We start from the raw sequence: 57671 nt of genomic DNA on the forward strand, positions 1-57671 counted from the left end.
TGAAGTGGCAGCAGAAAACTTTGATGAAATTGCTGAAAATATGATTGATTTTGGACTATAAGAATAGGAAGAGGCTGACTAATGACTGAGACATTTCAACACTATACAGTCATGTTGAAAGAAACGGTAGATGGCTTGAACATCAAACCAGATGGCATTTATGTAGACTGTACACTAGGCGGTGCCGGACATAGTGAATATCTTTTGAGCCAATTAAATACAAACGGGCACCTTTATGCATTCGATCAGGATCAAAAAGCAATCGATCATGCAAAAGTACGGTTAGCCCCATACATTGAAAAAGGTATGGTTACTTTTATCAAAGCGAATTTTCGTGAATTAGAAGCAAAGATAAAAGAGCATGTTCCTCAAGTTGATGGTATTTTGTATGATTTAGGCGTATCTTCTCCACAATTAGATGAAGCTGAACGAGGTTTTAGTTATCATCAGGATGCTCCTTTGGATATGCGTATGGATCAATCAGCACCTCTGTCAGCGTATGACGTTGTTAATGAGTATTCCTATAATGAATTAGTAAAAATCTTCTTTCGTTATGGCGAAGAAAAATTTTCTAAACAAATTGCTCGAGAAATTGAACGAGTAAGAAAAATCCATCCGATCCAAACAACTGGTGAATTAGTAGAAATCATTAAAGATGTGATTCCTGCACCAGCAAGAAGAAAAGGTGGACACCCAGCTAAACGAATTTTCCAAGCAATAAGAATTGCAGTAAATGATGAATTAGGTGCAGAAGAAGCTTCATTAGAACAGGCGATTCGGCTATTAAAAATCAATGGAAGAATCAGTGTGATCACCTTCCATTCATTAGAAGATCGAATTGTCAAAAGTATGTTCAAAGAATACAGTACCGTTCAAGATTTACCACCCGGATTACCGGTTGTTCCTGAAGAATTTCAGCCAGAGCTGAAGTTGATTAATCGAAAACCGATTCTTCCATCAGAAGAAGAACTAAGTGAAAATAATCGATCACGTAGTGCAAAATTACGGATTGCTGAAAAAATACGAGTGAAAGAGGAGTAGCGTAATGGCAGAATTAAAAAAAGTCCAAGAATATCCATATGATTTACCAGAAGTGGTTGATCAACCAGAACAACAATTGCCAGATTCAAATCAAGAAATCGTACGCCCTCAATCACCGGCTAAACGCCTAAAACATATTTCTGTTTTAGAAAAATTAGCAGTAGTAAGTATTATTTTTTCAGTGATCGCACTATGTGTCTTAACAGTCATGTTACGAACAAATATCAGTGGTGTCGAAAAAGCAATCACAACGATTCAAACAGAGATCACTCAAAAAAACCAAGAAAAAACTAGTTTAGTACAGGAAAAAAATGAATTATCACGTACTGAACGAATCAAAAAAATCGCAGAAGAAAAAGGGTTGTCAATCAATGACGACAATTTAAGGAAAGTGAAGTAAATGAGTCTTAAAAATAAATTCCGGCGGTTTATGGAAAAGAAAAATCTAAATCCGACGAACAATCGCAAAAAAGTAGGTATCATTTTATTTGCTACGAGTATTGGATTGTTCTTTTTATTTGCCGTTCGTTTTTCTTATATCGTGATCGGTGGTCACGTGGCAGGAACCTCTTTGGCAGAAAAGACCGAACAACTTTACAAAGGGAGCGAGGTCGTAAAAGCAAAACGAGGAACGATCTATGATCGGAATGGGGTCGCTTTGGCAGAAGATGCCACTTCTTACTCAATCAAAGCAATCCTTTCAAAAACTTATACTTCTGGTGACAAAAAATTGTATGCCGAAGAAAAGAACTTTGACAAAATCGCCGAGATACTAAATAAAAATCTCTCTATAGAAAAGAACGATGCCTTACAAATCTTAAAAGATGGCGCCAAAAATAATCTATATCAAGTTGAATTTGGTTCTTATGGAAAAAATATCAGTCAAGAGACCAAACAGAATATAGAAGACGATATGAAGAAAGCAGGAGTAGTCGGTCTGTATTTTGAAGATCATCCCGCACGGATGTATCCTAACGGCGAATTTGCTTCCCACTTTATCGGCTATGCTGTTCCAGATAAAAATGAAAATGGCTTAGTTGGAAAGCTCGGACTAGAAGCTGCTTATAATGATATTTTAAGTGGTAAAAATGGGAAGATCGTTTACCAAAAAGACAACTACCAAAATCCTCTACCAGGAACAGTGGCAGAAGAAGTGAAAGCAGTTGACGGACAAGATATCTATACGACGTTGGATAGTCGTTTACAAAGTTATCTTGAAACGCTTATGGATCAAGTGAATGAAGAATACCAGCCAGAAGAATTAACAGCCATGTTGATGAAAGCGAAAACTGGAGAAATTCTAGCAATGGGTCAACGACCTACTTTTAATCCTGAAACGATGGAAGGCTTAACCGGCAAGGATGCTGTTTGGCGTAATTTCTTAGTGCAAGATAGCTATGAGCCTGGTTCAACTATGAAAGTCTTCACGACTGCAGCAGCGATCCAAGAAGGAAAATTCAATGAGAATGAAACGTATCAATCTGGGAAAATAAAAGTTGCTGACGCGACGATCAACGACCACGATTTTGGAGCAAAAGGAGTTCTTACGATGCGACAAGCGTTATCTTGGTCAAGTAATGTTGGGATGGTAATGCTGGAGCAACGAATGGGCGGTACTTGGTACAACTACCTACAAAAATTAGGTTTTGGTCAAAGTACTCATTCAGGTTTAGATGATGAAGTAAATGGTGCTTTGCCAACAGAAAATATCGTTGACCGCGCAATGAGTTCTTATGGGCAAGCGATTGGTGTTACAAATTTCCAAATGATGAAAGCTTTCACTTCCGTCGCAAATAATGGAACGATGATCCAACCACGCTACATCAGTAAAGTTGTAGATCCTGCAACGAATGAAGAGCGTACAACGCAAACGGAAGTATTAGGGCAACCATTTTCAAAAGAAACGACCGAAAAAGTACGAGAATATATGCGTGACGTAGTTGAAAGCGAAAATTATGGTAGTGCATATGGGGTATATAGTGTGCCGGGTTATAATGTTTCAGCTAAAACTGGTACGGCACAGATTGCTTCTGATAAAGGTGGGTACCAAACTGGTGATACAGCATACTTATATTCCATCGTCGAAATGGTTCCATCTGAAGATCCAGAGTATGTTTTATACATTACGATGAAACATCCTAAGACTTACGATCGAATGGCTTTAGCTAAAATCGCTAATCCATTGATGAAACGTGCGATGGACTTCCAAGAAAGTGAAGAAGAAAATTCACCAGAAGCAAAAACAGAAAAAATCACTGTAGCAGATTACCGTAATCTAAGTGCTGACGTTGCCGCAGCAGATGCACAGAAAAGTGGATTGCAACCTATCGTTGTAGGTGATGGGAAAAAAGTGAAGAAACAATCTACTGCAAATGGTGATCAATTGATTTCTGGCGAAAAACTGATCTTGTATACAGGCGGAGAAAAGCTAATGCCTGATGTCACCGATTGGTCCAAAGCAGATATTATGAAGTTAGGGAAAATCTTAGGGGTTGAAGTCACCTTCCATGGCGATGGTTACTGTAAGGAGCAAAGTTTAGCACCCTATGAAAAAATCACTGATAAAAAATTAAGTTTTACATTAGAAGAATAAGAATAGAATTGGGAGAGAAAAAGAGTATGGAGTGGACACAAGCATTGATTCCTATCGTTAGTAGTTGTGCAATGACTATTGCAGCAATGCCACTATTTATTGGGTATTTTCAAATGAAAAAACAAGGGCAGGCGATTCGTGAAGAAGGACCAAAATGGCATAATGTAAAAGCCGGAACTCCAACGATGGGTGGATTGGTGTTTTTAGTTGCAGCAATATTAACCGGAATTTGGGTTGGCGCTTGGCAAAATCAGTTGACGCCTACTCTTTTCATCCTACTATTTGTTTTAGCCTTATATGGTGTGATCGGATTTTTAGATGATTTCATTAAAATCTTTAAAAAACGAAACATGGGGCTAAACTCTAAACAAAAACTGCTAGGGCAGATCATTGGCGGGATCATTTTTTATCTTGTCTATCGTTCAGAAGGCTATCCTGGTACGTTAAATTTCTTTGGAATAGAGTTGCCACTTGGACTATTCTATGGGGTATTTGCTATTTTCTGGCTTGTTGGTTTTTCAAACGCGGTTAATCTGACAGATGGGATTGACGGATTAGTTGCTGGACTAGGAACGATCTCTTTTGCAACGTACGGGATCATTGCTTGGCATCAGCAACAATATGATGTCTTAGTTATTTGTTTAAGTGTGCTTGGTGGGTTACTTGGCTTTTTTGCTTATAATCGTAAACCAGCCAAAATATTCATGGGCGATGTTGGTTCTCTGGCATTAGGTGGATTATTGGCAGCAATTTCTATTATGCTAAACCAAGAGTGGACATTGTTATTAGTTGGTTTGATTTATGTTATGGAGACAGCAAGTGTAATGCTTCAAGTTACTTCTTTCAAATTAACAGGAAAACGTATCTTCAAAATGTCTCCTATCCATCATCATTTTGAAATGTGTGGTTGGTCGGAATGGAAGATCGACATCATTTTTTGGTTAGTAAGTATTGTAACTTCTTTAATAACACTATGGTTCATTTGGTAGGAGATGACAGGAAATGAAAAAAATTTCAACATATGAAAACAAAAAAGTCCTTGTTCTTGGATTAGCGAAAAGTGGATTTAGTGCGGCCAAACTGTTACATGAGTTGGGCGCACTTGTCACTGTTAATGACGGAAAGCCGTTTGATGAAAATCCAGAAGCACAAGAGTTGCTATCACTGGGAGTCAAAGTGATTGCTGGAAGCCATCCGATTGAATTATTGGATGAAGAATTTTCTTTGATGGTGAAAAATCCGGGGATTCCGTATAGTCATCCATTTGTTCAAAAAGCACAAGAACTGGGTATTCCGGTAATTACGGAAGTGGAATTAGCTTACGAGGTAGCGGAATGTCCGATTATTGGGATTACAGGAACAAATGGTAAAACAACAACAACAACTATGACAGGCTTGTTATTGAACGCTGGTGATTTGCCAGGAACAGCTCGCCTAGCCGGGAATATCGGTTATCCAGCTAGTAGTGTGGCGCAAGAAGCAACAGCTGACGATAAAATCGTTATGGAACTATCTAGTTTCCAATTGATGGGAATCACTGATTTTCGTCCCCATGTAGCAGTAGTAACCAATATTTATGAGGCTCATATCGATTACCACAAAACGAGAAAAGAATATGTAAAAGCAAAATGGCATTTACAACAGAATATGACAGAGAAAGATTATTTGATCTTGAATTGGAATCAAGAAGAGCTAAGAGAACTCAGTAAAAAGACTAAAGCAACGGTGTTACCTTTTGCCACGGAACAAAAACTACCTAAAGGTGCCTATTCTTTAGATGGCAGTATCTACTATAACCAAGAAAAAATCATGGATATTACAGAATTGGGTGTTCCTGGTTCACACAATGTTGAGAATGCACTAGCTGCCATCTCAGTTGCTAAATTATATGGTATCTCAAATGAAGCGATCAAAAATGCTTTACACCATTTCCATGGAGTACCGCATCGTACACAGTATGTGGGGGATTTCCAAGGAAGGAAGTTTTATAACGATTCAAAAGCAACTAATATTTTAGCTACTAAAATGGCATTAAGTGGTTTTCAGTTAGATCAATTAGTATTAATCGCTGGAGGTCTGGATCGGGGAAATTCATTTGATGAGTTGATACCAGCTTTAAAAGGCATCAAAGCGTTGATCACTTTTGGGGAAACTCAAAATAGATTAGCGGATGCCGGCAAGAAAGCAGGTATCCCTGTGATCAAGGCAGCTGAAAACGCAGAAGCCGCTGTACCGATCGCCCTTGAATTGAGTGAAGAGGGTGATTCGATCTTATTGTCCCCAGCAAATGCAAGTTGGGATCAATACCCTAATTTTGAAATTAGAGGCGAACGGTTTATGGAAGCTGTCAATAAACTAACTATACAAAAGTAGAAACGAGCGAGAATGAATGAAAATTTTGGTTACTGGTGGCGGAACTGGCGGGCATATTTATCCAGCACTAGCCTTCGTCAATTATGTAAAAACAAAAGAGCCGAATACTGAGTTTATGTACGTTGGAGCGCAAAGAGGCTTAGAAAATAAGATTGTTCCTGAGACCGGGATGCCTTTTCGTACGCTAGAAATACAAGGATTTCAGCGGAAACTTTCGCTACATAATCTGAAGACTATCCAACTTTTTTTAAAAAGTATTCGAGAAGCAAAAAAAATTTTAAAAGAATTTAAACCAGATGTGGTGATTGGGACTGGGGGCTACGTGTCGGGTGCAGTAGTCTATGCGGCATCTAAGTTAGCGATTCCTACGATCATCCATGAACAAAATAGTGTGCCTGGCATCACCAATAAATTTTTAAGTCGCTATGTGGATCGAATCGCACTTTCTTTTGAAGATGCTGCTCCATTTTTTCCTGCAGAAAAATCGTCTTTGATCGGTAATCCTCGGGCGCAAGAAGTGGCGGATATGGATAAATCGAAAATTTTAGCCACTTATGGACTTGATCCAGAGAAAAAAACAGTCTTGATTTTTGGTGGTAGTCAAGGGGCTTTAAAAATCAATCAGGCAGTGACAGAATTTTTAATGTCGTTCGATCAGGAATACCAGGTTCTGTATGCCTCAGGCGAACGCTATTATAAAGATATCCAAACGAAAGTTCCTGCTTGTGCCAATGTCAGCATACAGCCTTATATCAATAAAATGGCAGAAGTAATGGCATCAAGCGATCTATTGGTTGGTAGAGCAGGTGCGACTTCGATTGCTGAATTAACAGCTTTAGGTTTGCCAGCTATTCTAATTCCAAGTCCTTATGTGACGAATGACCATCAGACAAAAAATGCAATGAGCTTAGTCAAAAACAATGCAGCGAAGATGATCAAAGATGACGAATTAGATGGACGTTCCCTAAAACAAGCGATTGAAGAGATCATGACTAATGATCAATTACAAAAACAAATGTCTTTAGCTTCTAAACAGCAAGGAATCCCAGACGCATCAGAAAGAATGTACGAGCTAGTAAAATCATTAATTCAAAAATAAAGGTGGTGTGGTCTTAGTGAGTAAGAAAAAAAAGCCAGACAAGCTGCCAAATGAATCTGAGGGTGAACAAAATCTAACTCCTTGGCAAAAGGCCAACCGGAAATATTTGGCAGAACACGAAAAAAAGGAAGAACAAAAAGAAGAGCAAAAAGAAGAAAAAAATGAAAATACAAATGAGCCGGCAGCATCCACTTCCGCTACTAAAGAAGCAGACTCAGCGGAAGGTGAGAAGCAAGAAGCAACCGCTTCTGATCCAATGAAAAAAGGAGACTCTGAGCCATTTGAAAAAATTGAACAACCAAAAATTGGTAGTCCTTATAATGGCTCTTTTTTAAATCGGCTACCGAATCTGAAAAATCAACGAAATAAAGTTCTTTATCGAAGACTGACTTTTATTATTTCAATCCTAACGATCCCACTGATTTTTTTGATTTATTATGTTTCCCCTTATAGTCGACTGCAAGGGATAACAGTTTCAGGGAACCAAATGATTACGAGTCAAACAGCCATTGCCGACTCTCATTTGGCAATTGATGGAAATGTTTGGAGTCAGTATTTCCATAAAAACCAATATCTTGATACATTGAAAAAAGAACAACCAAGAGTAGAGAGCGCACAATTGCATTTTAAGTCAATCAATACTTTTGAGTTGGCTATCAAAGAATACAAAGAGATTGCTTTAGTGATGAAGGACGGCGAATATTTTCCTGTAATCGAAAATGGGAAAGTCTTAAAGGAAAAAGTAGCAAATCCGACTAAGAATTTACCAATTCTAGAGAATTTCACAGATAACGCCAAAATTAGTCAATTGGTTAAAGAATATAATCAATTAACTTCAGAATTACAAAAAGCAATTTCAGAAATCAAATATACACCAAAAGAGAGCAATAAAAATTTGATCCAACTAAATATGAATGATGGGAACCAAGTGATCGTCAATATTCAAAATCTAGCCAGTCAAATGAAATATTATCCACAAGTCGCTAAAGAGATGAAGGAAAAGGGCGTCATTGATATGGAGGTAGGGATTTTCTCTTATCCTTACAGTGAAAGCAAGAAGGAGAATGGCGGAGCAACAGATCCATCTGTGCAGACAAGTTCTACCGAAAATCTCACAGGACAATCGGGAGCATCAAGTGATCAGTCAGACCAATCTTCGGAATCAGTTGAGTCAAATCAAGCAGGTCAGTCAGAGAATACAAGTGAATCTAGCCAAATCGATGACAATTCAAGTTCATCGTCTTCAGATTTAACCGAAAATTAATAAAACAGCTTTAAAAAGTGATAATCTACTTTCTAAAAACCGGTAATTTATGGTAGAATTGAAGGCAGTGAATATATCTATTAAAGTATATTTAAAAACGGACGTTAGTTGTTCGCTTGTATATGGAATAGTAAGTAGGAGGGAATCCCGTTCATGGCAAAAACAGGAATGTATGTAGGCCTTGATATTGGAACGACATCTGTCAAAGTTGTCGTGGCTGAATATATCGACAGCCAAATGAATATTATTGGAGTAGGAAACGCAAAATCAGAAGGGATTAACCGCGGCATTATCGTTGATATCGATAAAACGGTCCAAGCGATACAACGAGCAGTAAGACAAGCAGAAGAAAAAGCAGGGATACAGATCAAAGGGGTTAGTGTTGGTCTACCAGCAAACTTGCTTGAAGTGGAAAATTGCCAAGGAATGATTGCAGTAAACGGGGATTCGAAAGAAATCACCGATGAAGATGTCAGAAACGTGGCTTCAGCTGCCCTTGTTCGTTCAATTCCTCCTGAACGTCAAATCGTATCAATTTTGCCACAAGACTTTACCGTTGATGGATTCGAAGGAATCAAAGATCCTCGTGGAATGATCGGTGTCAGATTAGAAATGTATGGCTTGTTATTTACTGGGCCAAAGACGATTGTTCATAATATCCGTAAATGTGTAGAAAATGCAGGATTGGTTGTCAATGAATTAGTCATTACACCATTAGCTTTAACAGAAACAATCCTTTCAGATGGAGAAAAAGATTTTGGAACGATCGTGATTGATATGGGCGGTGGACAAACGACAACAGCTGTTATGCATGACAAACAATTGAAGTTCACTAGTCTAGATCAAGAAGGTGGCGAGTTCGTCACAAAAGATATCTCGATTGTGTTGAATACGTCATTCAATAATGCTGAAGCGTTAAAAATCAATTATGGGGATGCTTATCCAGAACGTACTTCTGCAAATGAAGAGTTTCCAGTAGATGTGATCGGTCAATCTGAACCTGTCAAAGTGGATGAACGCTATTTATCAGAAGTGATTTCAGCCCGTATGGAACAGATTTTCAATAAAGCCAAAGAAGCGTTAGACCAAATCGAAGCACTAGAGTTACCTGGTGGTATCGTACTAACTGGTGGTGCTGCAAGCCTTCCAGGTGTTGTTGATCTGGCACAAGAGATTTTTGGTGTGAATGTTAAGCTATATGTACCTAACCAAATGGGACTTCGTAATCCAGTCTTTACTAATGTAATCAGCATCGTGGATTACTCAGCTAACTTGAGTGAAGTCTATCAATTGGCTAAAATTGCTGTGACAGGTGAAACAGTGGTCGCGCATCACACAACTGTAGAACAAGAAGTGACATCATATGATAATGATAGCTATGATGTTCCAGAAGAAACGGTCTACGACGAACCTGAACAAAAGAAATCAGACGAAGATGTAACAACTAAAATTAAAGGTTTCTTTTCAAAAATTTTTGATTAATTCATCCTGGGAGGAATAAAATATGGAATTCTCAATTGATAATAATATCAATGACGGCGCAGTAATCAAAGTCATCGGTGTCGGTGGCGGCGGTGGAAATGCTGTTAACCGTATGATTGAAGAAAATGTAAAAGGTGTTGAGTTCATCACTGCCAACACAGATGTCCAAGCATTGAAAAATTCAAAAGCTGAAACAGTTATCCAATTAGGACCTAAATATACACGCGGACTAGGTGCAGGCTCTCAACCAGAAGTTGGTCAAAAAGCTGCCGAAGAAAGTGAACAAGCTTTACGCGAAGCCTTAGATGGCGCTGACATGATTTTCATTACTGCAGGTATGGGAGGCGGAACTGGTACAGGTGCTGCTCCAATCGTAGCAGGAATTGCTAAAGAACTTGGTGCTTTAACTGTCGGTGTCGTAACTCGACCATTCACTTTTGAAGGACCAAAACGTGGCAGATTTGCTGCTGAAGGTATCGCACGTTTGAAAGAAAATGTCGATACATTATTGATTATCTCAAACAACCGTCTTCTTGAAGTAGTTGACAAGAAAACACCAATGTTAGAAGCTTTCCGTGAAGCTGATAATGTATTACGTCAAGGGGTTCAAGGGATCTCAGATTTGATTACAGCCCCAGGTTACGTTAACCTTGACTTTGCTGATGTGAAAACTGTTATGGAAAACCAAGGAACAGCGTTAATGGGTATCGGTGTAGCAAGCGGTGAAGAACGTGTGATCGAAGCAACGAAGAAAGCTATTTCTTCTCCACTTCTTGAAACATCAATCGATGGAGCTGAGCAAGTCTTGCTTAACATCACTGGTGGGTTAGACATGACTTTATTTGAAGCTCAAGATGCTTCAGATATCGTAGCAAATGCTGCTACAGGCGATGTTAACATCATTCTAGGTACATCAATCAATGAAGAAATGGGCGATGAAATCCGTGTAACGGTTATTGCAACGGGTATCGACGAATCAAAAAAGGAACGCAAGTCTAGTCGTCCGGCTAGACAAACACAAATGCAATCATCTACTCAAAAAACAGTTTTAGATATGGATCAAGCAAAACCAATCTCTGCTGAAGAAGAAAATAGCAGTTTTGGTGACTGGGACATCAGACGTGAACAAAATGTCCGTCCTAGAGTTGAAGAAACGAATTTTGAACCTATCGAAAAAAAAGAATTTGATACATTCAATCGTGAAGAAACAAAAGCAAAAGGTGACGATGAATTAAGTACACCACCATTTTTCCGTCGTAAAAAATAAAGGAGGAAGAGCACATGATTGCTGACAACTTGCTAAAAATCGAGCAAGAGATTCAGGACTCGTGTGCTCTTGTTCATCGTGATCCGAAAGAAGTCACACTAGTCGCTGTCACCAAATCAGTGGATTCTGCTACGGCAGAAAAATTGATTGAACAGGGTGTAAAAAACTGCGCAGAAAACCGCGTAGATAAATTGTTACAAAAAAAACAAGATTTAGTTAATTATCCTGATGTAAAGTGGCATTTAATTGGTAATTTGCAGCGTAGAAAGGTAAAATTGATTATAAATGAAATTGATTGCTTTCACGCATTAGACAGTTTGAAATTAGCAGAAGAAATACAAAAAAGGGCAACAAAACCCCTCGATTGTTTTGTGGAAGTGAATGTATCTGGTGAAGCATCCAAACATGGTTTTTCGCCAGAAGAGCTGGTTCCTTTTATCGAATCTTTAGTTGCTTTGTCTAAAATAAAGGTTGTTGGTTTAATGACGATGGCACCTAAAGAGGCTTCTGCTAAACAAATTCGCAAAGTATTTGGAACGCTGAAAGAATTGCGTGATCTTGTTCATTCGAAAGGTTTTTCGCATGCACCATGTACGGAATTAAGCATGGGAATGAGTCAGGACTTTCAACTGGCAATCGAAGAAGGTGCCACATTCATCCGTGTAGGAACAGCGCTATTCAAAGACGAGGAGGAACAATAATGCCACTTTTAAATAGAGGTGCGATTGCTAATTTTTTCGGATTAGCTGATGAGGAAGAGTACGAGGAGTATCCTGAAACATCTAAGCCGGCTGTAGCACAGCCTACAACAAAAAAGAAACCAATACAGCCAACACAATCTCAAATGAGCCAGCCAAGAGCTGTCTCAAAGCCACGTGCGCAACAAACAACACGTCCTGTTGCTCGTGAAAGTGTAGCGGCAAATGAAACAAAAAAAGTGATTGAATTACATCAAACACCAGCTAAAAAAACACGTAAAGAAGAAACAGCAAAAACTTCTTTTACACCTAAAACAAATTTAGCTGGAAAAATTACGGTCATGGAACCACGAGCTTATTCTGAAGCAATGGCTATTGCCAAACGAATCATTGCTGGTGAAGCAACATTAGTAAATTTCCATTTAGTAGAAGAAAAACAAGCGAGAAGAATCGTTGATTTTTTAACTGGCACTGTCTATGCATTAGATGGTGACATTAAGCGAGTAGGTGACGAGATTTTTCTATGCACGCCAACTGGAATGGAAATCGATAGTTCAACAGCACAATCTTTTGCAGACGTGAACCTATTTGACCTATAAGAGGAGGAACGACAATTTATATTATTTTTATATTACTTAATCTGCTGGGACGAGCAGCCTACTTTTACAGTCTTTTGTTAATGGTTTATGCACTTTTATCCTGGTTTCCAGGAGGATATCAATCAGGGATTGGTCGCTTTTTAGCAAAAATCTGTGAACCGTATATCCAGTTATTTGATCGGCTTCCACTTCGATTTGGTGGAATTGATTTTACGATTCTAGCTGCGATCTTGATTTTAAACTTAGCAGTACAAGGTCTTCAACATATCGTTTTATGGATAGTCATGGCAATTTATTAAAACGATCAAAGGAGTAGCTGATAGGAGGGGAAAATATGGATGCTAATGTTTATCAGCATTTCCGTGCAGATGAACGTTCTTTCATCGATTCAGTAGGTGATTGGATCGAACAGGTACAAGGGCAATATGCACCTTATCTTACTGACTTTCTTGATCCAAGACAATCCTATATACTAGAGACGCTGATCCGTCAAGATAGTGAATTACACTTTTCATTTTATGGCGGTTATGAGCAAGCAGAACGGAAGCGATGTTTGATTTTTCCTGACTATTATGAGCCTACTGACGAAGATTTTGAGGTGTCACTTTATGAAATCCATTATCCGAGTAAGTTTGCTAGTTTGACTCATGGAAAAGTATTAGGTACATTGGTTGGTACAGGTATCAAACGAGCTTACTTTGGTGATATCATTTCTGATGGTGATCGCTGGCAAGTGTTCATTGCAAGAGAAGTTGAACAGTTTGTAGCAACGCAAGTAACAAAAATCGGCAAAGTCTCTGTTCGGATGGAGCCAATCAAGTATACGGAATTACTTGTGCCAAAAGATGGTTGGACACAAGAAAGAGGTACAGTGACTTCATTGAGACTAGACAGCGTGATCTCGGAGATTTATAATATTTCCAGACAGCGTTCGAAGCAGCTGATTGAGTCTGGAAAAGTAAAAGTAAATTGGACAGAAAATACACGCCCTGATTTTTTACTTGAGTTATTAGATATCGTTTCGATCAGAGGATTTGGTCGAATCCAAATTCAAGAACTTGAAGGAAAAACCAAAAAAGAAAAATACAGGGTATTATTTGGTGTATTACGTAAATAAAACAAAAAGGTGGTTTACACATGGCTTTAACTCCATTAGATATCCAAAACAAAACATTCCCCACAAAAATGCGGGGATACAATCAAGACGAAGTAGATGATTTCTTAGATTTAGTTGTTCGTGACTATGAAGAAATCACGCAACGAAACCGTGAACTTGAAAAAGCAGTGAAACATTCAGAAGAAAAATTAGAATATTTCAATGAACTAAAAGATGCATTGAATCAGTCAATCATCGTGGCACAAGACACAGCGGATAAAGTTAAAACAAGTGCAAGTAAAGAGTCCGAAGTAATCGTGACATCTGCTCAAAACAAAGCGGATGAATTAGTGGCTACGGCTGAAAAACGTGCGCACCAATTAACGACAGATGCGGAAGAAAAAGCAAGACAAATCCTAACAGATGCAACTGAAAAAGCAAAACAGCTAGCAGTTGAAACAGAAGACTTAAAGAAAAAAACACGAGTTTTCCACCAACGAATCAGCTTGATGTTAGAATCTCAATTAGAACAAGTAAAAAGTCCAGAATGGGATGAAATTTTACAACCTTTCTCAAGCTATGTGTCAGATAGTCATGAAGTGATCAAAGAAGTTTTAGCAAAACAACTTGACAATGAAAATCAAACTGATGTAAACTCAGACACAGGCATCATGGAAGCACCAATGACTGCATTTGATACACAGGCGATCGATATTTCGATCATTCCTGGTGATGACGAAGAGTAGAACAGAAAAGCATTTTGTCATTCTTTTCAGCGAGCCGATGATAGTGGAAGTTCGGCAAGACCCTGCAAAGTGAAAGATCCTCTACGAAAATTGTTTCTGAAATAGGAGTAAGAAACAACGGTTGACCTCGTTATTGGTTTTTAAGAGTTACATGATCATGTAACTGAATTTGGGTGGTACCACGGCATGTTCGTCCCTTTGGATGAACATGCTTTTTTGTGTTCTTTAAAATGATGAAAGAAGGAGCGTAACTGGTTTATGAAAATGAAAGAAACCTTACAACTAGGTAAAACAAAATTCCCAATGCGTGGTAATTTGCCTAATCGTGAAGCGGATTGGCAAAAAGAATGGGAAGAAAATAAAATTTATCAAAAAAGACAAGAATTAAATGAAGGAAAGCCAAGTTTCATCTTACATGATGGACCTCCTTATGCAAATGGAAATATCCATTTAGGACATTCATTAAATAAAATCAGTAAAGATATCATTATCCGTTCAAAATCAATGTCAGGATTTCGTGCACCTTATGTTCCAGGTTGGGATACTCACGGTTTACCGATTGAACAAGTATTAGCCAATAAAGGGATCAAACGAAAAGAAATGACAATGTCAGAGTACTTAGAAAAATGTCGTGAATATGCCCTTTCACAAGTCGACAAACAACGAGAAGATTTCAAACGACTAGGAGTGGCAGGCGATTGGGAGCATCCATATGTCACGTTGGATCCTTCTTACGAAGCGGCACAAATCCGTGTTTTCGGTAAAATGGCTGAAAAAGGCTATATCTATAAAGGATTGAAACCAATCTATTGGTCTCCGTCAAGTGAATCTTCACTTGCTGAAGCAGAAATCGAATATAAAGATGTGAAGTCTCCTTCTATCTTTGTGGCTTTCAATGTGAAAGATGGCAAAGGGTTGTTAGATGAAGATACAGCTTTCGTTATTTGGACAACTACGCCATGGACATTACCAGCAAACCAAGGGATTGCAGTAAATCCAACTTATACGTACGTTTTAATCGAAGCAGATGGACGTAAATTTGTCGTTGCAAAAGATTTATTAGAAAAAGTTCAAACTGAAATCGGTTGGTCTGATGTTCAGGTGTTGAAAGAGATTGCTGGTCAGGAAATGGAATACATGACTGCTTGGCATCCGTTTTATGAGCGGGAATCATTAGTCATCTTAGGTGACCATGTAACTTTAGACGCTGGTACTGGATTAGTCCATACAGCACCAGGTCACGGGGAAGATGACTATATTGCAGGAAACAGATATAAATTGCCAGTAGTTTCTCCAGTAGATTCAAAAGGGGTTTATACAGAAGAAGCACCAGGATTTGAAGGGGTCTTTTACGACAAAGCGAATCCAATGATTACTGATTTGTTACAAGAAAAAGGTGCTTTATTAAAACTTGACTTCTTTACGCATAGTTATCCTCATGACTGGCGTACGAAAAAACCTGTGATTTATCGTGCTACACCACAATGGTTTGCATCAATCGACGATTTTCGACAAAATATTTTAGAGGAAGTAGAGAAAGTAGATTGGATCATTCCTTGGGGGAAAACACGTCTTTATAATATGATCCGTGATCGTGGCGACTGGGTTATTTCACGTCAACGTGCATGGGGTGTGCCATTGCCAATCTTTTACGCTGAAAATGGGGAAGCAATCATTACACCGGAAACGATTGAACATGTAGCGCAATTATTTGCTGAACATGGTTCAATCATTTGGTTTGAGAAAGAAGCGAAAGATCTTCTTCCAGAAGGCTTTACGCATCCAGGATCACCGAATGGACAGTTTACGAAAGAAACAGATATCATGGATGTTTGGTTTGATTCAGGTTCTTCTCACGAAGCAGTCTTGCGTCAACGTCCAGAACTATCATTCCCAGCTGATATGTATCTAGAAGGTTCTGATCAATACCGTGGCTGGTTCAATTCAAGTATTACTACAAGTGTGGCAATCAATGGGGTTGCACCGTATAAATCTGTCCTTTCTCAAGGGTTCACTCTGGATGGCGAAGGGCGTAAGATGAGTAAGTCGTTAGGTAACACGATCTTGCCAGATAAAGTGATCAAACAATTTGGTGCGGATATCTTACGTTTGTGGGTAGCTAGTGTGGATTATGAAGCAGATGTACGTGTATCCATGGACATTTTAAGCCAAGTAGCAGAAGTTTACCGCAAAATCAGAAATACGATGCGCTTCTTGATTGCAAATACTGAAGACTTCGATCCACAAAAAGATACGATTTCATTTGAAGAATTACGTTCTGTAGATAAATATATGACTATCCGATTGAACGAAGTGATTAAAGAAATTCGTGAAGAAGGATATGAGAAATATAACTTCATGCACATCTATCGTACCGTAATGAACTTTTTAACAGTAGATCTATCTGCGTTCTATCTGGATTTTGCTAAAGATGTTGTTTATATCGAATCAGAAAATGATTACCAACGCCGTTGCATGCAAACTGTGTTTTATCAAACAGCAGTAGCTTTAACAAAATTATTAACACCGATTATTCCACATACTGCAGAAGAAATTTGGTCTTTCTTAAAAGAAGAAGAAGAGTTTGTTCAATTAAGTGAACTTCCAGGTTACCAAGAGTATCCAAATCAAGAAGAATTGATGGATACTTGGGCAGCATTTATGGACTTCCGTGATAAAGTGTTAAAAGCTTTAGAAGAAGCACGAAACAATAAATTGATCGGTAAATCTTTGGAAGCGAAGTTGACGATCTATCCAAATGAACAAGTTCGTGGATTGCTGACAGCTGTGGATGCGGATATTCCACAATTGTTGATCGTGTCACCTGATTACTATGAAGTGATGTCAGCTAACGCAGAAGTACCAGAAGCTGCGGTGAAATTTGATGACGTAGCCATTTTAGTAGAAAAAGCTGACGGACAAACATGCGATCGTTGTCGTCAAATCCGTAAAGACGTAGGCGTTGATGAAAAATTACCACACTTATGTGGACGCTGTGCGCACATCGTTGAAGAAAACTATCCAGAAGCAGTGGCAGAAGGATTTGAATAAAAATTTGGTCATGTTTAGTGACTAAAGGAAAGTTATCTAAAAAACATCAAAGTTAGTAAGAGTTACTAGCTTTGATGTTTTTTTATTCTCTAATAACATTTATTCTATTGAAAAAGGAGCTAATTAAATTTTAAACAGTTTTGAGTTCAAAACAACATTTTATGAAAAAAAGCAATTAACAAAAAATTAAATGTTAAACTAGGTTAGTGGACTATTTCACAAATTTATAGAAGGAGGTGAAAATTATGTCAAAAAATTTAGTAAAATACTTACTCGTGTCATTGGTAGTATTTGCTTCTTGTTCAATGGGTATTTTAGGTGAAACTATTTTTGCTAGTGAAAACAATAATTACTTTACTGGCAATAATTATTTCGATAATTCTAGTACTGATTTACATAGTAATATTACAGAGATTAGTCTACAACGTGGTGTTGATACGATGAATTTTAACGATTATGTCTATATGCAAAATAAGCCACATGGTACAAGTCGCTGGATTCCAAGTATGACAAAGATTTGGCAAGTGAAATACAAAAATGGGAAAAAATATCAAGGATATGTAAACTGGACAGGTCGGTATAAAAATGGTACTCACATTGGTGCATACTATCAATATACTGGTTTATTGTTTAGAGCATAGTAGCAACAAAAATAAGTATAATTAAATAAATATAGCTATTAAGCTTGAGAAAGGTGCCAATATATTGAGGTTGAGAACAATTAATTCTGTTAGGGTTGTTAAGGTAATACAGCTATTACTTTATTTTACATTTATTTACTCATTAATTAAAAATCATACTTATTTATCAATAGTGTTATTAGCAATTGGCTTTTCTTTAGAACTATTTATTCCAAATGAATATGGTTGGGGAATAAAGAAAAGTAAAAAAAATATATTTATAAAATCAGATAAAGTTTGGATGGAACCACTTATTGTAATTTTCTTTTTGCTTTTGTTTATTATCATTACTTATCTTTATTTAACTTAGGAGGAATTTTTATGAAAAAAGCAGTAAGAAAAATCTGGGTATATTTTTGTTCGATAGTATTATTAATTCCTTGTTTTATAACTCTACTCAATGTAGATGCTTCAGAGAATGTATTGGAGATAAAAGATGGAAAAAACTCAAACAAAATAGCAGAACTATTAAAACAAGCCCAACAAAATCCTAATGTTGATGTAGAAGTGATTGGTGACGATTTCTCAATTACATTTACTGATGCTGATGTTTACAACTCTGTAAAAGAATCTCAAGCTATTCCAGTATTGAAAGTACCTAGATCTAATGGCGTAAATAAGATAGAAGGTAAAATAAGTTCAGGAAATTTTAAAGTATATCTTACTAAAAATACATTAAATGCTATCAAAACATTTGGTATTGGTGCATTAGGAAAAATAATACCTGGAGGAGCAGGTTGGTTATTATCGGGATTATTCACTATTATTTCTGCTGATAGTAACTTTAAACATGGCAGAGTGTTTGTTTACCAAAATTATCGATATCAATATTGGTATAATCAGTAACTTCATTGACCGTATACATAATTCGAACGGAACATGTTCTGTTCGAAATTTTTTAATAATTTTTATTGCCCAAGTATGTGCTAGAAGACTAGAAAAATGCATACTATTTAAATGAAAAAACGATTCTAAACGCCTGATTAATTGTTTATTTATTACCCTTAAAATATAGATAATCTATTTTGACTCAGAATCTTTCCTTATTTAATTTTTCATATTAGCTATAGTTTGACTTAATCAAACTCTATATTCAAAGCACGAAATCCAAGGTAATAAGTAATAATTGTTTCAAACATAGAGAGCTTCCTTGAAATTTTATTGTGAATGTTCCTATAAAAAAGTTGGAAGTGCTCAGGTTCAAACGTTCTTTTAAAAGATATAACAGTTTTCAAGAAATACATCGGAAGTGTTTAGCGTTTGCTGCACCGTAAGTTATTCCTACGTAAAAATAAAAATTTAAACGAATACATATAGGAAAGAGGGGGAAATCAATGATTATTGATTTCCCCCTCTAATGTTAGTAAATTTTTACTTTTAAACGTTACACACAGCTAGTCTTCTAGCTTTCCACGATCACGGTACCAGCCATCTGGTTGCCAGATCCATTCAAACCCATCTTTTTCCAGCAATTCAAATGCAGCTTCTGGTCCCATTGTTCCAGCTTTATAATTAGGGAAGTCAGGTTCCACTTGATCCCAAGCTTTACGAATGACATCGACGATATGCCAAGATTGAGCAACTTCTTCCCAATGTGAAAAGTTTGTACCATCACCTTTTAAAGCATCTAAAAGCAGCTTCTCATAAGCTTCAGGACTGTTTTCAACCATTTCAGCGCTATTGCGGTACTCTAATCTTCTAAATTCAGTGTTAAACCCTTGTCCAACCTCTTTTCCATTTAATGTTAAAGAGAAACCTTCCGTTGGTTGGATATAAATCGTTAAAACATTTGGTGGTAATGTCCTATCTTCACAAGGTTCATCTTCGACCGAAGTTTTAAAAACATTGACTGGGACTTGTTTAAAGACGATATTGATCCGAGTTCCTTTTTCTGTCAAACGTTTCCCAGTGCGCACATAAAAGGGAACACCTGACCAGCGGAAATTGTCAATGACAAACTTCCCAGCTACAAAAGTTTCGGTAGTAGATTCAGGATCTACTTTATCTTCTTCACGATAGCCTTTAAATGTATTACCATCTAACTCACCAGGTGCATATTGCCCACGGATAAAGTTTTTTAATGCTTCAGATTTTTCATAGATTCGCACAGCTTTCAGTGCCTTGATTTTTTCTGCACGAATTTCTTTTTCAGAAAAGGCGACAGGAGGTTCCATCGCTAAAAGTGCTAGTACTTGTAGAATGTGGTTTTGGACCATATCTTTTAAAGCACCACTGTGATCATAGTAGCCACCACGATCTTCAACACCTAAAGCTTCACCGAATGTAATCTGAATATTATCGATATAGCGATTGTTCCATTGTGATTCAAAAATGTTATTAGCAAAACGAATTGCTGAGATATTTTGGATCATTTCTTTACCTAAATAATGATCAATCCTAAAAATATCTTGTTCAGGGAAGACTTGACGGATCTTTTCATTCAGCTCGAATGCAGATTGATAATCTGAACCAAATGGTTTTTCGATGATCAAGCGATTATAACCATTTTCAGTAACGATATGTTGCGATTTAAGATGAGAAACGATCGTACCGAAAAATTCTGGAGACATGGCTAAATAATAGATGCGATTGCCAGCTAATTGGTAGGTTTCATCTAAGCGGTCAGCTAGGTCTTTTAAAGTATTGTAGTGGGTAGAATCATTTACATCATGTGATTGATAGTAGAAATGACTAGCAAATTCTTTTGCTTCTTCTTCAGTCGGATTTAAGGACTGGATCGTCGAAGCGACCACTTCACGATAATGTTCATCGCTCCAAGGTCTACGAGCAGTACCGATTACTGCAAAATGTTTTCCTAGATTTCCTTTTTTATAAAGGCGGAACAAGGAAGGATACAATTTGCGTTGTGCTAAATCACCTGTACCACCAAAGATTGTAAATAAGACATTTTTTTCATTAGCCATATGGGTGTACTCCTTTATAATTTGTCGACAAAAATCGTACTGGCTGCTTTAAAGCTGACAGGGATTTTCTTTTGTTGATTTTGGATTGTGATCGGTCCTTCATAAGCGGCAACATCTACAATCTCATATTCTTCATCAATGTTTAAGTCAATCGTCACAAGATAGTCTAATAGTTCTTTTTCATCCAACACTCGAGCGATGCGAACTTTAGAACCAACTGGATAAGACTCTAATGTTTGTCTACGTTCTTCATGAACCACTTGTTCTTTTTTAGGAATAATTCCACCATGTGGACAGTGCATAGGATGATTCAAATAGTCTTCTAAATGGTCAGCAAGTTGTTCTGAAGTCACATGTTCCAACACCTCAGCATCATCATGGACTTCGTTCCAGCTATAATCTAAATGTTCGACTAAAAAAACTTCCCATAAACGATGTTTGCGAATCAAACTACTTGCCTTTTGTAAGCCAGTCTCCGTAAGTTGAACTCCTTGATAAGGAGAATGCTCAACGAGTTGTTCTTTCACAAGTTTGGAAATCATTTCGCTAACAGAAGCTGGGGACACAGCAAGACTGGAAACGATTTGTTTATTATTTACTTTTGTCGTGTCTCCGCCTAATTCCAAAATGATTTTCAAGTAATCTTCTCGATTTGGTGTCATGTTTAATCATCCTTTCATGGTATGAAACCATCATTAGTAAGTTTATCAAAAAAAACATCAAATGACTATTTTTCTAGACAAAAAACGTAAAATAAACGAAGAAATACAGAAAGGTAAATCAATGATGAAGGGAATGAAAAGAGTTTGGGATACAGGACTTGCTCTAAAAGTCGTTCAAGAAGTGGCTCTATCAAAAATAAGCCGAAGAATTCCAAAAACAGGAGGAGATTTTTGGAAATTCTTCGGCTTATTTCTCAGAGTTAGCCGCTCTTGTCACACCCTCTTTTGAGGAACTATTTTGTTTTGTCAACGTATAAGAAGTATCGGATGATTCATCATAAAAGGTCGTATCACTGTATGATAGGATCAAATAAAAACCATATTGATCTCGCAAGACGAGTTGCTGTGGAGTTAGTTCGACCAATTCCGTTACTAAGGAGTGACCGTTGATAGATAAATCAAACGTTTCTGTGACCAGTAGTTGTTGTTTTTGTTGATTTTTATCTATAAAGGTCCAGGTTCCATGATATTGCGTTGGATCAAAGTCTTTGGTGGTTGGCTGTTTCTTTTTCAGAAAGAATTTTCCAAATAAAATAGCAAAAAATGCAAGGATTCCATAAAGTGTTTTTTTACGTATCATACGATTGTCACTCCTAACCTCTTTTAATTCCAACGATCATTTTCTGTCAGTTTCATTGTACCTAAAAAAAATAAAGATTTCTCTAGGACTTTCGACTGGTTTTTCAAGAGTTTTTTGTGAAATTATGGTAGGATACATAGTAGGAAGAAAGGTGACCGTTTTTGAAGTACCAGCAAGTAGAAATCGCTTTTTTTATTGAACGACCGAATCGTTTCATCGCTCATTGCTTGAACCAACAAGGAGAAGTGATCGTAGCCCATGTGAAAAACACTGGAAGAGGTAAAGAAGTCCTTCTACCAGGAGCGAAAGTAGCGGTTGCATATACACCTAGTTTAAAACGGAAAACAGATTATGATTTAATTGCTGTGAAAAAAGGGGATAACTGGTTCAATATCGATAGTCAACTTCCCAACCGTTTGGCATTAGAAGGAATTTTATCTGGAACAATCCAGTTGCCATCGTTGATCGGAAAAATCGTTAAGTTCAAGCGTGAAGTCCGCTATCGACAGTCCATATTTGATATTTATTTAGAAACAGATTCAGGACAAAAAGTGTTCGTCGAAGTAAAGGGAATGACTTTAGAAAATAAAGGAATTGGGGCGTTTCCTGATGCGCCAACGTTACGAGGTTTAAAACATGTGAAAGAATTAGTGGAAGCGTGACAGGAAGGCTATGAAACTTACGTGTTGTTTATCGCACAGTTTGAACACCTTCATCTGGCAACAATCAACGAAGCAATGCAACCGGAGTTAGCCAATATCATACGCTATGGACAGTTAAACGGCGTGAATGTTTTAGCCTATAATTGTCAGGTAACAGCGGATTGTGTCAATTTGAAACAAGCCATACCATTCGATGTAGAGGCATCGTTTGAAGACCCGAATAAATAGAAAGAAGGTAAATGAAATGATCAATTTAGGAATTATTGGTACCAACTGGATCACCCATCAATTTGTGCAAGCAGCATTAAGCACGAAACAATATGAATTAACAGCAGTTTATTCGAGACATTTAGAAAAAGCACAAGAATTTGGCGCCAAGTATGAGGGAGATATTGCCTATGCGACAGATTTAGAAACTTTTTTTGGTCTGGAACATCTTGATACGGTATACATTGCTTCGCCTAACAGCCTGCATTTTCAACAAGCAAAACAAGGCATTTTAGCAGGGAAAAATGTCATTGTTGAAAAACCGGCATTTAGTACGCCTAAAGAAATGGACGAAATCATTCATCTAGCGAATGAGAAAAATGTTTATTTTTTTGAAGCTGCACGAAACATCCATGAAGCAGGATTCAAAAAAATTGCTGACTATCTTCCATTGAAAGATGAGATCCTCGGTGCCAACTTTAGTTATATGAAATATTCTTCTCGTTACGATCAAGTACTAGCAGGAGAAGTACCAAATATTTTCTCTACCCGTTTTTCTGGTGGTGCGCTGATGGATCTGGGCGTTTATCTCGTTTATGCTACGATAGGATGGTTTGGGATGCCTTCAGAAGTTCACTATTTCCCACGAAAGATCTCAACTGGTGTTGATGGATTAGGTTGGGGGATCTTGCGTTATGAGACCTTTGATGTCACGATTCAACCTGGTAAAATCGGGGATTCTTACTTACCTTCAGAAATCTACTTTAATTCAGGAACATTAGTCATGAATGGGGTCAATGCGATTGAAAAGGCAGAGTTCCATGATCGAGAACATCAGGAAATTGATGCATTAGCAATTACCGCAGCTGAAAATCCCATGGCAGAAGAGGCAGCTGATTTTGCCAATGTGATCAATCATCCAAACGATCCAGCTTGGGGATTACGATATGAAGAATGGATCGAACTTGCTCGCAATGTGAACCAAGTAGTTTACGATCTTAGAATAAATGGTGGCATCAAATTTGATGCCGATAATGAGGACGATTTTTAAAATGAATGAATTTGTAAAAAACTTTCCACAAGCTTGGCAAGAAAAATGGCAGGACAAGGGATTTCAAATACCCTCTCTGATCCAACAGGCTGCTTTTCAACCGCTTAAAGAAAAAGAATCAATTATTGGTATTTCACCAACCGGCTCAGGCAAAACATTAGCTTATCTTTTACCTTTGCTGCTGAATGTCCCTAAAGAGGGGGGAAGTACTTTACTAATCCTTGTTTCTTCACAAGAATTAGCAATTCAAGTCGCAGAAGTGGCTCGTGAGTGGTCAAAAGGATTGGCATTAAAAGTCCAATCACTTGTGGGCGGAGCTAACGTCAAAAGGCAGATCGAAGGTTTGAAAAAACGACCAGAAGTGCTAGTAGGAACTCCTGGACGGGTGTTGGAATTGATGAAGACCAAAAAATTAAAAGCTCATCAGTTGCAAACGATTGTTTTTGATGAAGCAGATCAATTGTTTGATGAGGGGAATCGTTCATTAGTGGAACAAATTTTGCGACAAGCCCCTGTGGACTATCAATTAGTATTCTTCTCAGCAACAGCTGATCGCTCAATCAGTAAAATTGAAGAAATCACAAAGGCTTCCATCCCAGTTGTTGATGTCACAAAAGACGATGACTCTAGAAAAGGTCAGCAACATTACTATTTAAGGATACCACCTCGTAAAAAAGAAGAGTATTTGAGACGGCTTGCTTATGTCACAGATTTTCATGGACTAGTCTTTTTCAACCAACTCAATGAATTAGGGACAATGGAAGAAAAATTACAATTTCGTGGTGTTTCAGTTGGCAGCTTAGCTTCCGATCAAAATAAATTGTTACGTAAAGCAGCACTTGATCAATTCAAGAATAAAAAAATCACGATGTTGTTCACGACTGACGTAGCAGCCAGAGGATTAGATATCGAACAATTACCTTATGTTGTGAATGCCGAAATTCCCTTAACGGAAGAAGCTTATCTGCATCGTTCAGGGCGAACCGGACGGATGGGGAAAGACGGAACCGTGATCACGTTCGTGCAAGATCATACAGTTAAAGAGTTGAAAAAATTAACACGTCATATGGCGATTGATATGGAAGAGATTTTTCTTCATGGTGGACAATTAGTCAAAGAATTGCCACAAAATGAACTCTCACAAAAAGAAGAAGCCAATGACAAAAACACAAAAAAAACTGCTCCATTTGGTCCTTCGAAAAAAGAACAAGTTGAAAAAAATAGTACGCCAAAGAAAAAGCTTAAAAACAAACAAAAAAAGCAGAAAAATAAAGGAGCAAGGCGCAAATAAGCGCCTTTTTGTGTTATTATATTGAAAACGCAATCAGCGTTATTTGAGGATAGTGGGGGATTGTATGAACGAAAGACAAGAAGAAATATTGGATCTATTGCATGAGAAACAGCAAGGATTGACGGCAAGTGATGTGGCAAAACATCTAAAAATCGATCGAAGTAATGCAAGTCGATATCTCAGCGATCTCTATAAAGACCGCTATATTATCAAAAGTTCCGGCAGACCAGTCGTCTATTCATTGCCTCCGCAAAAAACAGCCTCTGACAAAGTTCACGTTGATGCATCGACCCAAGTGACGTTTGATACACTAGTTGGTGAAAATGATTCTTTGAAAGTAAGCATCCAGCAAGCTAAGGCAGCCATATTATATCCTCCTCGAGGATTGCATACAATCATTTTTGGTGAGACAGGAACGGGTAAATCGATGTTTGCAGAATGTATGTATCATTTTGCGATTGATTCTGAAATGCTCTCAGAAGATGCACCTTTTGTTTCATTTAACTGTGCGGATTATGCGCAGAATCCACAGTTACTGTTTGGACATATTTTTGGGATCAAAAAAGGAGCTTATACTGGGGCATCGCAAGATAGTCAAGGGTTGATTGCGAAAGCGAATGGTGGGATCTTGTTTCTTGATGAAATTCATCGTTTACCACCAGAAGGACAAGAAATGTTGTTTACTTTTATTGATAAAGGGGTCTATCGTCCGTTGGGAGAAAGCGCCCACGTCCATGAAGCATCTGTTCAGATCATTGGAGCAACCACCGAGTCATCCGAAAGTTTTTTGACAACCTTTAATCGCCGAATTCCTATGGCAATCACATTACCAAATCTGGCTTCTCGTTCATTAGATGAACGTTATGAAATCATTTCTTTATTTATCAAACAAGAAGCCAATCGTTTGAATCAACGTATAGATATCGAAAAAGAAGCCATTTTGGCATTTATGCTTTATGATGCAGAAGGAAATATCGGACAAGTCAAGCGTGATTTGAAATTAGTGTGTGCGAAGTCATTTTTACATTATCGGACACATGATGAAGAAAAACTGATCATTCGTAAAGAAGAACTGTCTCTCCAAGTACAAAAAGGGTTGTTGAAAATCAAAGAAGTACCTGAACGTTTGGATCGCTTTATGGATAGTAAGAGTCAATACCTGACTTTTGAGCCTGGTTTTGCTGATGTTGTTTGGTCACAAGATCCAGAACGAAACATGCAGGTCTATAATGATATCGAAGAAAAAATGCTTTCTTTATCAGAAACGGGTGTCGAAAGTATTGATTTAGAAACTTTGATCTCGAAAGATGTGGATGCTTATTTCCAAACTTATGTCAAAGAGTTGACAAAGAGTACAATTCCAAAAGATCTGTTGCCAGATGATATTTGGCGGTTAACCAACGAGTTATACGATGTTGCAGAAGCTAGATTGGATCGAATCTACAATGAAAAAGCTCGATTTGCCTTTGCCCTTCATTTGCAAAGTACATTGGATCGGGTCAAAGAAGGACACATGATTGTTCATCCTGATCTCAACAACGTACGAAAAAATTTTAAAAAGGAATTTCAAGTAGCCATTGATTTATCTACGATCATTGAAGAAGAACAACAAATTGAAATTCCGTTTGACGAAATTGGTTTTATCAGTATGTTTCTTTCCATTAATCTTGGCGAAAGTGAACCAGTAAAAGAAAATAAAGTTGAGGTCTTAGTTTTGATGCACGGCAGACAAACCGCCTCAAGTATGTTGGAAATGGCGCAAGAATTATTAGGAACGAAATTAGGTACAGCATTTAATATGCCGTTAGCCATGGAAGTCCAAACGATGTATGAAGAAGTGCTGGCTTATGTTCAAAATCGTCAGTCAAGTCTGACGAATGGATTGATCTTACTGACGGATATGGGTTCTTTAAATACCTTTGGTGACTTGATTTTTGAAGAGACTGGAATCAAAACGAAAGCAATTACAATGAGTAGTACGATGATCGTGATTGAGGCATTACGGATGGCGAATGTTGGTCGGAGCTTGGAAGATATCTATCAAAGTATCCAGATTTCCTTTGAAACGATCGTCAAGGACCAATTCAAAGAAGAACAAACTGAGACCTATGAACGTAAAAAAGCGGTGATCGTTACTTGTTTTACTGGGGAAGGTGTAGCAGCTAAATTATACCAGCGGATTGTTCCTGTAATCGACCAGAAAAAGGTCGAAGTGATCCAAATGCAGTTTTTAGAACGAGAATCATTTAAGCGACACATTGATGCATTATTAGAAGAATATGAGATCAAAGCCATTGCGGGCACGGTAGATGTGGATTACCAAAATATTCCGTTTTTCTCAGCGTATGATGTCTTCAACGATGAGAAATTGAATATGCTCAAGCGGATCGCTGATGATGAAGTTCCAACTGCCAAAATCGTTGATTCATTAAAAGATTCTTTAAATTCGATTTCTTCGGTAGAGCTTTTGATCCATTCTTTACAAAAAAACATCCAGCAAATCCAAACGGATCTCTCAATTATAGTAGAGCCAGGAGTAGATATTGGGATCGTGATTCATTTAGCCTTTTTACTGGATGGACTGATCAAGCATGAGAAGACCCGAGAATTTGAGAATCTGTCTACTTTCTCAAAAATTTATCGTTTAGAAATGGACATCGTTCGAACGAATCTTATTGGATTGGAACGGAAATATCAGGTGAATATCCCAGAAAATGAAATTGCCTTCTTAACGCAAATGTTTATTGAAAATAAAATTAAAAAATAAAACACACTAATCTATTTTTTTACACAGATATCACCAGTGTGCGCACAGAAAAGAAGGACCAAAGGCTATGAAAACGCTATTTTGGTTCTTTTTTTGTTTGGCATGCTTCTTGCATTATAAAAATGTGTAAAACAAATTAAAAGGAGTGGAGAAAATGGCGAAAAAAACGATTATGTTAGTATGCTCTGCGGGGATGAGTACAAGTTTGCTAGTTACGAAAATGCAAAAAGCTGCAGAAGAAAAGGGAATGGAGGCAGATATTTTTGCTGTTTCAGCTTCAGATGCTGATAATAATCTTGAAGCAAAAAATGTCGATGTCTTACTTTTAGGACCTCAAGTTCGGTTTATGAAAGCTCAATTTGAGCAAAAATTAGCACCGAAAGGGATTCCGCTAGATGTAATCAATATGCAAGATTACGGCATGATGAATGGTGCAAAAGTACTAGAACAAGCCGAAAATTTGATGCAATAAATCTATAGGAAATGGAGGAAAAAATGTGGAAGATCAACAAAATCTCGAAGCCATCATGGGACTCATCATGTTTGGTGGTAATGCCAAGAGCGATGCAATGGAAGCGATTTCTGCGGCTAAAAAAGGTAATTTCGAGTTAGCGGATCAAAAAATAATGGATGCAAAGGAATCATTAGTCCAAGCCCATCATTCACAGACGCAAATGTTGACACAAGAAGCACAAGGAAACCATGTTCAGGTCACGTTATTGACCGTACACAGTCAAGACCATTTAATGACGTCGATTGCTTTTACTGATTTAGCAGAAGAACTTATTGAACTTTACCGAAGAATCAATGTCGAATAAAGACAGATGAACGAAAATAGAACCTTCTTTTTTGAACGGAAGAAGAAAAAATTTTGAACGGATTTTTTTAATTTGGTATGAGGAAGCAATTCTTTATATAAACAACTTATAGGAGGATATAAAAATGAACGGATTAACAAGTTGGATGGAGAAATACATCCTTCCGGTTGCCGCAAAAATTGGCGCGCAGAAACATTTAGTTGCTTTGCGTGACGCTTTTATCGGTACTTTACCTGCAACAATGGCGGGATCAGTCGCTGTAATGATCAATGCAATTATTCGAGATTTACCACAGCAATTTAATAGTACGTATGCAGATAGTTTAGCAGCGGACAAAGGAATTTTTGCAGTATTAAATGTTATTATTGGAATTAATGGATTTGTATGGAATGGAACTTTAGCAATTGCCGGCTTGATTTTTGCCTTTTCTTGGGGATACAATCTTGCGAGAGCTTATGGGGTCAATGACCTAGCCGGAGGGATCGTTGGTCTGGCAACTTTGATCCAAGGAATTTCTTTTGGTCCTTCATTGTCAGCCGCTTTGAACGTGAATGTTCCGCAAAATATCGTTGATGCCATCAATGGAACAGAATTAGGGGCAACGATCGCGGATGGAAATTTATCTGTTGGTCTTTGGGGTTGGCTAAAACTTGATCATTTAAATGGAAACTCTTATTTCACAGTCATGATCATGGGTGCTATTTCTGTCATTATTTTCTGTAAATTAATGTTAGCCAACATTACGATCAAAATGCCAGATTCTGTACCACCAGCAGTATCGAAGGCTTTTGCCGCAATTCTGCCAGCAACGATCGCTTTATATGTCATTGCTATTATTAATTATATCGTTGGCCGTATCGCTGACGGACAATTGATCATTGATTTAGTTCAAAAATATATCGCTGAACCTTTCTTGGGATTATCTCAAGGGATCGGTGCTGTTTTGATCGTTACGGTCTTTGTTCAGATCTTCTGGTTCTTTGGTATTCATGGACCAAACGTATTAGCTCCAGTTTTAGAAGGAATTTGGGGTCAAGCACAATTGATCAATATCGATATTTTCCAAAAAGGTTACAATGGCAAAACAGGAACACCTGCAGTCTTAGATGCAATTGAAGATGGTAAGGCTTATATGTGGGTTCGTGGATCCTTTGATGCCTTCGCTTGGTTCGGGGGTTCTGGTGGTACGATCGTTCTATTGATTGCTATTTTACTCCTTTCTAAACGTGCTGATTATTTAACAGTTGCTAAATTGTCGATCGGACCTGGTATTTTCAACATCAATGAACCAGTTATGTTTGGTTTGCCGATTGTATTGAACGCTATCATGTTCATCCCATTCTTATTAGCACCTGTTGTTGCAACAGCTATAGGTTGGGGAGCAACTTACTTTGGTTTGGTCGCCCCAGTATCGCAACAAGTCACATGGGTTGTTCCACCATTCTTACTCTCGTTCCTAGCTACCGGAGCAGACTGGCGTGCGCCAATCGTGACATTAGTATGTATGATCGTGACTTTCTTGATCTGGGCACCGTTCGTTATCTCAGCGAATAAGATGGATCCAGCAGCAGGCGAACAATAAAAATCAATGAGCAGAAGCATTTTTTGCTTCTGCTCTCTAAACAATAATCTAGGAGGAACTAAAATGATTTCAATCGCAAGTGCCATGCAACAAGATGCTATCAAAGAGTTATTAGAAGGTTACAATGAAGATGGCTTTTCATATACATTTAAAGAAAAACAAGGGATCAAATTGTTTTTTGAGACGAGCGCACAAGATAAAGAAGCAGCAGCACAAAAAGCAAAAGCATTAATCAAAGCACAACCATGGGGCACTGTTTTATATTTTCAAGCAACAGCAGTTTAACTGGTTGTAAGATAGGAAGGGTTCAAAATGATGAAAAACGGCTTATTTTTATGTAGTATTGGTTCACTGATCGTATTGTATTGTTTAAATCCTAGTTCGCAAAACTATGATTTGTATAGTATGGCTACAGGACTATTTCTGGCAGGTTTAGGTATACATTTCTTTTTAAAAGGGAAAAAAAGAGAAGAAGCAAAGGGGAAAAATAGCTAATGGAAATCGTTAAAACTTTAAATATTCCAGCATCCTTTTTCTATGATAAAGTGATGGACTCTGTCCTTTTTGATGTACGTAAAGCGACTGGAAAATCGGTTACTCGTAAACAACTTAAAAACCTTGAATACGTCAAACAATTCTCACAAAATAGCCGCGCTCGCATCAAGATCGAGGAAGTTATTGAAAATCAGTCGTATAAATTTCGAACATCTACCACAAAAAATGATTATGTCGTCCATTATCAAATCAAACCGTTAGACGATAAAACCTGTGAAGTACGTTATAAGGAACAAATGCAATCATATGGGATGCTACAAAAATTAAATGATATGATTTTAGGAACGATGTTGATGTATTTTAAAAAACGTCGCTTCAAAAAAATGTTAGTAATGATCGAAGAAACTTACTAGTAAAAAACTAATTGTGGCAAGAAGCAGTTGATCCAGCTAAATAGTGATTTATTGAAATAACATTTTTATTTTGATAAAGTGACTATGGTTGGATCACTGAACTTGACACAATTTTTTATTGTTTTTGATGGAAGGGGTAACAAAAATGGCAAATGAAGTAAAAGAACTTGGTGTTGCTTATCAAGAAGCGATGTTTGAACTAGCAACCTATGCATTTAATGCGCAGGATACACCTGCAAGACGTGAACGATTCAAACTGATCGTTGAAAATTCATGGAATTATGGTTTTTTTGACGAGGAAGAGCAACTCACTAGCCAAGTAATGGCGACGCCTTTTTCTGTTGAATTTTATGGGCAGCAGTATTTAATGGCAGGAATCGGTTATGTAGCATCTTATCCTGAAGCTAGGGGACAAGGTGGGATCAATCAAATCATGGAAAAAATCTTAAAAGATTGCCGTGAAAGAAAAGTAAGTCTTTCTTATCTTGCTCCATTTTCTTACCCATTTTATCGTCGCTACGGTTATGAGCAATTGTTTGATAAAATCAATTATCAATTGGATAGTCGAGATGTACCGAACGTGAAAAAGACGGCTGGCAAAATGAAACGAGTGACTTTTGAACAAGTAAAAGAAGTCATAGAAATGATTTATAAACAAATGCCAGCAAATCAACGTGGTGGATTAAGTAGAGAAGACTGGTGGTATACTTATAAGTTTAAGCAAAAGACAGAAAATCATTATGCGCTGTATTACGATGAATCTGGTCAAGCAGCGGGATATGTGGTTTACCAGTTAACGGCACCAACATTTGTAGTAGTGGAATGGGGCTATTTGAGTCATGAAGCCTTTCAAGGATTAGTGAGGTTTGTTAGTTCCCATAGTGGGGCGTTTGCTTCTTTTGACTATGCTTGTGGTTATTCAGGTAGTGATCAAAATTATTTGCTTAAAAATCCTTTTGCACAAATGACGATCACGCCATATATGATGGGCAGAATTGTTGATCTTGAGTTGTTTTTGAAAGACTATCCTTTCAAAAAACAAGCGCTCACTTTTGCTTTAGAGGTAACAGAAGATCCTTACGCACAGTGGAATGAAGGGATCTTTGAGATCACTGTATCAAATGCAGGGGTGAAAATTGAAAAAGTAACAGAAACAAAATTACCAACCATCAGTGGAACCATTCAACGCATGACTCAATTATTAATGGGGTATCGTCAGATGGAAGAACTTGTTTTTTACAATCACATCCAATTGTCAACTGAAGCTCTATTAGAAATGGCGCCATGCTTTCCAAGTCAGCAACCTATTCTAAATGATTATTTTTAAAATGAACGTAAAATGTTTGTTGTTTAACACATATAACGCCCTCCAAGGTTTTCGACGAATTCTTGGAGGGCGTTATCGTATAAAAAGCTATTTTGAAATTTTTTCGATATCATTCTGAAAATCAGATTGCTTTTTTGCCACTGATTTATCTCATTTCTCTACAGCAAATCTTCTTTTTTAGTAAACTTGAATTTGCGACTTTCTTTTTTCTGAGGTTTTTCATCTTCATGCTGTTTAATGGCTTCTTTTGATAGTTGTTCTCGTTCTTGTTTAGAAGCATCAAAGCGTTCAGCGTATATTTCTTCTTTTGGTTTGTCATTCATAAATAAAACCTCCCTCATCACTTGTTGGATAATTCTATTTTATCACTCGTCAAAAGCTAGTGGAAACGTTTTGCTTAGGAAGAAAAATGATTTTTCTAAGAGAAGCTTGCATGTGATTCCTAAACAAGCTAAAATAATACTATTGAGAACTTGTTCCTGTAGCTCAGTAGGATAGAGCAATCGCCTCCTAAGCGATAGGTCGCTGGTTCAATTCCAGTCAGGAACGTTAAAAACCTGTAACCGTTGTGGTTCAGGTTTTTTTGTTTGTGTGGGACCAAGATAGTTTTCTACGCTACATTCGATTTTTCTGGTGAATGAAAGACAGCTTTTCTAAATTTTTTTGATAAAGGAAAAGTAAACATACAAATAAGCAATAATAACTGGCTCAAAGTGATGATAGTTAAGCAAACTGTTTGGTATTTGACCAGTAAATAAAAATGGATGCCTAATTCGATAATATTAATCAAGATAAGGTACAAGTAGTATTGTTTCTTTATTTTACATTGATAAATACAGTAGAAACTGAACCGATAATCTAAACAAACCAAAAATAGCAAAATGAATTTGTGAATAGTCGTGAGCATATTATGTTGGTTAGCTAAACGATGAAAAAATAATAATACAGTCGGCAGAGGGATATAAAGTGTTAATAGTAAGACAAAAAAATAAACAATAAAAGGCATACTATCTCTCCATCATTTTTTCTAATTTTTAATAATAAATGTTGTTTTTGTCAATCTTATCAAAAAACAGAAAATGTATTAATAGAATTTCGTGATAGATAGTATAAATAATTTTTATAAAAAACTTGAACAACAGGATCAAAAAATTGCTTATTCGACCATCTTTCAGTGAGTAGCGGGGAAAAGTGTTGTCTGTAATAGAAATAATCATCACAAAAAAGAGAAGAAGTCTGTAGTACCCCAAAAAGTTAGACCAAAAATCTAACTTTTGGAGGTCGTTTAAGATTTCTCCTCTTTTTTTGTATCGTTTTATCAGATTAAGCCCAGTCACCATTTCTAAATACTGGAACAGTAGAACCGTCTTCACGGATACCGTCAATATTCATTTGGTCAGAACCAACCATAAAATCAACATGGGTTTGACTACGGTTAAGACCAGCTTGCACAAGTTCTTCATCGGTCATTTCAGTACCACCTTCGACACTAAAGGCATATGCAGATCCTAGAGCTAAGTGATTCGACGCGTTTTCGTCAAATAACGTATTGTAAAAGATAATACCCGATTGAGAAATTGGCGAAGGATCGGGAACGAGCGCTACTTCTCCTAATGAGCGTGCGCCTTCATCAGTGTTGAGCAAGGTTTCCAATACTTCTTGACCTTGTTCAGCAGAAAAATCAATGACTTTTCCAGCTTCAAAAGTAAACTTCATCCCTGAGATGATCGTACCTGCATAGCTCAATGGTTTTGTACTAGAGATATAACCATCGATCCGTCGGTAATCAGGTGCAGTAAACACTTCTTCAGTAGGCATATTTGCCATGAATTTTTCTCCACGGGAGTTGTAACTTCCTGCGCCTTCCCAAAGGTGATTTTTTGGTAGGCCAATGACGATATCTGTGCCAGGGGCAGTATAGTGCAGGGCAGTAAACTGTTCTTGATTTAATTCATCGGCTTTTTTTGCTAATTTTTCATCATGTTCTTTCCAAGCCTGTACAGGATCTTCTTCGTAAATACGAGTTGTTTTAAAAATTTGATCCCATAACGCATCCAGTTGTTCTTCTTCTGGTAAATCTGGGAAAACTTTAGCTGCCCATTGTTTACCAGCCGCAGCGACTACAGTCCAGCTTACTTTATTTGCTTGGGTCGCTTTTCTTAGATTCATCATTGCTTTGCCAGCGGCAGTTTGATACGTAGCGATTCGTTTTCCATCTACGCCACCAAAAGCATCTGGATCGGCAGATACAACACTGATTCGGCTAGCACCTTTAGCGATCCAATCATCAGTCTGATCAATTTTATATTGTGGAACAGTTTCAAGACGGTCTTGTGCAGCGTAAGAAAGAAATTCTTTTTGGATCACGTCGTCCGTCCATTGTACGATCACTTCAGCTGCACCTAAACGATAGGCTTCTTTGGTGATCAAGCGAGCTAATGGGGCTTGATCGACGTTGATTTGTAAAACAACTGTATGGTCTTTTTCGACGTTTACGCCGGTTTCAACAATTAATCGTGCATATTTTTCGAGGTTCTCATTAAAATTTTCTAACATAATCCATTTCCTCCTAATGTTTCATCCAATAGCTATTTGTATGATAACATTTAATTCTTTTAGAGACAATCTGCCAGAATCGTAAAATAAAAAAATGGATGTTCTTCTAAATGATGTCTTGAATTTATAAAATTGATTGTTTTTAAAGTAATTTTTTAAAAATAAAAAAACAAGTTGTGCATAACAAAATAATCATGTTACAATTAAATTAATCAATGGTGGAAGCGTTATAAATAATTTCAAGGAGATTAAAAAATTATGGCAAGAAAAAAGACGATCACAAAAGATCAGATTTTGGCAGCCGCTTTTGAAGTGGCTACCACAGAAGGATTTTCAAAATTTACGGCAAGGAATATTGCAAATAAAATGAATTGTTCGACTCAACCGATTTATCTTGAGTTCAAAAACATGGATGATCTGAAGCAAGCCTTATTTGCTCAGATTTACGAGTACTTGAAGCATGAAGTGTTCCCAGTTGTACATACAGGAAATACCATTATCGATTTAGCTGTAAACTATATTGATTTTGCCAATCGAGAGAAAAAATTATACAGTTCTCTGTACTTAGAAGAATATGGTGGGGGAAGGGAGATGCAAAACTTCTCTTATAATTATTTTGTCGAGACGGTCAAGAAAGATCCAGAGTATGCTGATCTATCTGCGGAACAAATTGAGTCTTTGCATAACACAATTTGGATCATCGCCACAGGATTAGCAGCACTGATGTCTTCAAGTATCATTCATCCGACCAAGGAACAAATTGAAAAAATGATCCAAGATAGCATCAATGCGACGCTAAATACGAAAGAAACGATCCAAGTGAATTAAAAAAACTACTTGTAGTATTTCTCGAAAGTCTTTCTCAAACATACACATTGATTTTTTGAAATTAAAAAAGCTTCTAAAAACATGATAAAAAGAACGTGTGATGCTGGAGAGAGTTAGCGTCACACGTTCTTTTTATCAAATAATTGAAGTTTTGCCAAAAGTTCTCAGCTGTGAGCTGACTGCTTTGGCCTATAATTTTGAAACAAGCGCCTTAGCAAATGCTTCGAGTTTTTCGATGTCTTCTTCTTCAGCGTTTAAATCAACTTTAACATTTTCTGTTCCTTTGACTGCTCCTGTTTTCGCAAAGGCAGCATCGAAGTCATCTACGGACTTACAAAATTCATCATAAAAAGTGTCTCCAGAACCACAAACGCCATAGATTTTTCCAGACAAGTCAAGTTCTTGTAAATCTTCATATAAGTCTACGATCTCATCTGGTAAGTCACCATCATCGTATGTATAAGTTGCGACGACACAAATATCTGCATCCTCAAATTCATCTGCATCCACTTGAGTACACTCATTGATTTCAACATCAATATCTAAATTTTCAAAAGCTTCTGCTACGATATCAGCAATTTCTTCTGTATTGCCAGTCATACTTGCGTAAACGATTTTTGCTAAAGCCATGGGTTGCCTCCTACTTATTGATATATGATCCTCTAACATTTACAGATTATACCAAAACCTTTACTAAAAGAAAACAAGTCATGTGAAGAGAATCTGATTTGGCGAACGACCGGACACTATGGTAAAATGAGGAAGATTTGTAAAAAGGAGACGAAAATATGATTACATTGAAATCAGCACGAGAAATTGAAACAATGGCTGAGTCTGGCGCGTTGTTAGCGGATGTACATAAAAATCTGCGAGATTTTATCAAACCAGGCGTGACGAGTTGGGATATTGAAGTTTTTGTTCGTAACTATATTGAAAGCCATGGTGGGATTGCGGCTCAAATTGGATTTGAAGGCTATGAGTATGCGACTTGTATTAGCATCAATGACGAAATTTGTCATGGATTTCCACGTAAAAAACCCCTGAAAAATGGCGATTTAGTGAAAGTGGATATGTGTATCGATTTAAAAGGCGGCATTTCTGATTCTTGTTGGGCTTATGTAGTGGGAGAGTCAACGCCGGAAATTGACCGCTTGATGGAAGTGACAAAAAAAGCTTTGTATCTAGGAATCGAACAAGCGCAAGTTGGGAACCGAATTGGCGACATTGGTCATGCTATCCAAACTTATGTTGAAAGTGAAAACTTAGCGGTTGTCCGTGACTTTATTGGTCATGGTGTGGGTCCAACGATCCATGAAGAACCTGCTGTCCCTCATTATGGTGAAGCAGGAAAAGGTCTACGGTTAAAAGAAGGGATGGTTATTACCATTGAGCCAATGGTTAATACTGGAACTTGGAAAATGAAAATGGATCCAAATGGCTGGACTGCTTATACAAGAGATGGTGGCTTGTCTTGCCAATATGAACATACACTGGCAATTACGAAAGATGGACCAAGAATCTTAACTTCTCAAGGTGAAGAAGGTACGTATTGAGAAGCTAGATCAATAAGGAGAATTTGATGAAATTATTAGGGAAAATAAAGCAAAACGAAAATTTAATGCGTTTTATTGCAACAACAAAAAAACGGATCACTGATTCAGAAATGGGTACCACGTCAGTTGTTGTGGCGTATTATTTATTATTGTCTTTATTTCCCCTAATTATTGCGTTTGGTAATATTTTGCCATTTCTAAAAATCGATCAAGAGACAGTATTGACTTATGTGCGGCAAATCATCCCTGAGACGGTCTATCAGTTTATCGGTCCTGCAATTCGAAATTTGTTAACGCAAAGTTCCGGTGGCTTGTTGTCGTTATCTGCTTTAGCTGCTTTGTGGTCTGCCAGTCAAAGTATCAACGCTTTACAAATTGCCATGAATAAGGCTTATGGTGTAGAAAATAGAAAGAATTTTTTGATCGTCCGTTTCTTTTCATTAGTAGTGATTTTGCTTTTTATGATTGCGATTAGTGGAGTAACGATTTTTTTAGGACTGGGTCAAATGATACTTGAAGCGCTCCAACCGATTTTTAATTTTTCTGGCAATGTGATCATCCAGTTCCAAACTTTGAAATGGCCGATTACCTTAGTTGTCTTATTTATCATTATGTTTTTGATTTATGTGATAGTACCGAATGCGCAATTAAAACTAAAAGCAGTGATTCCGGGAACGATTTTTGCTACTGTCGGCTGGATGTTGCTATCTCAGGTGTTTGGAATCTACGCAAAATACTTTGCAACAAGAGTCAGTGGATACCAAATCATCGGGAGTTTCATCGTCTTGATGCTATGGCTCAATTTTGCTGCTACAATCATTATATTTGGCGGAATCATCAATGCTGTTGTGCAAGAATACATAACAGGTAACGAAATTAAGAAAAGACGAGTTTCTACAAATAAATGGTGGATTCGTTTCAAAAATAAATTTTCTCATAAAAAAAAATAGAACTGCGAGTTTTTATTGCTTGAGTGTTTTATAATAATTCTAGACTCTTAATTAAAGTAGGTGCCAATATGCTTGTTTCATTTAGTATGGTTGTCAAATTTTTTTTAACAATCTTGTTATCTTTAGTACTAACGCCCATATTTAAAATTATTTCTGTCCAAACCGGAATGGTGGATAAACCGAATGCGCGACGTATTAATGAAATACCTATGCCTTCAGCTGGGGGACTACCCATTTTTATTTCATTTGTCGTATCCACCTTATTGTTTTTTCGTGACATCATTCCCAAATTTTATATCATTCCTATTTTACTAGCTTCCTTAGTGATCATTCTAACGGGAGTACTGGATGATAAATACGAGTTGACGCCTAAACAAAAGTCCGTCGGGATCTTATTAGCAGCGTTGATCGTCTATTTTGTGGCAGATATTCACATTGATTCAGTAACATTGCCCTTTTTTGGTTATATCGAATTGGGTTGGCTGAGTTTTCCTGTGACCATTTTTTGGATTTTCGGTATCACTAATGCAATTAATTTGATTGATGGATTAGACGGCTTGGCAACCGGAATCTCGTTGATCGGGTTGATTACAATTGGTATTATCGGATATTTTTTCCTACATGCTTCTACAGTATACATACCAATCGTCATATTCTGTTTAGTGGCAAGCATTATTGGCTTTTTTCCTTATAATTTTTATCCTGCCAAAATTTACTTAGGAGACACTGGGGCATTGTTCTTAGGATTTATGATGGCTGTTCTTTCTCTACAAGGTCTGAAGAATGTAACATTTGTTTCTTCTATCTCATTATTGATTGTGATGGGCGTTCCAGTAACAGATACATTTTTTGCGATTATTCGCAGAAAAGCGAACCGTGTCTCTTTTTCTACAGCAGATAAAAAACACCTACATCATCGATTATTGAGTCTAGGTTTTACGCATAAAGGAGCAGTTTTGACCATTTATGCTATGGCATTGATGTTTTCATTTACTGCCATGATCATGAACTATACTGGGCGTCTCGGTTCGATTGTTTTGATCGTTTCGATGCTATTTGCGGCTATTTTATTGTTTGAGTTGATTGGATTGATCAACGAGAAGCATCAGTACATTCTTAAAACTTTACGTTTTTTAGGCAATAAAGAATATCGAACACAAGTCATACAGAAATATAAAAGGAAATGGACTAGACACTAATGAAAATAAATCAAAAACAACCGATTTTAATTAGCATCGTAACGGCTAATAGTCAAAAGATTTTTCAAACGTTAGATACGCTTCTAGCCAGCATAAATGACCAAGCCATGGTTGAGATCTTGATTTTCGATAATGCTTCGTCGATTGACTACCAAGAACGATTGAAAGAATATCTAAAGTATCCGTTTGTCAAAATCTATTTTAATCAGGAAAATAAAGGATTTGGTTATGGACATAACCATAATTTATTAACGAGTGACTTTTCTTATGCTGTGATCTTTAACCCAGATATTCTGGTGGATCAGCAGACAGTCGTTGACTTGGTCAAACTTTTGCAGGAACATCCAGAATGTGCCATGTTAGCACCTAAAATATTGAATGAAGATGGTACGACACAACATTTGATTCGCCAAAAATTAGATGTATTCGATTATGTATTGCGGTTTATTCCGGCTCGTTTTGTCAAGCAGTTGTTTGCTCAACGTTTAGCAAAATTCGAATGCCATGATTTGTCAGAAACAACCAATAGCTACGTGCGTATGATCTCTGGTAGTTTTATGGTTGTTGATGTCAATAAATTTAAAAAAGTCAACGGGTTTGACAATCGCTATTTTATGTATTTTGAAGATAATGATCTTTGCTTAACTTTTGAAAAAGCAGGAGAAAAACTCCTTTATACGCCGTTATATACGATTGTTCATTTATATGGAAAAGGCGCTCATCGCAATTTTAAACTTTTTCGTATCTTTTTACAGTCAATGGTGAAATTTTTCAATAAGTGGGGGTGGACTTTCTTTTGACCATACCCAAAATAGTAGTCGTTATCGTATTATACCAGCAGCGTTTTAGTCAATCGCCTTCTTTTGATCTGCTCATGAAAGCTGTCAAAGAGAAGAAGATTCAACTGGTTGTTTATGATAATAGTCCCGTTAAGCAATTGGAGCCATTATTAGAACAAGACAAAGATATAAGCTACTATCATGATCCATCAAATCCTGGTCTGGCTACGGCTTATAATTATGCGTTGAATCATGCGCAGCAGAATATTCGCTATTTCGTTACACTCGATCATGATAGTCAATTGACTGCAACGTATTTTGATACGCTTTTAACGATTGATTGGACAGATGAATTGGTTGCAGCAGTTCCGTTGGTTTATGCTGGAAGCAACCAAATATCGCCTGTTTTTGCGGATCGCTATATCAATCGTCAAGTTGAAAAGGTTGAGCGATCACAGCTCAGTCAAAGACGAATCATGGCGATTAATTCGGGCGCTGTTTTTTCTATCAAATTTTTAAAGGAAATTGGTGGTTTTAATTTAGATTTTCCCCTTGATTTCTTGGATCATTGGCTTTTTTGGACGATCTATCAGTTCAAAAAGACGGTTTTTATCTTACCTGAAAAAATGGAACATGATCTTTCAGTTCTTGATTATCAGAAAGTTTCTGTTACAAGGTATCAGTCGATACTGAAAGCTGAAAAAACTTTTTATCAAAATTATGATAAAGAAATGTTACCGCGTCATCGAAAACAATTATTGTTACGTACAGTAAAACAATTTTTAACAGTCAGAAATCGTAAAATATGGCGTTTGACATTACAATCATTTACTGAAAACTGAAGGGTGTGAATTTGTGCGATCAGTTTGTATGGCTACCTTTAATGGTGGCAGATATTTAAGAGAACAATTGGATAGTATTTTAAACCAACTGACACTTGAGGATGAATTGATTATTTCAGATGATGGATCGACAGATGAAACTTGTCAAATTATAAAGGAATACACGCAACTAGACAATCGAATCAAATTTGTTGAAGGACCAAGGAAAGGTGTCATTGCCAACTTCAACCATGCCATTCAACAATCTAAAGGTGACATCATTTTTTTAGCAGACCAAGATGATGTATGGCTACCTAATAAGGTGGCTAAGATTACCGCATATTTTGAAGAAAATCCGCAACAATTAGTAGTAGTGAGTGATCTAGTGATTGTGGATGGTCAACTCAATGAGATACACGCGTCGTATTTTTCCTATCGGCATTCCCGAACAGGCTGGCTCAATAATTTGATTCGGAGTAATTATATCGGTGCCGGTATGGCTTTTCGATCTTCATTAAAGAAAGAAATAGTTCCAATTCCTTCTGAAGTACCAATGCATGATATGTGGATTGGAATGTTAGGTGGAACTCGTGTTGGGTTTATTAGAGAAACATTGACACTTTATCGTAGACATGATTTTAATGTGAGTGAAATCAAAACAAACACTAAACTAACCCAAAAAATTACCTGGCGGTTGAATCTGATCAAGGCGCTTGTGAAGAGAAAATGGTTTGGAATTAATAAAAGATAGTTAAATCGTTAATAATTCCATGACAAATAACAAGTTTGATGAGATAATAACAAGGTGAATTTTAAATTGAAAAGGAGAATTTATACTCATGAAGGGAATCATTCTTGCTGGGGGAAGTGGTACACGCTTATACCCTCTAACTAAGGCAACTTCAAAACAGTTGATGCCAGTCTACGATAAACCAATGATCTACTATCCAATGTCTACACTAATGCTAGCGGGTATCAAAGAAATCCTGATCATCTCTACTCCTCAAGATACACCAAGATTTAAAGAACTGTTTGGTAATGGGGCAGAGTTAGGATTACAAATTGAGTATGCAGTGCAAGAAAGTCCAGATGGGCTAGCACAGGCTTTTATTATCGGTGAAGAATTTATCGGTGATGATAGTGTGTGCTTAGTTTTAGGAGATAACATCTATTACGGTGGTGGCTTATCTAAAATGCTTCAACGCGCTGCTTCTAAAGATACTGGAGCAACAGTGTTTGGTTACCACGTTAATGATCCAGAACGTTTTGGTGTTGTAGAATTTGATGAAAAGATGCGGGCTCTGTCAATCGAAGAAAAACCTGCGCTACCAAAATCAAATTATGCAGTAACAGGGTTATATTTTTATGATAATGATGTTATTTCGATTGCGAAAAACATCAAACCTTCTGAACGTGGTGAATTAGAGATCACTGATGTAAACAAAGTCTATCTAGAAAAAGGAAAACTATCTGTTGAATTGATGGGTAGAGGTTTTGCTTGGTTAGACACTGGCACGCATGAATCTCTTCTAGAGGCATCCACATTTATTGAAACGATTGAAAAACGTCAAAATCTCAAGGTAGCTTGCTTAGAAGAAATCGCCTACCGAATGGGATATATCACTAAAGAGCAATTACTTGCATTAGCTCAACCGTTGAAAAAAAATCAATATGGTCAATATCTTTTACAGTTGGCCAACAATTAAGGGAGTCTGAAGTAATGAAAGTAACTGATACTAATTTAACAGATGTGAAGATCATTGAAATGGATGTTTTTGGTGATCATCGTGGCTTTTTTACCGAAAGTTATTCCAAAGCAAAATTTGTTGAACATGGTTTAGATTTTGATTTTGTTCAAGATAATCATTCATTATCGGCAGAAGCTGGTGTTATCCGCGGACTGCATTTCCAAAAAGGAGAAGCAGCACAAACGAAATTGATTCGGGTAACTTCTGGTGCTGTTTTAGATGTGATTGTCGATATTCGTAAAGGAAGTCCAACCTATGGTAAATGGGAAGGCTTTATCTTATCTGAACACAACCATCGACAACTTTTGGTGCCTAAAGGTTATGCTCATGGATTTGTGACATTGACACCAAATGTCAATTTTCTTTACAAATGTGATAATTACTACAATGCACAAGCTGATGGTGGGATTGCCTTTGATGATCCAGACTTAGCGATTGATTGGCCTATCGATCTTTCCAAAGCGATTATGTCTGAAAAGGATCAGCATCATCCAACTTTAAAAGAGTTTGAAGCAGAAAATCCATTTGTTTATGGTGAAATTTAGGATTGCAAGGAGAATTTTTATATGAAAAATATCATTGTTACTGGTGGTGCCGGATTTATCGGCTCAAATTTCGTCCACTATGTGGTCAATCATCATCCAGAGGTTCATGTTACGGTGTTAGATAAATTGACTTATGCTGGGAATAAAGAGAACTTAGCAGGGCTACCTAGTGACCGTGTAGAATTGGTCGTTGGTGATGTTGCGGATGCAGGATTAGTGGATCGTTTAGTCAAAGAAGCAGACGCCGTAGTCCACTATGCAGCAGAATCTCATAACGATAATTCGCTAAAAGATCCATTTCCTTTTGTCCAAACCAATATTATTGGTACGTACACCCTGTTAGAAGCTTGTCGTAAATACAATGTTCGTTACCATCATGTATCCACCGATGAAGTGTATGGGGATTTACCTTTACGTGAAGATTTACCAGGTCATGGAGAAGGCGAAGGGGAAAAATTTACAGCTGAAACACCTTATAATCCATCAAGTCCATATTCTTCAACTAAAGCGGGCTCTGATTTATTAGTGAAAGCTTGGGTTCGTTCATTTGGGTTGCAAGCAACGATCTCAAATTGTTCAAACAACTATGGACCGTATCAACATATTGAAAAATTTATTCCTCGTCAAGTTACTAATATCTTAAGTGGTATACGTCCAAAACTATATGGTGAAGGAAAAAACGTTCGCGATTGGATCCATACGAATGATCATTCATCTGCGGTTTGGTTGATTTTGACTAAAGGAAAAATCGGTGAAACTTATTTGATCGGTGCCGATGGGGAAGAAGATAACAAAACAGTCATGGAATTGATTTTGGAACTTATGGGACAACCCAAAGATGCTTACGACCATGTCAACGATCGTGCAGGACATGATTTACGTTATGCAATTGATTCGACAAGGTTACGTGAGGAGCTAGGTTGGCAACCTGAATTTACCAACTTCCGTGATGGTTTAGCTGATACAATCAAATGGTATGAAGAACACCAAGATTGGTGGAAGAAAGAAAAAGAAGCTGTGGAAGCAGCCTACGCCAAAAATGGTCAATAAATGATGATAAGCCGGATTTAATGAACTCTCAAAAAATTCGGGTAAAAAAGACACGCATGAAGTTGTAAAACGTGCAGAAAAAAATTAGTATAAAAATAGGAATTGTTTATTGGCAATTGTAAGGGGAGCTGTGACAGATGTTGCAGACCCCTTTTTAAAACAAAAAAGAGGAGAGATCAGAATGTTCTTATTAACCGGAGGAAATGGTCAACTTGGAACGGAATTACGCCATTTATTAGATGAAAAAGGAATGGCTTATGTGTCAACTGATGCTGCTGAGCTGGATATTACTGATGCAGAAAAAACAATGGAGTATATTACAAACTTAAAGCCAGAAATTATTTTTCATTGTGCAGCGTATACAGCCGTTGATAAAGCAGAAGAAGAAGGCAAAGAATTAGATGAGAAGATTAACGTTGATGGAACTAAAAATGTGGCATTGGCTGCAAAAGCAGTGAATGCTAAATTAGTATATATCAGTACGGATTATGTCTTTGATGGCAAAAAGAAAGACCAAGAATACCTCGAAGACGATCCAACTAACCCATTGAATGAGTATGGTCGCACAAAATTATTAGGGGAACAAGCGGTTCAAGAAATCTTAGAAGACTATTATATTATCCGTACTTCATGGGTATTTGGTGTTTATGGACATAATTTTGTCTTTACAATGCAACGTTTAGCCGAAACGCATGATCGTTTAACTATTGTCAATGATCAATATGGTCGCCCAACTTGGACTCGAACACTTGCTGAATTTATGGTATATGTGATTGAAAAACAAGCACCTTATGGCGTATATCAGTTATCCAATGAAAATAGCTGTTCATGGTATGAATTTGCCAAAGAAATCTTAAAAGATACGGATGTCGAAGTAGCACCAGTCACTTCAGCAGAGTATCCACAAAAAGCAGTTCGCCCACAATATTCTGTGATGAGTCTAAAGAAAGCAGAAGATCTAGGCTTTGTCATTCCGACATGGCAAGAAGCATTAGCAAAAATGTTGGAAGCAGCTGAAAGTTTGAAATAGCAAACTTGTTTTTCCGTAAAAAAAAGAACAAACTAGAAATTGGAGAATCGCATGGAAAAACAAACAAGACGCGCGCAACGAACAGCCGTGAAGCCTGAGCGCACAGATCATTCTGTTCTTGATGTCTTTCTAAAACTTCGTTACCTCATCGGATTGCTAGTCATTGTAGTTATTGTAACGTTTAATTTGAATGGTAGTTCATTGGGTGTATGGGATAAATATGTATCGCAACGAGATGACGGAAAGAAAACTGATGTCATCTTCGGGCAAAATAGGGAAGTTCGTTCAGATGAATGGCTCGTGCAAACACCTTTTTATCTTTCACAAGCTGAAAATGACTATCCTTTAGTAAATCCCGATTTTTCCTTAAATGGACAAAATATGATCATTGCTTATAATTCTCCTGTTAAAGATATCACAGTTATTGGTAAACCATTCAATTGGGGATTCTTTTTCTTGGGAAGAGATCGTGGGCTTTCGTTTTATTGGGCAATGAAATTAGTGGTCATGGTTTTATTGGGGTATGAAGTTTTAATGATTTTGACAAAAAGAAAAAAAGCTTTATCACTCGTAGGCGCCTTTGCCTTAACTTTCTCACCAGCAGTCCAGTGGTGGTTCATGCAACACGTGGGAGATCTGATTTTCTTCACATTAGGACTAATGGTTGCTTTTTATCATTATTTTTACCAACATCAAAAAAAATGGGTACGAGCAATGATGATGAGTTTGATCGTCATATTTGGTCTAGGTTTTATCCTGGTGATTTATCCAGCCCATCAAGTTATGCTTGCTTATTTTCTTGTCTTTTATTTTGTTGGGTTATTGCTCTATTATGGGAAGCGAATCACTTGGGATTGGTTTGATGCAGTACTGATCATTGGGGCAATATTATTTATAGGTGGCGTACTGATCCACTTTTGGTTAACCTCTAAAGATGCGTTACTGGCTTCTTTAAATACCTTATATCCAGGAAAACGAGTAAGTACAGGAGGAAAATGGCATTTAGGAGAGTTCTTTTATTTTCTGACAAACTGGAAAATTTCGTTTAAAGATATCAATTTTTCTAATAATTCTGAAGTTGCTCTGTTTTATCATTTCTTCCCGACTGTCTTTTTAGCAAGCCCATTTGTTTTATTTGGTAAAAAAAATAGTGAACAAAAACTGTTTGGTCGGATTTTAATGCTCTTTTGTCTGTTTTCAATTTATTGGATTACTTTAGGATTACCAAGATGGCTCGCTGAACTCACTTTATTATCTTACGTGCCACCTTTTAGAGCAATCTTAACCTTTAGTTTTGCAGCTTGCCTCTTAACCATATGGTTTATTGCCTATATTTGGCAAGAAGATGTGATCCCAACATGGTATAAATTTTTCCTATTGTTGGCGAACGCGGGAATCTTTACGTATGCTTTGGTCAATTCCAAAATGACAAAATACTTTACCGAATTTGAGATTACCATGATCGTGATTGTTGGTACGTTAATCCTGGCATTTATTCTGTTCCGACGTTGTCGATTGTTCTATGTTTCGTTTATCGCTTTGATTGTAGCTTCAGGTTTCTTTGTGAACCCAGTTGTAGAAGGAACTGGTGCGATCTTTGAAAAGACTCTGGCAAAAGAGATAAAAGCAATTGATCAGGCAGATCCACAACAAGTATGGTTAACAGAAGATGAGCTGTATAACTTTACACCAACATTAGGCGTAAAAGCTTTTAATTCGGTACGCTTTTATCCAGACATGAAGGCATGGGCTAAAATTGATCCAGATAAAAAATATGAAAAATATTATAATCGATATGCCCACACACGTGCCTTTATTGCTAAAGAAAAAACTTCATTTGTTTTAGATCGTCCAGATATGTTTTCTGTGACCCTCAACTTTAAAGATGCTGAAAAGCTTGGAATCAAATACGTGGTCAGCAAACGCCCGTTAACTGATTATAATCAATTGTACCAAGCACAATTCACTCAACTATACGGTCCTGATAAAGATGGTTATATGATTTTTGAAGTAACCTATCCTGAAAACGATCCATCTACAGCCAATAATGCTGTGAATAATACGGATAACCAAGTAGATGAATGGTCGTATACAGGCGGTTGAGAAAGTAATTATTAGGTATTGAGTAATTGATATGGGAGTGTAAGGAAGTAAATTTCTTTACTGCTTCTTCTGAAATTGCTCAGTACCTATTTTTAGGTTCCATGTTTTTTCTTTTAAAAAGACTGGATGAAGCACTAAAAGTGAGTTTTTTATCAATTAATCTAAAAATAGCATTGCCGTTTGTTTTTAAAAAACAGTATAATAAAACAGTATGAAAGGAGGATGGAGATTATTCAGACGGTTATTGGAAAATTAATAAATAAAATGAGTGTTGGATTACTGATTCTATTTCTTTCTGCTATTTATTTTGTATGGACAGCAGGCCTAGGCAATGCTCAAGCGCTTTTTTTATATGACAACAGTGCGCAATTTGTTACGTTTGGCATTGTCATTTTATTTATTTTAAACGTATATAAAGGACGAAGAGCTGACTTTATTTTTTTAGCAGCGGCAATGCTTATTTATTTTCTGTTTGATCATTTCCGTGAAGTAAGAGCAAGTTCTATGAATGTAGATCTTTTGATCCCGCTAATCATAGTCTTTTGTTTGACGGTTAAATGGATTCAGTTTGATAAGTTAGATCGTTCGATTTTTATTTTAGTATGTTATGTCTTTCTTGGCATTACGTTATACCGCATTTTTACTGAAATAAAAATTCCTGATGGTGAAAGTATTTGGTTGCCTGATAATAAAGTTTCCGATATTTGGATCAACACGAATACGATTGGTAGTACTTTAATGACCCTCTCCTTACTGATCAGTGGGTTTGCCAGTTCATTTGAGCGCTGGTATGTTCGGGTATTCGTTGGATTTCCGAGTGTGATTGCTGGGATTATTGGTATCTGGGTCTGTCAATCAAAAGGTGCTTTAGTTGCGATGATCGTATTTGTTTTACTGGATATTTGGCCAAAACAATTGTTCAAAATAATACGAGCGCCATTTTTAGCCTACATGATTGTCACGATTTTTGCGTTGCCAGTTTCTTACTTAGCAGCTCATTCCGAGCATCTAAATCTCTTTACTGGTCGTGAAGAAATTTGGTTGAAATTCTATGAGACTATTTCAGAAAAAAGCGAACAAGTCTGGGTTGGAATGAAACCGTTCATTTTTCAACGTGGAAATCAATTTTTAGGAAATCACAATAGTTATAATTCATTTTTAAATCTATATGGATTGCTGGGTGTCATTATCGCAGGGGTACTAGTCTTAATCTATGTAGGTCGATTGACCTTAAAAGCAGATTTATCAAATGGACAAGTAACCTTTTTATGGGCATTCTTTGCAGTGATGATCCAATCCTTTATGGAAGATACTTTAACTTCTTTTCCGTGGGTACCTATCATCTATCTGTTATTGGGAATGGCAAGTCACCGATATGATGATTTAAAAAACGTTGCAAACAAGCGGAAAATAGCGAATCAACAAACGAGGGAAACGACAGACGGCTCTCTATCAAGAGTGGCACGCCGACATTAAATATTTAGATAAGAGCTAGTTGAAACAAGTTATTCTTGGGTCAGCTAGCTTTTTGCTTCATTGCAATTAAATTATTTCTTATGTAAAATAAAAATGTTAGCGTAAAGTTGCTTAATAGAAAATTAAGAAACTAAGAATATCACAGTCCGTGAGTAAAAGTGTGGTAAAATGGCACATGACTGTAATTAACAGAATTTGCTTGGAGGAACACAAATGTTTAAAGATCTGTTTTTATTTATGAAGGATATCTACCAGAATAGAAAGCTCTTGCTTCAGTTTTCAGTGAATGACTTTAAGTCTCGCTATGCGGGCTCTTTTTTGGGAATTTTATGGGCATTCATTAATCCTGTCTTTACCGTATTGATTTATTGGTTGGTCTTTGGTTTTGGATTAAAGGCAGCGATGACAGATGGAAAATATCCTTTTATTGTTTATTTGATTACGGGAATGATCCCATGGTTCTTTTTTTCTGACGCGTTTACATCAACGACGTTAGTTTTCAGAGAATACACTTATTTAGTAAAAAAAGTTGTATTTAATATCCGCATTTTACCAACTACGAAAATTTTATCGAATCTATATGCACATCTTTTCTTTATTTTCGTTGGTTTAGTGGTGGTTATTGGACATGGAATCTATCCAACTTGGATGACGCTCCAACTGATTTATTATTTATTCTGTATGTGTGCTTTTTTAACCGGCTTAACATGGTTGACAGCATCAATTCAACCATTTCTACCAGACATCATGCAATTAATCACGATTGTCCTACAGTTGGTTATGTGGACATTGCCGATCCTATGGAGTCCAAGTCAGTTCAATCCAGTGATCGTTCAAATCTTAAAACTAAACCCACTTTATTATGTCGTGCAAGGATATCGTGAGTCTTTCTTAGGACAAGCTTGGTTCTGGCAACACGGAATGTATACTCTCTATTTCTGGGTATTTACGCTAGCTATCTTCGTTATTGGATCTGCTGTGTTCCGTAGATTGAAACCACATTTTTCAGATGTGCTGTAAGGAGTATGAATATGACTGAATATGCGATTAAATTAAAAAACATTACAAAATCTTATAATATGTACGCAAAACCATCTGACCGTTTTCGTGAAGCATTGAATCCCTTTAAAAAATCTTACCATGACGTTTTTTATGCGTTGAAAAATATCAATGTGGAAATTAAAAAAGGGGAAATGATCGGCTTTGTCGGAGAAAATGGTTCAGGAAAATCTACCATGCTCAAAATCATTACTGGCGTTTTGACGCCCACATCTGGAACAATGGAGATTGAAGGAAAAATATCTGCACTATTAGAACTAGGTTCTGGGTTCAACCCCGAATATTCTGGCTATGACAATATTTATTTGAATGGCATGGTGTTAGGTTTTTCTCGTGAAGAAATCGATGGAATGGTCGGAGACATCATTGAATTTGCTGATATCGGCGAACATATTTACCAACCAGTAAAAACATATTCCAGTGGGATGTTTGTTCGTTTAGCCTTTGCGGTAGCTATTAATGTCAATCCAGATATCTTGATTGTCGATGAGGCTTTAGCTGTAGGGGACCTTGAGTTCCAGTTGAAATGTATGGAGAAATTTACTGAAATCAAGAACTCAGGTAAAACGATCTTATTCGTCTCCCATGACATCAGTTCGATCCGCCGTTTTTGTGATCGATCCTATTGGCTAAAAAATGGTGAAGTAGTTGAATATGGGGATACCATGGATGTCACAACAAACTATGAAAACTTTTTAAAGAAAAAATCAGTCAAAACAGTTGATCGAAATAAAAATCAAATGGAACGTTTTGCAGCGCCTGACATCGTTGATGTACTGAGTGCGGAATTATTGGATAAAGAAAAAAATCCTGTTGACGTGCTTGATCAAGGCGAAACACTGTATGTCAAAGTAACCTATGAAGTAAAAGATGATTCGATCAAGAATCCTGTTTTAGGGATTGCCTTACGGACCGTCGATAATTTTTACGTTTGTGGTTTAAATACACTGTTGGACGGCATCAAAATCCCTTGGAAAAAAGGCAAAAATGTTTTCTATTTAGAATATGAAAAACTAGGCCTGCTAGCTGGTGAATATTATTTTGATGTGGCAATTTTTGAAGAAAATGCCACCGTACCTTTAGTTTACAAAACAAAATATATGAACTTATTTGTTAATGGCTCATATATTGGGGAAGGAATCGTGGTCTTAGACCATAAATGGGAAGAAGGTTATCTAGCCGATGAAGTATGATTTTGAAATGGACTTAGATGAACAAAGTAGTGTAGGGAAAATTGCTGCCCAAATTAAACCAGGCAGCAAAGTCTTGGAATTTGGACCGGGAAACGGCCGATTGACTAAACATTTAATCGGAGCCAAAAATTGTCAAGTAAGTATCGTCGAATTAGATAAAGAATTATTCGATTTTGTCAGTGAATTTTCACAAGATGGTTTTTATGGAGATATTGAAAGTTTTGAGTGGGCAAACTATTATGCAGGGCAAACCTTTGATTATATCCTTTTTGCCGATGTTTTAGAACATTTAGTGAACCCAGCTGAAACATTAAAAAAAGTGAGAGAATTTCTCAATGAAGACGGAGAAATTTTAATCACATTTCCGAATTTAGTCCATAATTCTGTGCTGATCCATTTATTCAACAATGAGTTGCCATGGGCTTCTTATGGCTTATTAGATGAAACACATAATTCTTTTTACACACACGAAGGTTTTAAAAAAGTGTTTGAAAAAGCTGGTTTATCTATTAATATTGAGGATTACCTTTACTTAGCTGTCGGAGACACAGAATTAAATTCAACTTATGAAGAATTACCCGAAGCAGTTCGCTATGAGTTCAAAATGCGACCTTTCGGAGAAGTTTATCAATACTTCTTTTCTTTGAAAAAACACACTGAGAATAGTCACATCTCACAACCACAAAATTCGAATTTTGTTCGAATGGTGGAAGTGATCCAAAAGACTGCAAACAAAGAAGTCTCCCAAAAATATCCTTTCAACAATTATACGGGAGAAAACCAAACATTGACTTTTCCAATTGCCGGGGATGTCGAATCGGTCATTTTTAAATTTGCTGATCAACCAAGTTTTATCGAATTTAGCGGGGAGTTGGCGGGGAACAAAATTGATTTCATCCAATCTAATGCAGTAATCAAAACACAAAATGATTGCTATTTATTTGATGGTGAAGTAACGCCACAATTTACTCTATTTGATGTCGCAGGTCAAGAATTGACGATCCATTGTCATTATCGGTTTATCGGGGAATTGACACAAACCATGAAAGAACTACTTGAGGCAGTCAAACCTTTAGCGCAGATCGAGCAACGTCTAATGGCACAAATCACTTCGCTGAAAAAAGAAAATGAACAAGTGCGATTAACAAATGAAAAATTAGCTAACGAATTACAGATGACGACTGACCGTTATTGTAAACTGATAACTGAGGAAGAATTCGCGATTAAACCAAGAAACCGCAAGCTTCGATCGAAAGAAACAGCAAAGAAAATTCAAGCAAAGGCGATTTCTCTATGTGTGGATAGTAAGCATTGGGACCCAGAAACGAAAATTTTGACAATCAATGGTTGGGGAATTTCTAACGCACAACGTCAGCCGTTATCCTATAAGTTATCTGTGAACCAAGCACCATTTTTTCAAGCCTTGCAGTTTGAACGGCCAGAAGTAAATGAGGCGGAACAATTGCCAGTGGGAACAAAAGCTGGTTTTGAATTGCAAATAAGATGTGAACGAGAAAAATCTTTTTTAATTGAAGCTGTTGCTGAAAATGGCGAATCCTGGTTTATCGAGATATAAGAACGAACTTATTTTTAATAAAGGAGAACAAAAGCTCGTGCAAAAAAAAGAGATTGCTGTATTTATAGACCGAATTACTCGTGAAAGAGCAACTGGGGATTTATTGATTGTTGGCTGGGCGGTTGATGAGGTGACGAAAGAAATTCCGATCATTAAAGTCGATAAGGACAAAGTATCTGCCGAAGTCACCAATGTTGTTCGTTTGGATATCAATCATTTATACAATTTGGATGTGAAAACACCGAGTGGTTTCAACATCCGATTATCTGGAAGAATGAAAGGTAAAGCGATTTTAGATTTCCAAACAAAATCCCATCAAAATGGGATTGCGGTGAAATTGAATGGTCGTTATCCGTATGACGATGGCCTTGAAACAAACTGGGAAAAGAAAAAAAGATTGCTTCAAAAAGGATTCAATTATGCACGAACACACGGAGTGAAAAAAGCGATTCGACGTGTCAAGTTTGAAATGAAACCAGCTTCTGTTGATTATACTGAATGGATCAAACGTCATGAACAGTTTGATCTCCAAAAGCAACGTCAAGATGCTAAAGGATTTGAATATCGTCCCTTAATCTCAGTACTTATGCCAGTCTACAATGTCGAAATCAAATGGCTGGAAAAATGTATTGATTCTGTTTTAAAACAAACGTATGATCACTGGGAACTATGTATCAGTGATGATGCATCAACTGATCCTAAAATCAGAAAATGTTTAGAAAAGTATCAAGCTAAAGATCAACGAATCAAAGTCGTTTTTAGAGAAAAAAATGGGCATATCAGTCTAGCGACCAATTCTGCTTTGGAAATGGCAACAGGAGAGTTCATAGCGTTGTTAGATAATGATGATGAACTACCGCCCTATGCGTTGTTTGAAGTCGCAAGCGTCTTGAATCAGCGTCCTGAACTTGATGTCATTTATAGCGATGAAGATAAGATCGATGCAGAAGGTCAGCGTTTTGATCCTCATTTTAAAGCGGATTGGTCACCAGATACTTTAATGGGCAATAATTATATTTCACATTTAGGGGTTTATCGTACCAGCTTAGTTAAAGAAATCGGTGGATTTAGAAAAGGATATGAAGGTTCTCAAGATTATGACTTGGTACTACGAATCACTGAGCAGATCCCAGCTGATCACATTTATCACATTGATAAAGTACTGTATCACTGGCGCACGATTCCAGGATCTACTGCCAGCAATGGTGAAGCGAAGAGCTATATTTATGATTCTGGAGTCAAGGCATTGACTGATGCACTCGATCGTAGAGGAATTAAAGGAAAAGTTCGTCCTGGACGAATCTCTGGTTTCTATGAGGTCAATTATGAAGTGCTGCAAGAAGACTTAGTTAGTGTCATTATTCCCACTAAAAACGGATATGATGACTTAAAACTATGTATCGACTCAATTATTGAAAAAACAACCTATTCCAACTATGAGATCATTGTTGCTGATAACGGTAGTACCGATCCTAAGATGCAGGAACTATTTAAGGAATACCAGCAACGACTAAACGAACGTTTTATAGTGGAATTGATTGATATACCTTTCAATTATTCTAGGATCAACAATCTAGCGGCAGAAAAAGCAAGTGGCAAATATTTATTGTTCTTAAACAATGATACGGAAGTTATTGAGCCTGAGTGGATGACCAATATGGTTGCCTATGCGCAATTTGATCGAATTGGCTGTGTCGGTGCCAAACTTTACTATCCAGATGATACGACACAACATGCTGGTGTGTTAGTTGGTATTGGTGGCGTTGCTGGTCATGCGTTGAACAACTATGACCAAACACACTGTGGTTACTTTGGTCGGTTAGTCATCGATGTCAATTACTTAGCGGTAACAGCTGCCTGTATGATGGTCAAAGCCAGTGATTTTCATGCGGTCCATGGCTTTGATGAAACATTAGCCGTGGCTTTCAATGATGTGGATTTATGCCTGAAAATTTATGAGCTAGGTCGATATAACGTTTATGCCCATCAAGTTGAACTTTATCATTTTGAATCAAAATCAAGAGGCTATGAAGATACGCCTGAGAAGCAAAAACGTTTTGCAGGTGAGATAAAGAAAATGCAAGTGAAATGGCCAGGATATATCAACCATGATCCTTTTTATAACGATAATCTGACAAAAGAAGGAATTGGAGATTTTTCATTAAGACCAGATTAATTAAGAAATGAAAATAGAAACTATCATGCAATCAGTTAAGAAAGCATGGTAGTTTTTTTTCGTAAAATGAGATATTAAAAGCAAGCGTTATAATTGTAGAGCAGTAGTTTTTTGTAATTCTGTTACAATTTGTTTATTCACTAGGCTTTTAAACCCTGCTATGGTAAGATAATAGGTGCATTATTTTGTGATTAGGAGTGTATATATGAATAAAAATGGGGAATGGAGTGCTGCAAGACGAATATTCATTATTTTAATGGATGTTTTGATGTACAATGTAGCCATATATAGCAGTTTCTTACTGAAATTTCATGGGGAAATACCCATGCGGAATTTTGAAACTTTTCAACATTCAGCAATCTTTATTTCTGTTATATTTATTGCCTTGAATATCTTATTGGGCGTATATGTTTTTTATAATCGAACGGTCAGCGATATCGTGTTTGTCACGGTTATTGGTCAAGTCTTAATGACATTGGGGATCATGGTCGTCACCTTTGCTGGACGCTGGTTTGCTTTCCCACGAGGCGTAATTTTACTGTCATTTGTGCTAGCGACCATTTTATTGAGTCTTTACAGAATATTAATCTATAAGTTGTACTTGAAAGTCAGTCGTGATAAGAAAGTCGTGATCGTTGGATCAGAAAAAGATGTGGCACCGGCCATACAAAATTTCAGTTCTAAAAAAAATAATAAGCATAAAGTAGAAGCGGTTGTCATCGATCACTACTATGAAAATGTGAAAAAAATGATTGATCAAATGGATATCGTCTATCTGGCTTCACATATTGAAGAAGCAGAAAAAGTAAAAATCTATCAACTAGTGACAAAAAATGAGAAGAAATTATTTCTCAATACGACATTTGAAAACTTAACGATGATCAATCCAAACATCATGAACTTTGAAGATGAAAGTATTATTGAAGCTTCAGGCTTCAGGATTCCACCAGAATATGAATTATTCAAGCGGTTGTTTGATATTATCGTTTCGTTGATTTTACTGATCATAGCCTCACCTTTCATGTTATTAACTGCTATTTTAGTAAAAGTTACTTCACCGGGTCCGGTTATTTATAAACAAATTCGGATCACTAAAAATCAAAAAGAATTTTCAATCTATAAATTTCGCTCGATGACTGCGACTGCAGAAGCCAAATCAGGACCTGTTTTGGCTAAGAGCAACGATGCTCGTGTCACTCCAGTGGGTAAATTTATCCGAGCAGTTCGTTTTGATGAATTACCACAAATCTTTAATGTATTAAAGGGAGACATGTCGATCGTTGGTCCTCGACCAGAACGTCCTTTCTTTGTTGATCAATTCAATGCGGAAAATCCTTATTACTATTTGAGACACAATGTACGTGCTGGGATAACGGGTTATGCGCAAGTTTATGGGAAATACGTATCAGATTACAACAGTAAATTACGGTTTGATTTACTTTACATCAAGAAATATTCTTTATTGCTCGATTTAAAAATATTATTACAAACCATTAAAATTCTTTTTGATAAGATGTCTTCTCAAGGCTTGGAAGAAGATGAGAATGTTCATTCATTGGCAGAGATTGCTTTTCCAAAAGAGAAAATCTTTCGCTAGTTGAGAGGTAGTGAAAAATGAGTAACCCAAAATTTAGTATCGTCATACCCATTTATAATGCTGAAAGCACGATTGCTCGTACGATCGCATCTTTAAAAGAATTTGATTTTACTGATTATGAAGTTTTGTTAATCAATGATGGTTCGACAGATCAAACGGAAGCAATCATTACGAGACTTATTGAGAACGACCCTAAATTTCGACTGATCACAACGGCTAATCAAGGGCCTGGTTTAGCAAGAAATGAAGGGATTATGCAAGCCCAAGGAGCTTACATCTTATTTTTTGATGCGGATGATACGCCGAAAAAAGAAGTTTTATCTGATTATGACAATCTTTTAGCTAAACATCCAGACACCGATTTGATCGTTAGTTCGTTTATCTTTCGAACGATGGACGGAGAACAGATTATTTCAGAAAAAGAAAATTTAGTGACGGAGCATCATTATCAAAGTCATGATAGTTTTATAAAAGACATGTATCGATTAATGAACGATCAGTTGATGTATGTAGTTTGGAATAAATGTTATCGAAGGGATATTTTAAAACAGAATCAGCTTCTTTTTAAAGGATACAATAGCTGTGAAGACCGTATTTTTAATTT

At 37.0% G+C, this 57671-nt stretch carries 54 protein-coding genes, 1 tRNA gene and 1 pseudogene (2 of these 56 running past the window's edge); 49 read left to right on the plus strand and 7 right to left on the minus strand.

The genetic code is table 11. The features are described 5' to 3' along the window. From mraZ to AB3H93_RS02370, 18 genes are all read left to right on the plus strand, one after another. Positions 1 to 61, plus strand: the end of a protein-coding gene (gene mraZ / locus AB3H93_RS02285) for a division/cell wall cluster transcriptional repressor MraZ (protein WP_014834189.1). The gene continues 371 nt to the left of window position 1, outside the view; the window shows 61 of its 432 coding nt (coding positions 372–432); the start codon falls outside the window, past its left edge; its stop codon occupies positions 59 to 61. 20 nt (positions 62 to 81) lie between these two features. Beyond that, complete coding sequence (gene rsmH, locus AB3H93_RS02290; RefSeq protein WP_053766114.1) at positions 82 to 1041, plus strand: 16S rRNA (cytosine(1402)-N(4))-methyltransferase RsmH; 960 nt, start codon at positions 82 to 84, stop codon at positions 1039 to 1041. Positions 1042 to 1045: 4 nt separating this feature from the next. Further along, entirely contained in the window at positions 1046 to 1441 is a 396-nt protein-coding gene (gene ftsL / locus AB3H93_RS02295; protein ID WP_010719782.1) for a cell division protein FtsL, read from the plus strand. Then, a complete protein-coding gene (locus tag AB3H93_RS02300; protein ID WP_010719781.1) occupies positions 1442 to 3634 on the plus strand; it encodes a penicillin-binding transpeptidase domain-containing protein in 2193 nt (730 codons plus the stop codon). A gap of 26 nt (positions 3635 to 3660) precedes the next feature. Beyond that, positions 3661 to 4623: a phospho-N-acetylmuramoyl-pentapeptide-transferase gene (mraY, locus tag AB3H93_RS02305; RefSeq protein WP_010719780.1), complete on the plus strand. Its 963-nt coding sequence runs from the start codon at positions 3661 to 3663 to the stop codon at positions 4621 to 4623. Between the two features lie 13 nt (positions 4624 to 4636). Then, positions 4637 to 6007, plus strand: coding sequence for a UDP-N-acetylmuramoyl-L-alanine--D-glutamate ligase (gene murD, locus AB3H93_RS02310; RefSeq protein ID WP_368020060.1), 1371 nt, complete (start codon positions 4637 to 4639; stop codon positions 6005 to 6007). A gap of 16 nt (positions 6008 to 6023) precedes the next feature. Next, positions 6024 to 7106 carry an undecaprenyldiphospho-muramoylpentapeptide beta-N-acetylglucosaminyltransferase gene (gene murG / locus AB3H93_RS02315; protein ID WP_010738199.1) on the plus strand — a complete coding sequence of 361 codons (1083 nt, stop codon included), beginning with the start codon at positions 6024 to 6026 and terminating at the stop codon, positions 7104 to 7106. A gap of 16 nt (positions 7107 to 7122) precedes the next feature. Next, the gene (locus AB3H93_RS02320) at positions 7123 to 8370 is read left to right on the plus strand and encodes a cell division protein FtsQ/DivIB (protein WP_010719777.1); all 1248 of its coding nucleotides are present in this window, start codon (positions 7123 to 7125) and stop codon (positions 8368 to 8370) included. 153 nt (positions 8371 to 8523) lie between these two features. After that, positions 8524 to 9852: a cell division protein FtsA gene (gene ftsA / locus AB3H93_RS02325; protein WP_010719776.1), complete on the plus strand. Its 1329-nt coding sequence runs from the start codon at positions 8524 to 8526 to the stop codon at positions 9850 to 9852. Between the two features lie 22 nt (positions 9853 to 9874). Then, the gene (gene ftsZ / locus AB3H93_RS02330) at positions 9875 to 11119 is read left to right on the plus strand and encodes a cell division protein FtsZ (protein ID WP_010719775.1); all 1245 of its coding nucleotides are present in this window, start codon (positions 9875 to 9877) and stop codon (positions 11117 to 11119) included. A gap of 14 nt (positions 11120 to 11133) precedes the next feature. Next, on the plus strand, positions 11134 to 11820 hold the full coding sequence (locus tag AB3H93_RS02335) for a YggS family pyridoxal phosphate-dependent enzyme (protein WP_010719774.1): 687 nt from the start codon (positions 11134 to 11136) through the stop codon (positions 11818 to 11820). Further along, positions 11820 to 12416 (plus strand): cell division protein SepF, encoded by a 597-nt coding sequence (locus AB3H93_RS02340; protein ID WP_010719773.1) that lies wholly within the window; start codon positions 11820 to 11822, stop codon positions 12414 to 12416. Before AB3H93_RS02335 ends, AB3H93_RS02340 begins: the two co-directional genes overlap by 1 nt. A gap of 29 nt (positions 12417 to 12445) precedes the next feature. Continuing rightward, a complete protein-coding gene (locus AB3H93_RS02345; protein WP_034686156.1) occupies positions 12446 to 12715 on the plus strand; it encodes a YggT family protein in 270 nt (89 codons plus the stop codon). Between the two features lie 35 nt (positions 12716 to 12750). After that, a complete protein-coding gene (locus AB3H93_RS02350; RefSeq protein ID WP_010738197.1) occupies positions 12751 to 13533 on the plus strand; it encodes an RNA-binding protein in 783 nt (260 codons plus the stop codon). A 20-nt stretch (positions 13534 to 13553) separates the two neighbouring features. Beyond that, the gene (locus tag AB3H93_RS02355; protein WP_010719771.1) at positions 13554 to 14258 is read left to right on the plus strand and encodes a DivIVA domain-containing protein; all 705 of its coding nucleotides are present in this window, start codon (positions 13554 to 13556) and stop codon (positions 14256 to 14258) included. 258 nt (positions 14259 to 14516) lie between these two features. After that, positions 14517 to 17309: an isoleucine--tRNA ligase gene (ileS, locus tag AB3H93_RS02360; RefSeq protein WP_010738196.1), complete on the plus strand. Its 2793-nt coding sequence runs from the start codon at positions 14517 to 14519 to the stop codon at positions 17307 to 17309. 245 nt (positions 17310 to 17554) lie between these two features. Then, positions 17555 to 17950 carry a hypothetical protein gene (locus AB3H93_RS02365; RefSeq protein WP_368020061.1) on the plus strand — a complete coding sequence of 132 codons (396 nt, stop codon included), beginning with the start codon at positions 17555 to 17557 and terminating at the stop codon, positions 17948 to 17950. Between the two features lie 360 nt (positions 17951 to 18310). Beyond that, positions 18311 to 18835 carry a hypothetical protein gene (locus AB3H93_RS02370; protein ID WP_053766109.1) on the plus strand — a complete coding sequence of 175 codons (525 nt, stop codon included), beginning with the start codon at positions 18311 to 18313 and terminating at the stop codon, positions 18833 to 18835. Positions 18836 to 19383: 548 nt separating this feature from the next. Here the strand turns inward: AB3H93_RS02370 and zwf are convergent. The 3 genes from zwf to AB3H93_RS02385 all read right to left on the minus strand — a co-directional run bounded on the left by zwf (position 19384) and on the right by AB3H93_RS02385 (position 22215). After that, the gene (gene zwf, locus AB3H93_RS02375; protein ID WP_010719769.1) at positions 19384 to 20913 is read right to left on the minus strand and encodes a glucose-6-phosphate dehydrogenase; all 1530 of its coding nucleotides are present in this window, start codon (positions 20911 to 20913) and stop codon (positions 19384 to 19386) included. A gap of 14 nt (positions 20914 to 20927) precedes the next feature. After that, positions 20928 to 21575 (minus strand): metal-dependent transcriptional regulator, encoded by a 648-nt coding sequence (locus AB3H93_RS02380; protein ID WP_010719768.1) that lies wholly within the window; start codon positions 21573 to 21575, stop codon positions 20928 to 20930. Between the two features lie 247 nt (positions 21576 to 21822). Then, positions 21823 to 22215: a DUF4828 domain-containing protein gene (locus AB3H93_RS02385; RefSeq protein WP_010738194.1), complete on the minus strand. Its 393-nt coding sequence runs from the start codon at positions 22213 to 22215 to the stop codon at positions 21823 to 21825. A 161-nt stretch (positions 22216 to 22376) separates the two neighbouring features. On the opposite strand from AB3H93_RS02385, the pseudogene sfsA reads away from it, so the two are divergent. The 11 genes and pseudogenes from sfsA to eis all read left to right on the plus strand — a co-directional run bounded on the left by sfsA (position 22377) and on the right by eis (position 32828). After that, positions 22377 to 23105: pseudogene (sfsA, locus tag AB3H93_RS02390) on the plus strand (DNA/RNA nuclease SfsA). A 16-nt stretch (positions 23106 to 23121) separates the two neighbouring features. Then, the gene (locus tag AB3H93_RS02395; RefSeq protein ID WP_010738192.1) at positions 23122 to 24135 is read left to right on the plus strand and encodes a Gfo/Idh/MocA family protein; all 1014 of its coding nucleotides are present in this window, start codon (positions 23122 to 23124) and stop codon (positions 24133 to 24135) included. Between the two features lies 1 nt (position 24136). After that, the gene (locus AB3H93_RS02400; protein ID WP_368020062.1) at positions 24137 to 25426 is read left to right on the plus strand and encodes a DEAD/DEAH box helicase; all 1290 of its coding nucleotides are present in this window, start codon (positions 24137 to 24139) and stop codon (positions 25424 to 25426) included. 64 nt (positions 25427 to 25490) lie between these two features. Continuing rightward, positions 25491 to 28193: a sigma 54-interacting transcriptional regulator gene (locus AB3H93_RS02405; RefSeq protein WP_368020063.1), complete on the plus strand. Its 2703-nt coding sequence runs from the start codon at positions 25491 to 25493 to the stop codon at positions 28191 to 28193. Positions 28194 to 28347: 154 nt separating this feature from the next. Next, positions 28348 to 28665, plus strand: a complete 318-nt coding sequence (locus AB3H93_RS02410; protein WP_010719763.1) for a PTS sugar transporter subunit IIB — start codon at positions 28348 to 28350, stop codon at positions 28663 to 28665. A gap of 25 nt (positions 28666 to 28690) precedes the next feature. Further along, positions 28691 to 29011: a PTS lactose/cellobiose transporter subunit IIA gene (locus AB3H93_RS02415; RefSeq protein WP_010719762.1), complete on the plus strand. Its 321-nt coding sequence runs from the start codon at positions 28691 to 28693 to the stop codon at positions 29009 to 29011. A 124-nt stretch (positions 29012 to 29135) separates the two neighbouring features. After that, on the plus strand, positions 29136 to 30593 hold the full coding sequence (locus tag AB3H93_RS02420; protein WP_368020064.1) for a PTS sugar transporter subunit IIC: 1458 nt from the start codon (positions 29136 to 29138) through the stop codon (positions 30591 to 30593). A gap of 63 nt (positions 30594 to 30656) precedes the next feature. Next, positions 30657 to 30878 carry a hypothetical protein gene (locus AB3H93_RS02425; RefSeq protein ID WP_010719760.1) on the plus strand — a complete coding sequence of 74 codons (222 nt, stop codon included), beginning with the start codon at positions 30657 to 30659 and terminating at the stop codon, positions 30876 to 30878. 27 nt (positions 30879 to 30905) lie between these two features. Further along, positions 30906 to 31088, plus strand: a complete 183-nt coding sequence (locus tag AB3H93_RS02430) for a DUF3188 domain-containing protein (RefSeq protein ID WP_010719759.1) — start codon at positions 30906 to 30908, stop codon at positions 31086 to 31088. Then, a complete protein-coding gene (locus AB3H93_RS02435) occupies positions 31088 to 31501 on the plus strand; it encodes a DUF3284 domain-containing protein (RefSeq protein ID WP_368020065.1) in 414 nt (137 codons plus the stop codon). The genes AB3H93_RS02430 and AB3H93_RS02435 overlap by 1 nt, the downstream gene beginning before the upstream one ends. 145 nt (positions 31502 to 31646) lie before the next feature. Beyond that, the gene (eis, locus tag AB3H93_RS02440; RefSeq protein ID WP_368020066.1) at positions 31647 to 32828 is read left to right on the plus strand and encodes an enhanced intracellular survival protein Eis; all 1182 of its coding nucleotides are present in this window, start codon (positions 31647 to 31649) and stop codon (positions 32826 to 32828) included. A gap of 158 nt (positions 32829 to 32986) precedes the next feature. Here eis and AB3H93_RS02445 read toward each other — a convergent pair whose 3' ends face one another. After that, entirely contained in the window at positions 32987 to 33151 is a 165-nt protein-coding gene (locus AB3H93_RS02445; protein ID WP_053766103.1) for a hypothetical protein, read from the minus strand. A gap of 152 nt (positions 33152 to 33303) precedes the next feature. Between AB3H93_RS02445 and AB3H93_RS02450 the strand changes: the two genes are divergently transcribed. After that, positions 33304 to 33377: transfer RNA gene (locus AB3H93_RS02450), tRNA-Arg, on the plus strand. Between the two features lie 61 nt (positions 33378 to 33438). Here AB3H93_RS02450 and AB3H93_RS02455 read toward each other — a convergent pair. Together AB3H93_RS02455 and AB3H93_RS02460 are read right to left on the minus strand one after the other, a co-directional pair. After that, the gene (locus AB3H93_RS02455; RefSeq protein ID WP_368020067.1) at positions 33439 to 33834 is read right to left on the minus strand and encodes a hypothetical protein; all 396 of its coding nucleotides are present in this window, start codon (positions 33832 to 33834) and stop codon (positions 33439 to 33441) included. Between the two features lie 317 nt (positions 33835 to 34151). Then, positions 34152 to 35384, minus strand: a complete 1233-nt coding sequence (locus tag AB3H93_RS02460) for an aminopeptidase (RefSeq protein WP_053766101.1) — start codon at positions 35382 to 35384, stop codon at positions 34152 to 34154. Positions 35385 to 35642: 258 nt separating this feature from the next. Between AB3H93_RS02460 and AB3H93_RS02465 the strand changes: the two genes are divergently transcribed. Then, positions 35643 to 36212: a TetR/AcrR family transcriptional regulator gene (locus AB3H93_RS02465; protein WP_010738183.1), complete on the plus strand. Its 570-nt coding sequence runs from the start codon at positions 35643 to 35645 to the stop codon at positions 36210 to 36212. A gap of 189 nt (positions 36213 to 36401) precedes the next feature. Here the strand turns inward: AB3H93_RS02465 and AB3H93_RS02470 are convergent, their stop codons facing one another. Then, positions 36402 to 36842, minus strand: coding sequence for a flavodoxin (locus tag AB3H93_RS02470; protein ID WP_010719752.1), 441 nt, complete (start codon positions 36840 to 36842; stop codon positions 36402 to 36404). Between the two features lie 158 nt (positions 36843 to 37000). Here AB3H93_RS02470 and map point away from each other — a divergent pair, with 158 nt between their 5' ends. From map to AB3H93_RS02560, 18 genes are all read left to right on the plus strand, one after another. Beyond that, the gene (gene map / locus AB3H93_RS02475; protein WP_010719751.1) at positions 37001 to 37765 is read left to right on the plus strand and encodes a type I methionyl aminopeptidase; all 765 of its coding nucleotides are present in this window, start codon (positions 37001 to 37003) and stop codon (positions 37763 to 37765) included. A gap of 26 nt (positions 37766 to 37791) precedes the next feature. Next, positions 37792 to 38715, plus strand: coding sequence for a YihY/virulence factor BrkB family protein (locus AB3H93_RS02480; RefSeq protein WP_010719750.1), 924 nt, complete (start codon positions 37792 to 37794; stop codon positions 38713 to 38715). Between the two features lie 68 nt (positions 38716 to 38783). After that, a complete protein-coding gene (locus AB3H93_RS02485; RefSeq protein WP_010719749.1) occupies positions 38784 to 39914 on the plus strand; it encodes a glycosyltransferase family 4 protein in 1131 nt (376 codons plus the stop codon). Beyond that, the gene (locus AB3H93_RS02490) at positions 39914 to 40714 is read left to right on the plus strand and encodes a glycosyltransferase (RefSeq protein WP_010719748.1); all 801 of its coding nucleotides are present in this window, start codon (positions 39914 to 39916) and stop codon (positions 40712 to 40714) included. Before AB3H93_RS02485 ends, AB3H93_RS02490 begins: the two co-directional genes overlap by 1 nt. Beyond that, positions 40711 to 41535: a glycosyltransferase gene (locus tag AB3H93_RS02495; protein WP_081128592.1), complete on the plus strand. Its 825-nt coding sequence runs from the start codon at positions 40711 to 40713 to the stop codon at positions 41533 to 41535. Before AB3H93_RS02490 ends, AB3H93_RS02495 begins: the two co-directional genes overlap by 4 nt. A gap of 13 nt (positions 41536 to 41548) precedes the next feature. Continuing rightward, a complete protein-coding gene (locus AB3H93_RS02500; protein WP_010719746.1) occupies positions 41549 to 42265 on the plus strand; it encodes a glycosyltransferase family 2 protein in 717 nt (238 codons plus the stop codon). 88 nt (positions 42266 to 42353) lie between these two features. Then, positions 42354 to 43220, plus strand: coding sequence for a glucose-1-phosphate thymidylyltransferase RfbA (gene rfbA / locus AB3H93_RS02505; RefSeq protein WP_053766099.1), 867 nt, complete (start codon positions 42354 to 42356; stop codon positions 43218 to 43220). Between the two features lie 14 nt (positions 43221 to 43234). After that, positions 43235 to 43807: a dTDP-4-dehydrorhamnose 3,5-epimerase gene (gene rfbC, locus AB3H93_RS02510; RefSeq protein ID WP_010719744.1), complete on the plus strand. Its 573-nt coding sequence runs from the start codon at positions 43235 to 43237 to the stop codon at positions 43805 to 43807. Positions 43808 to 43828: 21 nt separating this feature from the next. After that, positions 43829 to 44857: a dTDP-glucose 4,6-dehydratase gene (gene rfbB / locus AB3H93_RS02515; protein WP_368020068.1), complete on the plus strand. Its 1029-nt coding sequence runs from the start codon at positions 43829 to 43831 to the stop codon at positions 44855 to 44857. A gap of 181 nt (positions 44858 to 45038) precedes the next feature. After that, positions 45039 to 45887, plus strand: a complete 849-nt coding sequence (gene rfbD / locus AB3H93_RS02520; protein ID WP_368020088.1) for a dTDP-4-dehydrorhamnose reductase — start codon at positions 45039 to 45041, stop codon at positions 45885 to 45887. Positions 45888 to 45938: 51 nt separating this feature from the next. After that, a complete protein-coding gene (locus AB3H93_RS02525; RefSeq protein ID WP_368020069.1) occupies positions 45939 to 47990 on the plus strand; it encodes a hypothetical protein in 2052 nt (683 codons plus the stop codon). A 222-nt stretch (positions 47991 to 48212) separates the two neighbouring features. Further along, entirely contained in the window at positions 48213 to 49466 is a 1254-nt protein-coding gene (locus tag AB3H93_RS02530) for an EpaQ family protein (protein WP_063626785.1), read from the plus strand. 213 nt (positions 49467 to 49679) lie between these two features. Continuing rightward, a complete protein-coding gene (locus AB3H93_RS02535; protein WP_096709490.1) occupies positions 49680 to 50486 on the plus strand; it encodes an ABC transporter permease in 807 nt (268 codons plus the stop codon). Positions 50487 to 50497: 11 nt separating this feature from the next. After that, on the plus strand, positions 50498 to 51718 hold the full coding sequence (locus AB3H93_RS02540) for an ABC transporter ATP-binding protein (RefSeq protein WP_010719738.1): 1221 nt from the start codon (positions 50498 to 50500) through the stop codon (positions 51716 to 51718). After that, positions 51708 to 53294: a class I SAM-dependent methyltransferase gene (locus tag AB3H93_RS02545; RefSeq protein WP_368020070.1), complete on the plus strand. Its 1587-nt coding sequence runs from the start codon at positions 51708 to 51710 to the stop codon at positions 53292 to 53294. The genes AB3H93_RS02540 and AB3H93_RS02545 overlap by 11 nt, the downstream gene beginning before the upstream one ends. A gap of 37 nt (positions 53295 to 53331) precedes the next feature. Then, a complete protein-coding gene (locus AB3H93_RS02550; RefSeq protein ID WP_228196960.1) occupies positions 53332 to 55470 on the plus strand; it encodes a glycosyltransferase family 2 protein in 2139 nt (712 codons plus the stop codon). 205 nt (positions 55471 to 55675) lie between these two features. Next, on the plus strand, positions 55676 to 57067 hold the full coding sequence (locus tag AB3H93_RS02555; protein WP_010738174.1) for a sugar transferase: 1392 nt from the start codon (positions 55676 to 55678) through the stop codon (positions 57065 to 57067). Between the two features lie 17 nt (positions 57068 to 57084). Further along, a protein-coding gene (locus AB3H93_RS02560; protein WP_368020071.1) for a glycosyltransferase family 2 protein crosses the window boundary here: on the plus strand, positions 57085 to 57671 show its 5' portion. It continues 454 nt past the right edge of the window; 587 of the gene's 1041 nt are visible here — the first part of the coding sequence; it begins with the start codon at positions 57085 to 57087; its stop codon lies off the right edge, out of view.

The sequence above is a fragment of the Enterococcus sp. C74 genome (genome assembly GCF_040887125.1).
Classification (GTDB): Bacteria; Bacillota; Bacilli; order Lactobacillales; family Enterococcaceae; genus Enterococcus_B; species Enterococcus_B hirae.

Bases quoted from the DNA above. Each gene is read 5' to 3' on its own strand.
- rsmH (WP_053766114.1), top strand. From the start codon at position 82: ATGACTGAGACATTTCAACACTATACAGTCATGTTGAAAGAAACGGTA.
- ftsL (WP_010719782.1), top strand. From the start codon at position 1,046: ATGGCAGAATTAAAAAAAGTCCAAGAATATCCATATGATTTACCAGAA.
- AB3H93_RS02300 (WP_010719781.1), top strand. From the start codon at position 1,442: ATGAGTCTTAAAAATAAATTCCGGCGGTTTATGGAAAAGAAAAATCTA.
- mraY (WP_010719780.1), top strand. From the start codon at position 3,661: ATGGAGTGGACACAAGCATTGATTCCTATCGTTAGTAGTTGTGCAATG.
- murD (WP_368020060.1), top strand. From the start codon at position 4,637: ATGAAAAAAATTTCAACATATGAAAACAAAAAAGTCCTTGTTCTTGGA.
- murG (WP_010738199.1), top strand. From the start codon at position 6,024: ATGAAAATTTTGGTTACTGGTGGCGGAACTGGCGGGCATATTTATCCA.
- ftsA (WP_010719776.1), top strand. From the start codon at position 8,524: ATGGCAAAAACAGGAATGTATGTAGGCCTTGATATTGGAACGACATCT.
- ftsZ (WP_010719775.1), top strand. From the start codon at position 9,875: ATGGAATTCTCAATTGATAATAATATCAATGACGGCGCAGTAATCAAA.
- AB3H93_RS02335 (WP_010719774.1), top strand. From the start codon at position 11,134: ATGATTGCTGACAACTTGCTAAAAATCGAGCAAGAGATTCAGGACTCG.
- AB3H93_RS02340 (WP_010719773.1), top strand. From the start codon at position 11,820: ATGCCACTTTTAAATAGAGGTGCGATTGCTAATTTTTTCGGATTAGCT.
- AB3H93_RS02350 (WP_010738197.1), top strand. From the start codon at position 12,751: ATGGATGCTAATGTTTATCAGCATTTCCGTGCAGATGAACGTTCTTTC.
- AB3H93_RS02355 (WP_010719771.1), top strand. From the start codon at position 13,554: ATGGCTTTAACTCCATTAGATATCCAAAACAAAACATTCCCCACAAAA.
- ileS (WP_010738196.1), top strand. From the start codon at position 14,517: ATGAAAATGAAAGAAACCTTACAACTAGGTAAAACAAAATTCCCAATG.
- AB3H93_RS02365 (WP_368020061.1), top strand. From the start codon at position 17,555: ATGTCAAAAAATTTAGTAAAATACTTACTCGTGTCATTGGTAGTATTT.
- AB3H93_RS02370 (WP_053766109.1), top strand. From the start codon at position 18,311: ATGAAAAAAGCAGTAAGAAAAATCTGGGTATATTTTTGTTCGATAGTA.
- zwf (WP_010719769.1), bottom strand. From the start codon at position 20,913: ATGGCTAATGAAAAAAATGTCTTATTTACAATCTTTGGTGGTACAGGT.
- AB3H93_RS02380 (WP_010719768.1), bottom strand. From the start codon at position 21,575: ATGACACCAAATCGAGAAGATTACTTGAAAATCATTTTGGAATTAGGC.
- AB3H93_RS02385 (WP_010738194.1), bottom strand. From the start codon at position 22,215: ATGATACGTAAAAAAACACTTTATGGAATCCTTGCATTTTTTGCTATT.
- AB3H93_RS02395 (WP_010738192.1), top strand. From the start codon at position 23,122: ATGATCAATTTAGGAATTATTGGTACCAACTGGATCACCCATCAATTT.
- AB3H93_RS02400 (WP_368020062.1), top strand. From the start codon at position 24,137: ATGAATGAATTTGTAAAAAACTTTCCACAAGCTTGGCAAGAAAAATGG.
- AB3H93_RS02405 (WP_368020063.1), top strand. From the start codon at position 25,491: ATGAACGAAAGACAAGAAGAAATATTGGATCTATTGCATGAGAAACAG.
- AB3H93_RS02410 (WP_010719763.1), top strand. From the start codon at position 28,348: ATGGCGAAAAAAACGATTATGTTAGTATGCTCTGCGGGGATGAGTACA.
- AB3H93_RS02420 (WP_368020064.1), top strand. From the start codon at position 29,136: ATGAACGGATTAACAAGTTGGATGGAGAAATACATCCTTCCGGTTGCC.
- AB3H93_RS02425 (WP_010719760.1), top strand. From the start codon at position 30,657: ATGATTTCAATCGCAAGTGCCATGCAACAAGATGCTATCAAAGAGTTA.
- AB3H93_RS02430 (WP_010719759.1), top strand. From the start codon at position 30,906: ATGATGAAAAACGGCTTATTTTTATGTAGTATTGGTTCACTGATCGTA.
- AB3H93_RS02435 (WP_368020065.1), top strand. From the start codon at position 31,088: ATGGAAATCGTTAAAACTTTAAATATTCCAGCATCCTTTTTCTATGAT.
- eis (WP_368020066.1), top strand. From the start codon at position 31,647: ATGGCAAATGAAGTAAAAGAACTTGGTGTTGCTTATCAAGAAGCGATG.
- AB3H93_RS02445 (WP_053766103.1), bottom strand. From the start codon at position 33,151: ATGAATGACAAACCAAAAGAAGAAATATACGCTGAACGCTTTGATGCT.
- AB3H93_RS02455 (WP_368020067.1), bottom strand. From the start codon at position 33,834: ATGCCTTTTATTGTTTATTTTTTTGTCTTACTATTAACACTTTATATC.
- AB3H93_RS02460 (WP_053766101.1), bottom strand. From the start codon at position 35,384: ATGTTAGAAAATTTTAATGAGAACCTCGAAAAATATGCACGATTAATT.
- AB3H93_RS02465 (WP_010738183.1), top strand. From the start codon at position 35,643: ATGGCAAGAAAAAAGACGATCACAAAAGATCAGATTTTGGCAGCCGCT.
- AB3H93_RS02470 (WP_010719752.1), bottom strand. From the start codon at position 36,842: ATGGCTTTAGCAAAAATCGTTTACGCAAGTATGACTGGCAATACAGAA.
- map (WP_010719751.1), top strand. From the start codon at position 37,001: ATGATTACATTGAAATCAGCACGAGAAATTGAAACAATGGCTGAGTCT.
- AB3H93_RS02480 (WP_010719750.1), top strand. From the start codon at position 37,792: ATGAAATTATTAGGGAAAATAAAGCAAAACGAAAATTTAATGCGTTTT.
- AB3H93_RS02485 (WP_010719749.1), top strand. From the start codon at position 38,784: ATGCTTGTTTCATTTAGTATGGTTGTCAAATTTTTTTTAACAATCTTG.
- AB3H93_RS02490 (WP_010719748.1), top strand. From the start codon at position 39,914: ATGAAAATAAATCAAAAACAACCGATTTTAATTAGCATCGTAACGGCT.
- rfbA (WP_053766099.1), top strand. From the start codon at position 42,354: ATGAAGGGAATCATTCTTGCTGGGGGAAGTGGTACACGCTTATACCCT.
- rfbC (WP_010719744.1), top strand. From the start codon at position 43,235: ATGAAAGTAACTGATACTAATTTAACAGATGTGAAGATCATTGAAATG.
- rfbB (WP_368020068.1), top strand. From the start codon at position 43,829: ATGAAAAATATCATTGTTACTGGTGGTGCCGGATTTATCGGCTCAAAT.
- rfbD (WP_368020088.1), top strand. From the start codon at position 45,039: ATGTTCTTATTAACCGGAGGAAATGGTCAACTTGGAACGGAATTACGC.
- AB3H93_RS02525 (WP_368020069.1), top strand. From the start codon at position 45,939: ATGGAAAAACAAACAAGACGCGCGCAACGAACAGCCGTGAAGCCTGAG.
- AB3H93_RS02530 (WP_063626785.1), top strand. From the start codon at position 48,213: ATGGAGATTATTCAGACGGTTATTGGAAAATTAATAAATAAAATGAGT.
- AB3H93_RS02535 (WP_096709490.1), top strand. From the start codon at position 49,680: ATGTTTAAAGATCTGTTTTTATTTATGAAGGATATCTACCAGAATAGA.
- AB3H93_RS02540 (WP_010719738.1), top strand. From the start codon at position 50,498: ATGACTGAATATGCGATTAAATTAAAAAACATTACAAAATCTTATAAT.
- AB3H93_RS02545 (WP_368020070.1), top strand. From the start codon at position 51,708: ATGAAGTATGATTTTGAAATGGACTTAGATGAACAAAGTAGTGTAGGG.
- AB3H93_RS02555 (WP_010738174.1), top strand. From the start codon at position 55,676: ATGAATAAAAATGGGGAATGGAGTGCTGCAAGACGAATATTCATTATT.